The following is a 57,671-nucleotide window of genomic DNA, read 5'->3' as shown; positions in this document are numbered from 1 at the left end:
GAAGGGAAAGACGACATGGCGGCCCGCGACGCCTATGACGAATTCGCCAAAGCGCCGTACGATTGGTTGCACTCGATGAAGTCTGACATGAATCGTGATCAACTGATCGAATGGCTCAAGAATGACGATCTGCAAGCGAATCATCGCCGGCTTTACTTCACCATGCTGGGAGTCTGCGGCAGCAAGGCCGATCTGCCGTTTTTAGAAACAATGCTCAAGAGCGACGACCGCAAGCAGAAAGCGGGTCTAGACGCGCTGATTGGTTGCTATCTGACTCTCGGCGGCGCAGACGGCATGCCGCTGATCGAAAAACTGTTTCTGGAAGACAAAGAAGCGGAGTACGCCGACACCTACGCCGCAATTATGGCGATTCGCTTTCATGGAACCGAGACCGACATCATCCCGCGTGAGCGATTGCTGCAAGGGTTGCACCTGATGCTTGATCGCCCATCGCTGGCCGACCTGGTGATTGTCGATCTGGCCCGCTGGGAAGATTGGTCGGTGATTGATCGCCTGTCCAAGCTGTTTGTCGAAGCGAATGACGATTCGAGCTGGGTCCGTGTCCCGGTGATCCGTTACTTGATGGCCTGTCCGAAACCAGAAGCCAAAGCAGCTCTGGCCGAGTTAGAGAAAGTGGATCCCGAAGCGATGAAGCGGGCCCAAACCTTCTTCCCGTTCCGCAACTCCGGCGTCACTCCCTCACGCGAAGCTGAAGAGGCGCTCGCCATGGCGGACGTCAAAGTGGGCGTGCAGTTGGTGACAGCCGAGACCAACGAAGGGCTGACCGCCGATAGCCTAGCGGCCGAAAACAACACGGAAGACAAGCAGGCCGAAATGGCTGGCGAACAAGCAGAGTCGCAAGACGAAGTCAAAGCAGAAACCGCCAAACCGGTCCTTGCGACCGATGAGCCCAAAGCGGCGGCAACCGAATCTCCGGCGACTGGCCCCTCAGCCGAAGCCACCGCGGCCACTGCCGCCGAACATTTTGCGACCCGCGGCGATCGCATGCTGGCCGATGCAATTCAGAACCCGCAAGCAGTCGAGGTTCCGACGGCCAATCGACTGGTCTTAGTTGCGACGCCGTTGGTCGTGGGGCTGTTATTGGCCTTGGGGATGTGGCTGATTTTGCGAAGTCCCTATCAAGCCCCCAGCGCCTAACTCCCTTGGTAGCGAATCGTCAGCGAAGGCGATTGTTGGATGGAAGCACGATGCGAAAACCCTTGAACTGATTTTGAACAACTCATGACTGCGACCTTAGATTCACCCCCAGCTCACACTCCGGATGGCCAGCCTGACTACGATCGCTATCGTTCGTTAAGCGGATTAGCCGTCGGTGCGCTGATCGTGGGAGTATTGAGCTTGTTGTCGATCTCTGCAATCTCGCTGTTGCCGCTAGCGGTGATCGGCGTCGGCTTCGGCTTGTTCACCATTCGGACCGTCGACCGCAATCGGGATCTTGTTACTGGACGCAACGTCGCCATCACGGGGACGGTCCTCAGCGCACTGGCGCTGGTGCTAAGTCCAAGTCGTTATTACTACGAAGAGTACATCAACATCCCGAAGGGCTACGAGGTCATGGCCTTCGGCTCGCTGCAACCCGATCTCGGCAGCACCTCGGTCGTACCTGACAAAGCCTGGAAGTACGACGGTAAGCGAGTCTTGATCAACGGCTATGTGTACCCGCATGATCAAAAAGAAGATTTAAACCGGTTTGTGTTGGTGCCTGACTTTGACACCTGCTGTTTTGGCGGCCAGCCCAAACTGACCGACATGATCGAGGTCCGTTTGCGCGAACCGCTGCGAGTCGATTGGTCGTACAATCGCCGCAAGATTGGGGGTACGCTGACGATCAATAAAAGCTTACACCAGATGAAAGACCTGACCGGCGTCTACTATGAAATTGACGCCGATTACGTCAAGTGAACTTTGACGTCAATTACGTGAAGTAACCGCGCTTCACCACTGCCGCGACTCCTTCCCCCCAAGCACGCCTATGTGGTTCCGCTGTTCGACCGTCGCGATTCTTTTGTTTTGCTCCGCCTGTACGCCGGCGACGTCGGAGGGGACTCCCTACGCTTCGAACATGACCGGATTTGACAGCAGTTTTTCGCCCGATAATGACGCGGCCGATAAAATGGCGCCCGCAGAGATCGTCGTAACAACCCCAGCGAATGAGCCAGAGACCGCAGCTCCTCCGGTCGATGCAAAATCGCCAGAGGCCGACGAAGTGGTATCGCCCGAGATGGATGGCGCAATCCCGCCAAATACCAGCGAGACGATCGCGCCAAAGACGGAGGAAGCGATGCCGGCCATCCCCGCAGTCGAGAGCACAACTCCCCCGTCAACCGACGCAACCGCAACCGCCGCGCAACGCCCCCCCAAGAAAGCGTTGGCGCCTGACAAGACCTTGCCGCGCAAGCCAGGCGTGCAAGATTTGACATTTGACGATATTGCTTTTGAGATGGAAAAGGGAGCTCCTTTTACCCGCTCGCTGCTGCCGCCGAAGATCGAAGAGCTGAGCAATCAGAAGGTGCGAATTCGCGGCTATATCCTGCCCAGTTTTGAATCGCGCGGCATCAAGCAGTTTGTGCTGGTCCGCGACAACATGGAATGCTGCTTCGGTCCCGGCGCCGCGCTCTACGATTGCATCTTGGTCGAAATGAAGGGTGCAGGCGTCGACTTCACCGTTCGCCCTGTGACGGTCGAAGGGATCTTTGAGGTGAAAGAATACCTAGGCGGCGACGGCAAACATCTGGCCATCTATCGCATGGACGGAGAGTCAGCCAGATAGGGGCCTGCCGAAGCGACACGCAAACTAAACAGAGCGGCACGACCTGCCCTACTTTGAAACGACCGCATGTTTGTCGCTGACTCGATCACCTCTGCTGACCGTCGCCGTGCGATTTCGGCGGCGAGCGCCAATGCCGGGATCTGGGCTTTTGGCAACGGCGTGATCAGCACTTCGCTGGTCATCTATTTGGCGCAAGAGCTTGGCGCTAGCAGCACGTTGATCGCGTGGATCATCGCCGCGCCGCAACTTGCTGGCGTCTTGCGCTGGTTGGGACCGCGAATTCTCACGAGCTTCGGCGGTCATCGATTTCCTTGCTTGTTCTTCTATCTCACTTCGGTCGTGTTGTTGCTGTTGTTGCCAAGCGTCGCTTACTCGGACATGCTTGCCAGCAAATCGCTCCGGCTGGTGGCGTTGGTCGTCTGCTGGTGTCTCTATCACTTGTGTGAGTATCTCGGCACGATCTGTCTTTGGAGCTGGTTTGCGGTGCTGATTCCAGGGCGGTTCTACGGACGCTTCTCAGGGCGACGTGAGTTCTGGCTCAACATTGGGCGACTGATGGGGTTTGTCGTGGTCAGCACGCTCGATATCTGGTATCGCCAACAATTTGTCGGCTTCTCTCGTTTGCCGTTGCTGCTACTGCTGGCGACCGGCGGAGCGCTGTTGTTAGCCGCTGCGATTTTTCCTCTGCTCTCGATGATCGATGTGCCGTCCCGATTTGGCGCCATGCGACCGTTGAACTCTAGCGAAGCGCTGCTGACCAGTCGGCCGCTGCGGCGACTGTTGATCTATGGCGTCTGCTTCTCGGCGGCCAACGGCGTCTCCAGTGCGCTCGGTTGGAGCTACATTCACAAAGCGCTAGGCCTGTCGTTGGCTTTGGTGCTGGGAAGTCAAGCGCTGATGCGTCTGGGGCAACCGCTGCTCGCGCCTTGGTGCGGCCGGATTGTGGATCGGCTTGGCTGCCGTGGTCTGATGATCGTGTGTCAATTGACCGTAGCGCTGGCTCCGCTCCTTTACTTGGGGGGCGCCTGGGGTTATGTCGCTAGCTATGTGGCGCTGATCGCCTATGTCGGCACCAATGTCGCGCTGGCGGCGATCATGTTGCGAATCGCCGGCCCCAAGCAGGCTCCGGCCAACATTAGCGTTTATTTTGGCCTGACCGGAGTAGTCTACGCCGTTTCGGTCCTCGTTGACGGCACGCTCGCCGACTGGCTGGTTCCGGCAGCGGTTCGGGGAGAAGTCACCGCATATGTCCCTTATTTTGTTACCGCTTGGGGGTTGCGCTCGGCCGCGGCGATCCCGCTGTTGTTCTTGCTAGAACCGCCGATCGCGGCAGAGACTCGCGGTAATCCCTGATCCCTGATACGATCAGTCGGTTTGCTGCTGCCGCTGCCCCCCGTCGGAGAACCGGATGTCGCTGCCTGAATGGATCGGATATTGCACCAATGTTCATGCTGGCGCAAACCTGGCCGAGACCGAAGCGAACTTGGCCAAGCATGCGGTGCGCGTCCGAGAATTGATTTCTCCGCGCGATCCGATGGGCGTCGGTCTGTGGCTCTCAGCCGTGACTGCCAAGGAATTGCTGGATGCAGAACGCCTGGCGCGGTTTCGCGACTTTCTCGGTGACAATCAATTAATGCCGTACACGCTGAACGGATTTCCGTACGGCAATTTCCATCAAGCCATCGTCAAGCATGCGGTCTATGAACCGACTTGGATGGATCCATTGCGTCTGCAATACACGCTGGATCTGGCGATGGTGCTGGATCAATTATTACCTCCCGGCGAAGAAGGAAGCATCTCGACGTTGCCGATCGCGTGGGGCGATCCGCCGCTCAGCGAAGAAGCTTACGCCGCCGTCGTCGCTAACTTTGTCACGCTCTCCACCGAGCTGGCTCGACTTGAGCAAGAGACGGGTCGCTTGATCTATGTTTGCATCGAGCCGGAGCCTGGCTGTGCAATCGACACGACGGCCGACATGATCGCCTTTTTTCAAGATCGTTTGTTCCCCGCTGGCGACCCTGCCCAGTTGGCTCGCTATATCCGTGTCTGTCATGACGTTTGCCATGCGGCGGTGATGTTTGAAGACCAATCCTCGGTCTTGTCGCAGTATGCTGCCGCCGGAATCCGTGTTGGCAAAGTGCAGATTTCGTCAGCAATCGAGGTTGATTTTGATTTGCTGTCGGACGGAGATCGACAAGCGGCGGTGCTGCGTTTAGAGCAATTCGCCGAAGATCGCTATCTGCATCAAACCATGGTGCAGTCGCCCAGCGGAAAACGGAAATTTTACGAGGACCTCCCGAACCTATTGAATTCGCTTGACGGACCGCCAGCAGGGCTTTGGCGAATCCACTTTCACATGCCGATCTACCTCGACGCGTTTGGTTCGCTCCGGACGACTCAGGGACAGATCTTGGATTTGCTGCGCGAGCGCGAATTGCTGGCGCCGATCAAGCATTTTGAAGTCGAGACCTACGCTTGGACGGTGTTGCCGTCTGAATTGCGCCAGGAGGAACTCGCGGCCGGGATTGCGACCGAAATTGACTGGCTCAAGCAGCAATTGCGTTAACCATCGCTGATTGCAATTGGCTCTAGCCGCTATTAGGCTGTAAGCGAATCCACTCTTTTTGTGTCGGAGAATCGCCGTGCTCAAATCGCTCATCTCGCTTTGTATGCTGTTTCTAGGGAGTTTCGCTCTGATGGCCGCCGAACAACCCGCCAAACAGACCGCGGATCAGCCCGCCGCCGAAACTCCGGCGCCTGGCAAGCAAGTTGCACAACAGCTAGAAGTGAAGATCGAAGGGAATGAGCCAGAGCAGCTAAGCTATTGGATTTATCTGCCGACCGACTACAAGGCCGACGGTGAAAAGAAGCCGCTGATGCTCTTTTTACACGGCGCCGGCGAACGCGGGACCGACCTGAGCCTAGTCAAAAAGCATGGCCCGCCTAAATTGGTGCCCGAAAAAGAACTGCCGTTCATCATCGTTTCGCCGCAGTGCAGCACCGGCGTCTGGTGGAATGCCGGTGAGAAGTTGGCGGCCCTGACTCAATTGCTGACCCAGATCGAAGCGGATTACAATGTCGATCCGACCCGGATCTACTGCACCGGTCTGAGCATGGGCGGCTTTGGCACATGGTCGCTGGTCGCGAAGCACCCGCACAAGTTCGCCGCGGCGCTGCCGATCTGCGGTGGTGGTGATCCGGCGCAAGCCGAGGCGCTGACGTCGACGCCGCTGTGGGTCTTTCACGGCGATAAAGATGGGGCCGTGCCGCTTAAGCGGAGTGAAGAAATGGTCACCGCCGTCAAAGAAGCAGGCGGCGACGTGAAGCTGACGATTTATCCCGGCGTCGGCCACGACAGCTGGACCGAGACCTACAACAATCCTGAAGTCTACACCTGGCTGCTGTCGCATCAATTGAAAGCAGCGGAGTAGAAAAAACTCGTCACACAATCGCACAAAGCCAGCGAGGGAATGCGGCTCAACACTTTGATCCGAGTTGGTGTCGCCTAGCGGATTCCCTCGCTAAAGCTGCGAGACTAGGGACCAATCGGTTCGAAAAAACGAAACGTCAAAAATCACCAGCGGCTTACATATACGATCACTGCATCATTAGCTTTGGGGGAAGTGTAGATGTCCAACGATCCATCGTCGAATCCATTCCAGTCGCCTAGTGGCGATTCTTTCGAGTCGCGCAGTGACATGGGTAGCGCCGCGGTTCAGCCGCGCGAATCGATCGATTACCTCGGCCCACTTTCGCAGTTCTTTGAGCATCCAAATTGGGTCGGAAACTTGCTGCTGCCGTCGCTCCTCATCTTGATTCCGATTCTCGGCGTGATGGTTGTGTGGGGTTACTTTTTTGAAGTCATCGCGTTGCTTCTGACACGTGGCGACGAACGGCCTTACCACGGCTTCACGTTTGATCGGTTTGGCGATTACCTGATGCGTGGATTGTGGATCATGCTCTCGATGTTTTGTTTGGGCATCGTCTTGGCGATTCCGTTGATGATCGTCGTAACCGGATTGAATATCGCCGCACAGCAAGCCGATGGGGCGATGGGCGGCATACTTGCTCTTATCGCGTTCATCGTCCAATTTGGAGCGCAGATTCTCATCAATCTGGTGACGATGCCGGCATTGATTCGCGTCGGGTTGACCAAGGAATTCTCCCAAGCTTTTAACTTTGGCTTCATGATCGATTTCTTTCAGAAGATGTGGCTCGATCAGATCTTGGTAATATTGTTCACCACGATTGTCGGCATGGTCGCTGGGTTTGTCGGGCTGCTTGCCTGCTGTATCGGGGTCCTTCCGGCCGCGATCTTGATGATGTTTGTCATGACATCCTTGTACATGCAGCTCTATCAGGTGTATCTGTATCGCGGTGGCCAGCCAATCCCGATCGCCCTGTAAAACTGCTGGCTGGGCATCCCGCCGCGCGGTATCATGCTAGTTGTAGGATTGCTGTCAGAACTGTTCGCCGAGGTCAAATTTTATGCCGAACGTTGCGTCGTGGATGCTGCTGGCCCAAGTTGCCCAAGTGGCTGACAGCGAAACCAACTTTCTGTTTTATATCCTGATTGGGGGGATGTTTGCGCTGCTGGGCCTCGTCTTCTTGATCGTCTTGCTTGGGTATGGACCGCTTTGGTTCCAGGCCTACATGTCGCAAGCTGGCGTTTCGCTGTTCGAGCTAATCGGTATGAGCTTTCGTCAGGTCAACAGCCGGGTGATCGTCAAAGCCAAGATTATGGCCTCGCAGTCGGGTCTCAGCATCGATCGCAAAGATGGGATTAGCACCAAGCGGCTCGAAGCGCATTATCTGGCCGGCGGCAACGTGATGGCTGTAATGCACGCAATCATCGCAGCGCAGCGCGCCCAGATCGCGCTTGACTTTGATCGCGCTGCAGCGATCGACCTCGCCGGTCGTGACGTGGTCGAAGCGGTGCGCACCAGCGTCTCGCCCAAAGTGATCGATTGTCCCGATCCGCGCCGCAGCGGCAAATCAACGCTCAGCGCGATCGCCAAAAACGGTATCGAATTGCGCGTTCGGGCCAAAGTCACCGTCCGCACCGCGCTCGAGCAATTGATCGGCGGCGCCACCGAAGAAACGGTCATCGCCCGCGTCGGCGAGTGTATCATCTCGGCAATTGGTTCCAGCGCGACGCATACGTTGGTGCTCGAAAATCCTGATCTGATCACTCGCGCCGTGCTCGACCGCAATCTTGATGCGCAAACCGCGTACGCGATTGTCTCGATCGACATCGCCGACATTGACGTCGGTGAAAACATTGGCGCACGACTTCAAAACGATCAGGCCGAAGCCGATACTCGCGTCGCCCGCGCCAAAGCCGAGCAACGTCGGGCCGAAGCGGTCGCAACCGAACAGGAGAACAAAGCCAAGGTCGTTATGAATCGCGCCAAACTGGTGCTGGCCGAAGCCGAAGTCCCCAAATCGATGGCACACGCGTTTCGCTCTGGCAGTTTGCACGCCCAAGGCAACGGTCAGGCCGAAGGACCAAAGAAACCAGCCGACTAACTTCACCCCTCAGCGCAAAGTTGACTCACGGCCAATACTGAGTCAGAATCAAACCGTAAGGCGTCACTTTAGCCCGCCGCGCCAGTTCGGAAGTTGCGCCAAAGAATCGAACACAGATGCCACGGAAAGCAGGACGGAGAACAGGGTAAGACAGCAATATCCATGAGCGAGGAGCGATCCATTTTAAAATTGGATCGAAATTTTGCCTGGTCAGAGCCGTTTAACATCCATTTCTGTTTTCTTACCGTGTCCTTCGTGTTCTATTTCTTCCAATCCTGCCAAATAACGCAACCCTAAAGCTGGCGCTGCGAGTACGTCTCCCATTGATTCAAAAATTGCACGTTTCCCTTTCAAGCCTCATCCCGCCATTTCCCCTGCCTGGAATTTATCTATGAGCCGTCCCTCTTTGGCTTTCTTCCCAGCGTTAGCGCTCCTTGCAACTCTCGTCTCCTCGGTACATGCCGAGCCAGGTGACGCCGCCCTACGCGACTACTTTCAAGCCGAGACCACGGCGCTGACCAACCAGCCAATCGCCAGCGTTACCTCGCTTGAAGATTGGAAATTTAAACGCGCTAGATATCACGATCTATTAAAGGAAATGCTGGGACTGCAGCCCTGGCCAGAAAAGACCGATCTGCACGTCACCACCACCGGCGCCTTGGAAAAAGACGGAGTCGTTGTCGAGAAGATTCACTTCCAATCGCAACCCGGTTTGTATGTGACCGGCAATCTCTATCGCCCGGCCGAAAACCAAAAACGCTTGCCGGCGATCTTGTATGTCTGTGGGCACGGCAAAGAAGTCGTCAACGGCGTCAGCGTCGGCAACAAGACTCACTATCAGCATCATGGCGCTTGGTTTGCGCGACATGGTTTTGTCTGCTTGATGATCGACACGCTGCAGCTGGGCGAGATCGAAGGGCTGCATCACGGCACCCATAACCTGGGACAATGGTGGTGGATCAATCGCGGGTATACGCCGGTCGGCGTCGAAACCTGGAACTGCGTCCGAGCACTCGATTTGCTGCAAGCACGCGATGATGTTGATGGTGAGCGAATCGGCGTTACCGGTCGTAGCGGCGGCGGCGCCTACAGCTGGTACATTGCAGCATTGGATGATCGGATCAAAGCGGCGGTTCCAGTCGCCGGGATCACCGACCTGCAAAACCATATCGTCGACGATTGCATCAACGGACATTGCGACTGCATGTACTGGGTGAATACACCGCGGTTTGATTTCACGTTATTACCGGCGATGGTCGCGCCCCGACCGCTGATGATCGGCAACACCGATAGCGACCCGATCTTTCCGCTGGATGGCGTAACGCGCACCTTTTTTGCTGCCCGCAAGATTTACAACTTGTATGGCGCCGAGAAAAATCTGGGCTACTGCATCGTCAGCGGCGGACATGCTGACACGCAACCATTGCGAGTACCGGCATTCCATTGGCTGTGCGAACATCTGCAAGGCGATTCGCCGCTGATCGAAGACGCCGCTCGACCACTCTTCGAGAAGTCTGAGCTGAAAGTATTTGCGGAACTGCCGGCCGATCAGATCAATACCAAGATCCAAGAGACGTTTGTCCCGGTTGCAGCGCCGGCTGAAGTTCCTGCTTCGGCCGCGGACTGGGACGCTCAAGCAGCCGACCTGCGAGAGAAGTTGCTCGCAAAATCATTTGGCGGTTGCCCCGAAGTTACGGTTCCGATCGTCGCGAAGAAGTCGTCCGGTAAGATCGGTGCAGCGACGATTGTCTCCTTCGAGATGCGCGAGAATTCTGGCGTCACGTTGCCCTTGATCTTGATTGACAACGGCAAAAGTGACGTCGTCACTTTGCGTCTAGCCAACGAAGCCCAGTGGGAACTGCTCGAAGAAATAACTGCCGCTGCCGCCACTGGCGAGCAGCCGAGTAGTGAAGCGGCAAAGCAGTTGCTCGCGCTCCCCGGTCAGCAGTTCTTTCTAGTCCAGCGTGGCGTTGGACCCACGCAATGGAGCCAAGATCCCAAGCTTAATACCCACATTCAGCGTCGCTTCTTGCAACTGGGGCAAACGGTTGACGGAATGCGAGTTTGGGATCTGCGGAATGCCATCGCAGCCTGCGAAGGAATCCTGTCCAAGCCAAAGCTGACGATTGCGGCCGACGGTGTTGACGCTGGCGTCGCCGTCTATGCGGCGATCTTTGAGCCCAGCGTCGAACGCATCGTCGCTACCAACTTACCGGCCGATCATCGCCAAGGTCCGATCTTCCTGAACGTCCGTCGCTTTATGAACATGCCGGAAGCGGTCGCGCTGGCGGCCGAACACGCCGCAATCGAAGTCGACGCCGAAAGCGCCGCCGCGGTCGCCTACGCCCAGGAAGTCGGCAAGCAACTGCACTGGCCAGCCGAGCAAGTTACGGTGAAGAAGTAGCAAGTCGGGCGCCCGGCGTATTTAACACTTCACAAAAAATGAGAACACGGATGCCGCGGATGAATCACGGATTTACACGATAAGAAAGCCCGATCACTGTGTGATGCGCTTCCAATTCTGAATTGATTCAAAGGCTCGCCAAATCGGTGTACTTTTTAATCCTATCATTGCTTTCTTGCCGTGCTTTCCCGTGATTCATCCGCGGCATCCGTGTTCCATTCTTGCTTTTGTCTCCACAAGCGCCGTGGGCAAGTGTTTTGTCTAACGACGGCTTAGGTTCCAACCGCAATATTTAAACCGATATCGCAGGCCTGATAGAACCACTCGAGATTCAGTTGCTCGGTCACCATGTGCGGATTGCGTTGACCGCAGCCAAACGAGACCGTCGGCACGCCGTGTCGGAACAGCCAATTGGCGTCGAGCCCGCCGTTGGCGATCGCCAGTTCCGACTCCAATCCTAGTTGCGCGATCGTTTGCTGGGCGACTTGCACCGCTGGTTCTTCTTTGGAGAGCAGAAACGGTTCGTAGTCGAGACGCCCTGTGATCTCGACCGAGCCTGCTTGCCCGTCGATGTTCTTCACTTCGGCGGCCGACTCGCGAAACGCGGTTTCGATCTGGGTGACGATCTCTGTTAAGAACGCAAGGTCGTGACTCCGCGCTTCGGCCTTCAGCGTCACCAGATCGGTAATGACGTTGGTCGCGGCGCCGCCGTTGATCACGCCGACGTTGGCGCTGCCGCTCTGCTTTTTCTTGGTGATTTTGCCGAGCCAGCCCCCTTTGTGCAAACGGGCGATCGCCAGCGCAGCAATGGTGATCGCGCTGGCGCCGCGTTCAGGGGCGACCCCTGCATGACTCGCGATTCCGTGCACATCAATAAAGATCCGATAGCCGCCGATCGCGCCAATCGTCAGCTTGGTCGGCGAACCGCCATCCCAGTTGAACGCCAGCGCCGGTTTCTTCAGCAGCGCCACTTGCAGGTTTTTGGCGCCGTGCAGACCAATTTCTTCCTCGATGGTAAACAACAGTGTTAGCGGCGGGTGCGGCAAGTTTTTGCGTAAGATCTGACATGCGGCGTTCAGCACCACCGCGCAGCCGGCGCGATTGTCGGCGCCCAAGCCGCGATCTTTTTCGCGCGATTCCAGCATTTCCCCTTTTTTGACCGGTGTGCCGCCAACGCATAGCGGCACCGTATCCATGTGGGCCATCAGCAACCGGCGAGGAGCATTGATCGTGCCGGGAATCGTGACCACCAGGTTGCCAACTTCCGCGTCGGCGATCGGGCCTAGCTTGTGCGCTTTGTCGTATCGGAACCAGCTTTTGTCTGCGCCGGCCTCCAGCAGTTGGGCCTCGATAAACTGGGCGACTTGCTGTTCGCGTCCGCTACCGCCGGGGATGGCCAGCAGTTGTTTCACCAGTTGAAAAGCTTTTGGACGATTCGCAGTGACAGCAGCCATAGACAGTTCCGATTCAAAGGAGCGGCGGTCGACAAACTTCTGCTTGGTATTGTACTTTATGAATGCGGCGACGGTTGCCCTGGTACTTGTCTCCCCCCTCCCCTGCTGGAACCAAGTGATGCGATTTTTTCTCGCCGGAATCATGCAAGGCTCGCACGTCGGCAGTCTCGTGCATCGCCAAGATTATCGTTCGCAACTGAAAGAAATATTGCGGCGTCATTTTCCCGGCGCACAGATCTATGATCCCTGGGCCGACCACAGTGATTCTCTCGACTATACCCATGACTTGGGGCGTGACGTCTTTTTAAAGCACAATGCAATGTGCGGCGAGGTCGATGTAGTAGTCGCCTACATTCCAGAGGCTTCAATGGGGACCGCGATCGAAATCTGGGAGGCCTATCGCGCCGGCAAAGTGGTGCTGATGATCAGCCCGCTTAAGCATAACTGGGCGGTCAAATTCCTCAGTGACGAGATTTACGCCACCATGGAGGACTTTTTGCGTGAATTAGAGCTAGGGCATGTCGCCGAGCGGATCACCGCCGCGCAGCTTGCGAAACAGGGTTAAACCTGAGTCGCCAAGCGGATTACGGCTGGGGGGCGAACCTAGGCGCGAGAACTGGGTTCTGTTGATTGTCGCCGCTTGGCGTTAAACTGAAGAGTTTTCCCGCTGATTCCGCAGCTCGGTGCTGTTGCATGGTTGATAACGCTCCCCTCCGCAAACTAGAAGTCAACGACCTGACTATCGAGGGTTACTCGAGGGCAGCCGTGCAGTCGTACTGGCGCATCCCCGAGATGAAGCTGTTGTTTGATCTCGGTTTGCAGCCGTGGGATTTCATGGGTACGCCTACCTGCTTTGTCACGCATGCGCATCTCGATCACATCGCGGCGCTGCCGGTCTACGTTTCGCGACGGCGGATGATGAAGATGGAACCGCCGACGATCTACCTGCCCGAATCGGCGATCGGCGCCGTGCAGCAAATGCTCTCTGCTTTTCAGCGCCTCGATCGCGGCGGGATGCCGTGCAATCTGATCGGCGTAAATCCAGGCGACGAGATCGAACTTTCGCGTGAACTGATCGTCTCGGTCGTGCCGACCAAGCATACGATTCCATCGGTCGGATACATCGTTTCGCAGCGACGTCGCAAGCTGAAGCAAGAGTATCAAGCGTTGCCCGGCGATCAGATTCGCGACATTCGCCTTTCTGGCGTCGACGTGACGGACGAACATCGCTTTCCGAAGCTCGCCTATCTAGGCGATAGTCGTCCCGAAGCGATGGATGCGTCCCCGGCGTTCTATGAAGCCGAAACGTTGATCATGGAGATGACTTTCCTGGCGCCCGATCATCGTCGCGAGAAGATTCATAAGATGGGACATATCCATCTGGATGACGTCGTCGAGCGTCGCGATCGTTTTCAAAACAAGACGATCATCGCAGGACACTTCAGCGTGCGGTACAACGATCGCCAGATCAAAAATCATGTCGAGGACAAGCTCCCCGACATGCTCGACGGGCGACTTCATCTGTGGCTGTAATCCGCAAACTTATCGCGCCGGCCCAATCGCAAACGCCGCGTAGCGTGTATGTGCATGTGCCGTTTTGTTTGCGGCGCTGCGGTTATTGCAACTTTACCCTGGTCGCCGGACGCGACGACTTGATTGACGGCTATTTGCAAGCCATCGAGCGAGAGATGCGCCAGTTGCCGGACGCGCAACCGGTCGACACGATCTTTTACGGCGGCGGCACACCAACCCATTTGCCGGCGCCACAGTTGCAAAAATTGCTGCAGCTGACCCGCGAACGCTTTCCGCCGGCGCCTGGCTATGAGTGGAGCGTCGAAGCCAATCCGGCCGATCTCAGCGATGAGAAACTCGACCTGTTGGCCGCCGCCGGAGTTAATCGGATCAGTCTCGGCGTGCAGTCATTTCGTGACGCCAAGCTGCAGCTCCTCGAGCGCGATCATCGCGGCGTCGACGCGATCGACGCCGCTCAGCGCGTGCGCGCAAAGTTTGCAGCGCTGGCGATCGATCTGATCTTTGCCGCTCCCGGCGAGACGTTGGAGCAATGGCGCGGCGATGTGCGACAAGCGCTGGAGCTTGGCGCCGATCATGTTTCGACTTACGGACTGACCTTCGAAAAAGGGACGACGTTTTGGAATCGGCTGCTGCACGATGATTTGCAGGAGGTCGACGAGCTGGTCCAGCGCGACCAATACCTAGGCGGGATCGAAATGCTGACCGCCGCCGGACTGGAGCATTACGAAGTCTCGAACTTCGCCCGGCCCGACAGCCGCTGCGCCCACAACGAAAACTACTGGCTCGGCGGCGGCTACTACGCCTTTGGACCCGGCGCCGCGCGGTATGTCGCCGGCCGTCGTGAGACCAATCATCGCAGCACCACGCGGTACATCCAACGGATGCTAGCTGCCGAGTCGCCGGTCGCCGAATGGGAAGAGCTGACGGCGGAAGAGACCGCCCGCGAGCGACTGATCTTTGGGATGCGACGTCTTGAAGGAATCGATCCAGCTGACTTCGCCGCAGCCACCGGATTTACGATCGAGCAATTGGCTGGGGAGACGATGGAGCGATTCGAACGCAACGGAGCAATTTTGCGTAGCAACGATCGAATCTGTCTCAGTCGCGCTGGTCTGCTTGTCAGCGACTCGATTTGGCCTGACTTGTTATAGCTTGCTTCGTGGTAAGTCCTTACAGATTATTTATTTGCGTCGATTATGATTTTATCCTCGCTCCAGCCGGCAAACGCGTTCAGCGGGGCAAAGCGAGCAACTTCTCGCTATGGCGGCGTCCTCCGTTTGCCCTATCTTCGCTCGTCAATTTGGCTAAGATTGTGGGATTGCTCCCCCATTGTGTTCCCCCCATTGGATAAGAAATGGCTGACCAGTCGTCGACTTCCGGCGAAGACCGCTTCGCACCGGTCCAAGTCGATTTGAAGAACCCCGAGTTCGCATTTCTGCTGGCCTGGCTATTGCCCGGAGCGGGGCACTTGTATCAAGGTCGGACCGGCAAGGGGATCTTGTTTATGGTCTGCATCTTGTTCACCTTTTTCGTTGGTCTGTCGATGGGCGGGGGACGAGTCGTCTATGCACGCTGGGATGTGAGCGAAAAGCGGCTTCCCTATTTGTGCCAGATCGGCGTCGGCTTGGCGGCGGCGCCGGCCTTGTATCAAGCCTATCTGGTCAAAAATCGAGAGCCAGTGATTCAGTTATTCGGCGTTCCGCTGATGGCGCCGCCGGCCAATGATCGCGAACTGGGCGAGCTTCATCGCGAGTATGGTTTTCGCTTCGAGATGGGGACGCTTTACACCATGATCGCCGGCCTGTTAAACGTGCTGGTCATGTTTGACGCCTACGCGGGCCCGGTCTTTGTGATTCCCGAAAAAGAGAAGCGCAAACGCCTGCGCGAGAACAAAGCAGATGCGCCCTCCTCGGACGAGGAAACGGCGAAAGAATCAACCGAAGCGACCACTACAGCCGACAGCTAATCCCGCGCGGATATCGAACATGTTTTCGCTCTTAACCACCATCTCCTGCTTTGCCGTGATGCCGGCGGCGCGCCTGTTGTACGCGATCCCGCTGATCGTCGTGGTCAGCTTGGTCTACGCGGCTACACGTCACGAACGCTGGACGCCGATCTTAGAACATGCCTGGGACACCGCCCTCTGGATCGTCGGCTTCATGGGGGTCGTCTTTCTGATCCTGCTGTTTTTCACCTGGTGGTTTTAATAAAGCTCCCCTACCGCGTCGGGTAGTAAAGTAGGTAGAGCAAAAACCGCAATAGATTCGACCTTAGTCAGTTCACACGAACGGTTTGCGTAACCCACCAATCACGTCGCATGCCAAGGGAATCCGCCCAGCCACTTGCATCCGTGTTGGCGACGTCGACCAATTACCCTCTGCCACAGAATCACACCATGAAATACGGACTTGTTTTCCCTTACTTGCTGGTCTTGTTGGCCGGTTGCGGTTCGGCGCCCCAAGACGGGGTGATCAAGTCGGGCTACGATCAGCAGGAAATGGCCGATGCGATTGCCCGAGCCCAAGGCGAAGTCGATTCCTTTATCAAGGAATTGTCACACCCAACCGGCAGCAACCATGCGATCAAAGTGCCGATCGTCGATGGTGACCAGACCGAGTTTTTTTGGCTGAACGAGGTCACCTTCAATAACGGCGAGTTCCAAGGAACGATCAACAACCAGCCTGAGATGGTGAGCAACGTGAAGATGGGCCAAAAGTGGACCGTCAAAAAAGGGGAAATCGCCGACTGGTTGTACATGCGTAATGATAAAATGTATGGCAACTACACGATGCGCCCTCTGCTAAAAGCGATGCCGCCTGAAGAAGCCGCGATGTATCGCGCGATGCTTGCGAATCCGTAAGAAAATCGATTCACAGTCTCTTGCTCAGGGAGATAGTAGCCTGCAACGAGTACTCGCCTAAACGTGCTGCGGTGACGATAGAGACACAACTTGTTGAGTTGTTGCCTCACTGGCCCGAAAATCGGCTTCTGCCGCAATCGAACGGACCGACCGTTGAGGAGGAAATCTGCGTCCTGCTCGAATGGTACATCTGTGGCTGTTTGACCTACGGGCCAAAACAGCTCGGCGGCTGGGGGTCGGATGGGGTGATCCATCTGGAGGTTTCCTCAACAGACAACGGTGCATTTCATCTGTTGGGCGTCACGTGGATCGGTTGCCTGGGGATCGCCCCCTTCGAGATCGATGTAGAAATCGCACCAAACGATCATACGCATTTCACCAAGACGATTTTTCGGATCGGCATGGTCGATGAAAACGGAAAGCCCTACGTCTGCGATCACAAGCGGGCCATCCAACGCGTGCTAGAAAAACGTCCACGGGAGAATCGCGACTGGGCGATGGCGGTGGAGCTAACTCCACCAGGACCGGCGTAACTAGACAAAACGATGTCCCAAAAAGAAGCAGTCTGGCAGAATTGGTGAATCGGGTTCACGACGCCTACTTCCCCTCGGATTGGTGCGATGAAACTTCTGCTGATGCTCGAAGATGATCTCGATCGCATTCAGCGTTTTCGCGCGATACTCGCACAGCATTTCCCAGCCGCGGTCTTGAACGTCTCACGAACCGCCCCGGCTTTCATTGCCGCCTTCCAAAGGCTAACCGCGATTCCTGATCTGATTTGCCTCGATCATGATCTCTTCACCGATTCACCCGCTGAACCAGATCCCGGCGATGGCCGCGATGCGTCCGACTTTCTCATTTCTCAACCGCCGTGTTGTCCCGTGCTTATCCACTCGACCAACGTGAACGCAGCGGAGGGAATGCTTTATTCGCTGCTCAACGCCAACTGGACTGTGGAGCGAATTGCGCCGATTGGAGAGGACTGGATCGAAGCGTATTGGTTTCCCCACGCGAGAATGCTGTTTGCGGAATAGCATGGGAGAGAAAGAAGATGCCCGCCGACTTACGCCGACGGACAAATTGAAGCAACCATCTACCGCGCGTTTCGCAAAATTCGCAACCTCACCCAAAGCTTATCGCAAAGTGCATCGGGAGTAGAGGATCTCGTCCTCTTTCTCTGTGGCGCCCCTTGGTCGCCTTTCGCTCCGCGAAAGTAGCGGGAGTACCAATTCGCTTCGGGAATACGCTACTTTCGCAGAGAGCTTGTGAATCTATCGATGCACAAGCAGGTTGACGACATTGAAGAGAGGTTTTCAAAACTCCCTTTCAAAGTGGGCGGTTAATTCGGAAGCGGTAAAGGTGTCAAGACTCGTGCCCATGATGCGCTGTTGTCATGAGCAGACCAAAACGAGCGGACGAAGCGAGCGTCGTCTATCATGCGTTGAATCGCGGCAACTCTCGGGCGGCTATCTTCGATCTGCCGGACGATTTCGACGCGTTCGAGCGCATTTTGGTCGAGGCCCTTTTGCGGTACTCGTGTCAAATCTTGGCGTACCAATGGATGCCCAATCATTGGCACTTGGTCGTCCGTCCCACGGCCGAAGACTGGAAGTGGGGATCGCTCGCCAGTTGGTTGGCGGGGCCCAGGCGAAAGCCGAATCTCCTCGCTTCGTGGCCGATCGCACGACCTGGCCGCTGGAAAGATCTGGTCAACCATGCCATGTCCGAACAAGAAATCGATGCCGTCCGCCCTGCGATCCGCCGAGTCTCCCCTTGGGGCGACTTGCATTCCACCCTTCGCCCACACGGAAGACCGAAGAAGCTAACGCCGAATCAAAACAAAGTGTCCTGACACCCTTTCTTCATCCAGCCCGTTTCAGTTTGTCGAGCTGAGTGAAGTTGAGCCATAAACCGCCCTTCGTTCCTCCGTAGTGAGCCCTCTAATTTCGGAGCTCACCGCGGAGACACAGAGGGCACGGAGTTGGTTGCAGCGCAGTGGTGGAATCGACTGTATCTTGACAAAGTCTTGGAGTTTTGTTATTATGTATTTATACATTTTGGCGCGCCATGCGACCTGTTGGTTTCAGTTTGGCGATGCTTTGTCGTGGAGGGCCGGCAACTTCGGGAGAGGTTGGCGGGCTTGTTTGCTGCGCGGGCTGGGATTTGGGACGGTTGGGCTGTTCAGTGGGAAAAAACATGGCGGTCCCCAGTCCACTTTGGTTGCTCAGAAAAAAACGGGGATCAGTCCGGTCCGGTCGCGCAGAAAAAAAACGATGACGAGTCCAGTCCATAGGGTGAAGCAAGTCACGAAGTTTGAAATCTGAATCGCGGGTTAACTAGGCGCGACGTGGTTCAGGCGGGCGCTCAAAAAAAAACAGACAGCGGTCCAGTCCACAGTCCTGGCGCGCAGAAAAAACGATGACGAGTCCGGTTCGGTCTAAGCAGGCCAATGACAAATGTTGAATCACTTATGTCTAACTCAGATCGAATTGCAAGCGACGATATTCCGTATTCGCGCTTCGTTCGTCATTTGCTTGCAAGCGCATTCTCGTCACTCGCGCTTTGGGATTTCAAGCTGCGGCGATTTATTGGAGCGTTAGATTGAGATCGACGATTGACGTTTGATCCGGTTTGCCCACAGCGGTTGCTTTGGCGTTGCGGGCCGCGGCGGGTTTGGCGACGCTCAATTGATAGGCGCCCGGTTTCAATTGCCCAAAGACATACTCGCCGCTGGGACTGGTAACGCTGGTCGTGATCGGTTTGCCGTCGGCGCCGGCAAGGGTCACGGTCAAATTGGGCTGCGGCCGGCCTGCTTCCAGCACCGTGCCGCGGATGATGGCCATCGGCGGCGGCAGTTGTTCGACCACGTGCACGGCGGTCGTGTGGAAGGCCTGAATGCCGACGCCGTTGGTAGCCACAACCGTCACAAAGTTACGTCCTAGTTTGTTTAAAGTCATTTGAGCGGAGAAGTTACCATTGTCTCCCAAAATCATCGGAACCAGCTTCGCGTCTTTGGGAACGGCGTTGTCGAATGGTTCGCCGAGGAACATTTGCATTTGAGCGACTCCGGTCTCACCGTCAAACGCGGTGGCGGCCAATGTGATCGGCTGCTTGATTTGAGCCAAAGCGGGCGAACTGGTGAAACGGACACTGCGAGGAGGCGAATCGTCGATGACGATCGTCTGCCAGGCTTGATCAATGATATTGCCATCGACGTCAAGCATTTGCAATTGCACGCGGCGCCGTCCGACGATGCCGACGGTATCCAGCTGCACGCTCCAATCATTCAGCTGAGCGGTCCACTGCAACGCGCCTTGAGGATCGATGGGAGAGAAACCGACAGTCGATTGCTGGGCGGTCGGACAGGTGACGGTTCGTTCGGCGATAAAGCCGTCACTGTTTGGGATCCCCAGCTGCACAATCAACGACGCTCCTTCTGGTGCGCTCGCGGCAATCAGGCCGGCGGTCAGCGGATCGCCGGTTCGCAACATCTCAGGCGTCTGGAGATAAATCACCGGCTCGGTGTTGGCGGTGGGACTGGAAAGGCCTGAACTGGTCGGCACGATCCCCTCAAAGCGAAATGCCTGAGAAAAACCGTCGACCGAGATGCGCCATTGGCCAGCTTGACTTGCCGTGGGCGAAAGCATCAAGTCAGCCGAAAGTTGGACTTGCTCGTCGCCGCTAGCCAATGGACTGCTGAGTACGCCTCCGACGATATTGACCAAACTTGGAAAGTCTTGCTGGGTGATCTGAAGCGCGGCATTGGAAGGAGGTCCGCTGGGAAAATTGGTCGCCGCCAACGTGGCGGTGATGCGTGCTCCGCCTTGTCGATATTCGCAGCGGACGTCGGTCACTTGCACGTAACTACGAGGAGTCAGCACGCGAACCGGCAGTTCCTGATGCAACAGCGATTTTCCGCTTGCCGCGTCGGTCGCATCGATAAGGATACAGTTGGCCGCCGTTGGCAGCGGCGCAGGTGCGGCGATCGGTTTGCCGGCGATGATGACCGGCGAAACGCCGTGCGGGGGAATGTCGAGCTTTTGTTGATAAGTTTCACCGGCGCCGATTTGCAGATTGATGCTCAGTGATTTGTCGGTAACGTTGCGGAGAAACCAGTACTGACTTTGGCGTCCGGCGATCGGACGAAGGTCAATTTCGGTCAGCGCCGTCTGAGGGCCGCCTGGGGTGGAAGCGACTAACAGTTCCAGTTGGTGGTCAAACATCGGCGGCAGCGGGATTGCCCGATAGATGGTTCCCCACGGCGTGGTGAAGGTCATCATCACGCCTTGCACGGCGGCCAGTTGCGAAGGGGTCGCTTCGGGCGTCGCATTGACAACGACGGTTGCCGAACGATCTGGGATTTGAGCGGTGATGGATGCTGCGAGTACCTGTGATGGAGAGATGACATTGACTTGCGGCGTTTTATCGACTGCCTGGGCGGTCATCACGCGATAGTCGACTTCGATCGTCGTCCTTCCGTTGCCGGAAGCAACTTGCCCAATGTTGCTGGTGAGCTGAAACGCAGGACAGGTAGCGACCAACGCCAAGCGTCGTTCTACGCTGTCTAAGATGGCGTCGCCTGATTTGACGCGCATCAACTTCATTTGTTGCAGCCGATAATCGGCCTGCATTTGAAATAGCTTTTTCCAACGCGTAATTGAGGTCGCCTGATTGCCTAGATCCGCTTGATCACTGCGAGGCGACATTTCGTCAATAGGCGTCTGAGGATAGTAAAAACCATGCAGATAGCTGGCCAGGCGCGTGTCGACATTGGAGTGCGCTTTTAGGTCGACATCGCGATACGATAGCTGAGTTCCGGCTAGTACGGACGATGTGAGCGTGAAGGAGGCTTTGTGCAGCGCGGCGCATAACTCGGCGCGTTGCGTAATCGCGACCCACGGCATGCGCAGCAAGCGATCCGCTTGAAGATAAGTCGTGATCGCAGGTTGCGAACCGGTGAGTTCGGCGATCCATTGCGTGATTTGCGTATCGGGAGGAACTTGCGAAAACTCATCCAGAGTTTTGCCAAGTTGCACCGAGATTTCGATTCCTTGATTGATGACCGCGAGTTTGTGTTGTCCCTCTGACAGCGAAAAATTGGGACTCTCCAACGAATATTGCGTCATCAGCAACTTGGTTTGGCCCAGCGCCGCCCGTAGTTTGACGGACGAATCAGGATCGGTCACTGCTTCTTCCGCCATCAACCAACTTAGGCGATAGCCATGACGAGTGACGTCATACGCTTTTGCGATTCGCGCTGACAATTGATCGACACGATCCAGTTGCGGTTGCGCCGAATCGAGTTGTTGAGCATTCCAACTTGCAGGCAAATAGCCGGGATATACCAGCCCAGCTTTGGCCGCATGCAACGCTTGATCGCAATTTGAGAGTTGAGCCAAAACCCAGGGCAGCGGCTCAAGCCGAGCCGAGACTTGCTGCTGCTGTGTGATGCAATCGTAAAATTGCAGCGCGGTCGGATCGTCTGGTTTTAGTTGAGACAGCCACACCCAGTACGCTTCTTCGATCTGTCGCGGATGAGGTTCCCAGAGCTGTAACAAATCCGAAGCGGCCGAAAATTTGCCTGGGTCAAATTTCTCGAGTTGCCTCAATTGATCATCGATCGCTAGTGCGACTTCAATTCGGGTCGCCGTTTTTACCTTGGCCTGGACTGCGACTTGTAGTTTTTTTAGCCCGGCTAGATGTTCGGCGGCGGGAAGCGCCTCTAGTTCATCCAGCATCGCAAAATAGTTGGCGACCTCGGTCGAAACTTCAGCCGGCGCCGACAGTCCCTCGGCACGATAGTCCGACAGAGAAACATTGGGAAACGCGTCCCGAACGGCGGTGAATTCAGCAAGTCGCTTGGTCAAAAAATGATAGGCAAGTTGGAAGTCGCGCTGTGCGCCTTCTGAATCATCGCCCAGTCGCCATTCTCGTTCGGATTGCAGCAAGACGCGATCAAGCTGATCGAAAGCGCCTGGAACGAAGCGATCCTTGCCTGCTTGCAGTAATGCGTTACGCGTCGTCCAGGCGGTGGTGAGCCATTCTGGATACTTCCGTTCGACATCGACAAAGCTTGTTTTGGCGTGAGGGTTAACGCTTGACAACTCCCAATCACGATCGGTCTTTCCAAGCAGATAAGGAGTTTGCAGTATTCCGCTGGTCGCAAGACTAACTTCGATGGTGTGAGCTCGGACGTATTCGGCCAGTTCGCTGGCGATGATGCGCCCATCGGGATAGCTTCCCCAGCCGTCGGCAGCTCCTTGCAGACCGGTTTCGACAAAATAGCCAAAAAGCGATCTACCCAACGATTCGTTCAATTGCGGCATCTCGCCTTCTCCGCAGCTAAACAGCACGGCCAAATGCGGATCGTCGAGTTGATCGATAATATTTGCGGCCGCCACTTGGACGGCGGTCGCTTGATTGTCATCCAAAGAGAACGGAGCGATATCAAGCAGCAGCAGTTTACGCTCGGCAGGGCAATCACGCAGCGCGGCCATCAACTGGGCGAGCGATGCGCCCCCTTCCGAGAGATTCCAGTCCGAAGGGACCAGGTCGACGTCTCCATCCTCCTGAAGCGCAGCATAGCTAGAAAGGTAAACGAAGACTGTTTCGTCTTGCGGCGATTTACGCAGATTGAGGAAACGCTCGATGAGTTCGCCACGATGCAAGACGCCGCGCGACGCTTTTCCCGTATCTTTGAAGTAACCGGCGGCGATCATCGCTTGCAGATCGGCGTCATGCGCTGGTCGATCCTGCACATCGAGCTGCCCAAATCGAGTGACGACGCAGCTGACAAATTGAATCCGAGGCTGCGCTCGAAACCACGCGAGCGTCCCTGCGAAGGCGCCGATCAGCGTCAGCGCAAACACCAACGCGAGCATCGTACGGTACGAAAACCGCGTGCCGGATGTCGTCGCTTCGGAGCGCGAACGAAGTTCAAATTGTCGCCACAAAGGAGACTCAGGCGTTGAATTCATGCGTCATTTTGCCTTGGCTAGTTGCCGTCGTCGGTAAGTCGCAGCGCCGGACGAGGAGCGAAGTCGCGCGTCGCGGGAGCCGCCAATTCGTTGAATTGAACGTACTGACCTCGCAGCTCGGCATGCCGCTGAAAATCTTTCAGCGCCACGATGCGGAGGCCAGAGACGATCTCGTTGACATTTCCCTCGGGCAGGGGCCAGAAATACGAAGTCGCGGCTCCGATATCGCTAAATGCCTTGATCTCGACGCCTGCCGGCTTGTAGCCGATCGGTTCGCACCAGACGATTTCGCCGGGTGCGGCTTGCGTTCGAATCACCAAGCGGCGCGTCAGCGCCGGTTTGCCGTCGGCGCCGATACATTGCGCGAGTTCGACGTTGGCGCCCAGGATTTGAACCTGGCCGGCGTCGGTTTCAATCTGCTGTCCGCGAATCGCTTCCAAAGTGGCGTAGTCGTTGGTGTGCCGCAGGATGACTCCCAAATTGTCATCTTCCGCACTCCACCAGACGCTAACCGTCGGGGCCGCCGCATTGCCGCCGACCGGCCAATCGGCCGCAGTGACGCTGTAAGTCGCCATCGGAAATCCATCCTGACGAAGCACGCTCGACGCGGCGAATTTGCCATCGGGACGGCCCACGTTAAACCAGACGCGAGCCGGTTTGATCACCGACATTTCACCCAATTGCAGGCCTTGCTGTTGCAGGCCCAGCATCAGCTGAAGCTGATCGCCGTTGAGCCGATTTTGCAGCAGCGCTGTCTTCCAGCCTTCGGTATTCACCGTCGGCCGATCCGAGAAGCGTTGAGCCAGATAGTCGGCTGTTTCTAGCGATAGTTGATCTCCTTGCGAAGTGAGTTGCAGCAACATCAGATCACCACGCTGCAAGAAGATCGTCGGCGATAGCGCCGGATCGACAGGCGTTTCAATCGCAAGTCTTCCCGGTTTAAGCATCGGCGTCAACCAAATTTGTCCGCCGCCAATGTCGCCAATCGGATGTTCTGGGCCCGGCGTGCGTTGCCGCGGCTGAGCAGTCACAAAGGTCAAACGCCGACTCAGCACGTTCGCTAGATGGGCTTCGAGCGCTTCGACGCGATCGATCATATAGAAGCCGCCAGGAGGATACAGTTGTTCGACCAATTCAAATTGTTTCTGAGCCATCGCAGCTTCGGCGCTGACGACTTTAAATCCGACCACTTGGATCGAGATGCCGCTGCCGTCAAAGATGTCAAACAGCGCCTCGGCGACGCTAAGGCCGCGAGGATTGACCGTGGCGTCGTTCGCAAAGCGGTTGTCGGCGCCGTCGGTGATGACCAGCATCGTTTTGGGGCCGTTGACGCCGGTCAAATCTCCCTTGGCGGAGATCATCGCACGCAAGATCGGCGATTCGTTCCATGGTTCGACCTGCGGATAAGTGATTGCATTGGTCAGCTTTTGGTACTGCGATTTGTCTTTGGAATTCCAGATGATCGGCGGCACCAGAGGTTGAATCGTGCGTTCGGCTTCGACCACGGTCTTTTGCGAGCCCATCGCCTGGCCGAATGTCCAAACGCTGACTTGCGTGCCGTCCGGAATTGTCTCCAGCAGGCGATCGAGTGCGCGAACCGCCTCGGCGTATTTGGTCTGAGGACCGAACGGTTGCCCTGCGGCGGCGCCCATGCTGCCGGAAGCATCCAGAACGATCGAAATCGCCGCGTCGCCAGAGCCGAAGCGTTGGTGCAGTTCAGGCGAAGCGACAATCGCGAGATTCGCAGCATCTGGAGCCGGGTTGCTGACCAGATGGTTCGATGGTCGGTGGTGAATGACTACTTTGGTATCGGCCTTCGATAAATGACCGCGAAAGAAAACGGCGCCATCAACTTGGGCTTCAAAATCGGCCGAATCGCTCTGTATCTGTTTGTCGTTCAGATCGGCTTCGACCAGGATATCGATCCCCGGCATCTTGCCGCCGGTCCACTCAATCCCTCGCTGAGCGTCATCATCCACGGCCAAATGCAACAGCCCATTGGACGAAAACGTAAACCGAGGAATGCCGTTTGGAGGATTCTCACCGACGATGTTCAAATCAAAGTGATACGATTCGGTCGCTTCGGTCGTCCAGTTGCGGAGTGGTATCGAAGTCAACGCGAAGTCGCCTGGTTTCTGCCAGGGTGCGGCGTCGGCCGCGGTCTTCTTGGGATGTAGCGAGAAGTGAACCGCGTCGGCCGTCAACAGTCGGGCGGCGCGAATATAATAGGGGGTTTCTCCTTGGTCATCCCAGTGTTCATTCCAGGCGCGGCCCGCAAACAGCAGCGCCGCCGCAGACAACGTCGCTTGGCGAGCCTCCAACGCGTCGTCGTCGACGGCGAGCACGTCACAGGGAATAATGCGAGACTGCGACGCGACGCGATCGATCATCGCCAAGTCCATGTCATCGCGATCGATGCTGGTATTCAGCTGGATCAGCTCGCGCCACTTTTGCGCGTCATCTTCGCCAATCGTGCTAATCGTCTCACGCCATGTTTTTTCGACGCCAAAGACCCCCAGCCGATGACTGGTCAACATGTAGGCGTTATCGCGCGAACCGCTGAGCTGGTTGTACCAAGTCTCTCCAAATTGCGCTAGCACCATATTGCCAGCGCGCGCCGCGTCGATCTTGGCGAACGTCTCTTGCTGCTGGATCGAAGGGGCCGGCTGTTGACCACGAGCAATCTCGGCGCCGGTGGCGTCGATACAAGCGATTAACAATTTACGGCGCGATTCGGCGTCTCGAGCCGGGATCAACATCGCGCGGCTCAGACGACGCAGCGATTCGCTTGGATCAGCGACAAATGCGGATGATTGCTCTTGTTCGTTTTGCTTCGTCAATTTGGCGAGTTCTTGCTCGACCTGAGTGGTGAGTATGGTGAGCTTTGAAAGCATCTCAGGCGTCGCCGAAGTCGCCGCCGCCGCACTATTCAACTGATCATCAAGTGCATGGGCCGACTGCCAGAGTTGGGTAACTTGAATCTGTAGCCCTTCGCCGCCGGACTCTGGCGGAGTCGCAATCGTCCAATTGTTGTAGTACGGCAGTTCCGCCAAAGCGTTATCACGCGCGACAGTCGCGCGGCTGAGGACGGCGACGTCGTTCATGATCGATGCATAGGCCTGAGCTGCGGCATTGAGTTGCGTGGTCGCTTTTTGACGCGTCGTCACATCAATGAACAGATAATCTTGTCCAAGTCGCCGCTGCAAGTCGGCCGCATCGACACGCGAAGCGAACGCTGCGGACCAAGGCGCCGCCGCCGAAGCGGCCTGTTCAGCCAGCAGAATTGTTTTAATCGCAAGCCCAATAACCTCGCCATCCGCCGGCGAAAGCGACTTCAGGTCAATTTGTTGGCAAAGAAGCTGAACGAAGACTAATTCGGTCGGGCCGGTCTCGCTGGATTGGCCGATCGAGCGAATCACTTGCCAGTTTTTCATCAATTCGTGAATCGGATCTTCCGCGGCGCGAAGCAATAGTTCGCGACGCAAAGCGTCGGCGAAGGCTGACTCTGAGACGCCGGCTGCGATCTGCTGCTGGGCTGCTTGATCGTACGTCGCCCGCACGTCTTGCAGCGCCGTAGAAGCCAACAACGTCGCCGCGGTAGTGACGGTGGCCGGAGTCGGTTGGAACCAGCCTGCTGCGGTTCGCCAAGAGAGAGACAGGTCTTGCGACTGCAGCGGTAATTGGCGCCGGTTTTCAAACATCGTGGCCAGTTCTGACGCCGAACTCCGCAAACGCGAAGCGTTGGCGATATCGCCGGCAACCAACAATGACTCCATCCGTAACAACGTCTCTTGATATCGACGCCAAGCGTGCGGCGAAAATCGTAACACGGACGGTTGCGAGCTCGCCAACGATTGTTGTTGCTGCCACAAATCGTTCATCCAGTCCCATTGGCTGGCGGCGATCGGCGTGGGACTTTTTGAGGGTTCATAACCGGGGCGGAGTACTCCGAGGTCAAATTTGTCGGCACGTTGTGTTCCTTCGGCTCCGACAGGCAACATCAGCACGTTTTGGCGGCGGTTGTGATTGGCGGCGGCAAACTGCATCAGCTCGTCGTCGACATAGCGAAACAGTTCGCCGGCATCGATGCGGCCATCGTCGTCATCATCAACAATCGCGCCACGTAGACCTTCGATAACAAAGTGCCCCAAAGCGGTACGTCGCTGTTGATAGTAGTTCCAAGCTTTCTGATCCACGTCGGCGGCGACCACGACCGTTAGATTCGGGATCTTGCGAATCGCGTCGTTCATGTTGTGCAGCGACTCAGAGAAGCTATTCGTTAACAATCCCAACCGTGGAGCGACGACCGTGCGGCAACTGTCAATGATCAACAGCTTGTTGGTTTGTGTGGGCAATTTCTCGAGATCAGCGATCACGTCGACAATATTGATCGTGGCCGGACGTTTGGACAGATCAACATTTTCGGGCAAGATCGCGGCTCCTTGCTCGCCCACAAAACCATGACCGGTCAGCATCAGCACGACGTTGCTTTCGTCTACATCTTGTAGGTTCGGCCGCCAGCCAATCTGCATGCGCTGCGGTCCATCGCCGCTACGCAAAAGTCGTTTTCCCCAATAGCGCTGCGTTTGGGCGTCGTTTGAGACCACTTGCAAATCGACCAGCACGTTCCAGCCTAGCGCATTGTGCGGCACCGAAAGATTGGTCTCATAGCCGGCGCCTGCCAGAAGGAAGCGAGTCGGTCGCGGAGGACGCAGCCAACTGCTGGCCCATAATATGACCAAGACGAAACCGCTCAACAGCGCAATCGCAAATGGCAATTGCAGGCGCTTCCATTGGTTGCGACGCGGCGCTTCAAAAGCGTGCCAGCGCGGCTGGTCTGACTGCTCCCCATGCATGGGAGAGTTGGAACTAGCTTGGGTATTGCGGCTTCGAGTCATGACGTTGCCGTTTCGCCTCAATGGATGTTGCAGAAATAAACCATGCAACTCTACATCAACGTCCGGCAGGGGCAAACGACTTCCCGCATTCTTCTCGTAGAAGTTTAAATCACAGCTATTTGCTACAGGTCGGAATGCCCGCAAAGGCGTTGCAGTCGCTATCGCTGCTGCAGTGATTGCGACTGTCGCATTCGCGCTGGTCTACGCAGGCGTTCAGGTTTTCGCGTCACATTCTCGATGAGCAGCAAACAGGCAGGGCTACAAATGCCGAAGCAGAAGACGTGCTAGCAATTGGTTTTTGTTGGGGAATGAGCTTGTGGATCTGACAGATTTGTTTGACACATCGAATCGTCCACTTCGAATTGAGACCCCGCTGGGCCCGCAAGCGCTGGCGATTTCTGCGTTTCGGGGCCGAGAGTCTGTCAGTGCGCTGTTTGAGTTTCAACTGACGCTGTTGGGTGATCCGGACGACGAAATTGACTTTTCCAAGATCTTGGGCAAGGGAGCGACCGTCTCGGTTCAAGATCCCTTTGGACTAGGCCCTCGCTACTTTAACGGGATCTTGACGACGTTTGCCGAAGTGAGCCGCGATGACCAATTTGCGCTGTACGAAGCGACGCTGGCTCCCAAGCATTGGCTAATGGGACTGACGCGCAACTGTCGGATTTTCCAGCGGATGTCCGTTCCTCAAGTCCTCCAAGAAGTCTTTGCTGGATACGACGTCGACTTCAATTTGAAATCGACCTATCCCTACCGTGACTACCTGGTGCAATACGAAGAATCGGATCTCGACTTCGTGCTGCGGCTGATGGAAGAAGCTGGAATTTACTTCCACTTCAAGCACGAAAAAGAAAAACACAAACTCTACATGTGCGATCAGACGGTTAGTCAGGTCGCGATTGATGGCGTCAGCGCATTGATTTACGAGATGATCATCGGCGGCGTCCGTCCCGAGAATCGCATCTATTGGTGGCGCCGCGAGCAGCAGATTACCTCGAAAAAGGTAACGCTGCGTGACATCGCTTTTCAAATGACGGGCCAAGACTTGGACGCTTCGTCTACGATCGTGAAGACGGTTCAGTGCGGTACGGCCAAGCATGATCTGCATGCGGTTAGTGATTTGCCTGACGCGCAGCGCGAAGTCTACGTCTATCCTTCCGGCTATGCCGGTTGGTTTGACGATGTGAACGGCGGCGGCGGCGATCAAAGTGATGAGCTCGGAAAAACGCAAGACGCCGGCGCCGATTGCGCGAAGTTGGATGTCCAGCGAATTGCGACCACCGCAGTTCGCTGTCAAGGCAAGAGCGATATCCCACGACTGACGCCGGGTTATTTGTTTTCGTTGCTGCGGCACACCAACGGCGATGACGACTATCAATTGCTAGAAATTGAGCATGACGCCAAGGTTGACATTGACTATCGCTCTCACGATGCGTCGCTGGGGACCGATCTGCACTACGAGAACAGCTTTGTCTGCCAACCGAAAGCGGTGCAGTATCGTCCGCAATTAACCGTGCCAAAGCCAAAGATCTACGGCATGCAGTCGGCACGCGTGGTTGGGCCAGAGAATGAAGAAATCTTTGTCGACAAGTATGGCCGCGTGAAGGTCAAGTTTCCGTGGGATCGGAGCGACCTAGAGAACGAATCAGCCTCATGCTGGATTCGCGTCGGACAAGTCTGGGCCGGACCACGCTGGGGCGCCTTCTTTTGGCCCCGCATCGGACACGAAGTGATTGTTGCGTTTGAAGAGGGAGATCCCGATCGCCCGATCATTGTCGGCAGCGTCTATAACTCGACCAACATGCCGCCGCTGATCCTGCCGTCGAACCGGCAATTGGGAGGCGTGAAGTCGTGCATCTTCCAAGGCGATCCATTGAAGAACTTCAATGCAATCGTGTTTCACGACGTGCCGGGACACGAATTCACGCAGGTTCACTCCGAGCGGCAAGCGGTGGAGAACACCGAGAGCTATCGCTATCAATATACGCCGACCAAGAATTACAAACTCAGCGGAGCGCTGCTGTAATAGCCGTCCCCCTTCCTGAGAGAAAGTACTGCTATGTCCGATTGGGTCGACACAACAGAAACCGCGCTGAAGGACCTTCTCGGCTTTGGCCCAGGAGAGTTCAAATGCACGATCGGTGCGGACGATTCAGGGACGTATGGTCAGATTGCCGATACCTACTTCGGAAGTCGTCAAACGACGGTGGTTGATCCCGCCTTTTTGTTGAACAAGTTGGGCACCAGCATCCTCGGGCCCCTGATCAATGGCGTCTTTGGTCAAAGCGACCTTTACATGGGGCAGAAGATGGAGGCCTCGTATGAAGGCCCATGCTCCGAATTTGTGCGCGCCAATGAAATCAAAACGACAGCGCGACCACTCTTTATTCGCCCGCCGATTTGGATGTCGGAAGTCGAAGAACGCGCTATTGAGGCTGGCAATGAAGAGTTTCAGCCAACGGGCGCCGTCGTGGAGAACGCGCTGCGGATTCTCAGTGTCGCCGTAGTCGCGACCAATATGCTGTATCAATTGGGCGTTCATTTCAAATATCCGAAATATGAAGGAACCGAGGACGAAGGAGCCAGCGAGTCCTCTGACGAAAGCGAGAGCAGCAGTTCGGAAGGAGACTCAGACCGCATACCCCACATGTATGTGACGATCGGTACCCTTGTCTCTCAGGCGCTCTACGGCATCATCATGACCCTGGAGAAGAATAACGCGCTGGCCAATGCCGCCGAGTCGGCGGCTCGCAATGCCGCCGCAGTAACGACCAGGCTGGTCGATCCGGCGACAATTCCAACGGGTTGGGGAATCTTGATCACGGCTGACGGATCAGAGTCTCTGCTGAGAGTACTGGACCGAACCGGCGGCGCCGCGATGAATCTCTCGGAAATGGGGGATGACGACGACGAGGACGACGAATTCGCTGGAGACGAAGAAGACAGCGACGTCGATTCGGAAGCAAGCAGCGAAATGGATGATGATACGGACAGCGACTTCGGAGACGAAGAATCAGACTCCGGCGACGATGATTCCGATAGCGGGTCAGACTCCGGCGATGATGATTCCGACAGCGGTTCAGACTCGGGCGATGATGATTCCGACAGTGGGTCAGACTCGGGTGATGACGACTCCGACAGCGGTTCAGACTCGGGCGATGACGATTCCGACAGCGGGTCAGACTCCGGCGACGACGACTCCGACAGTGGTTCAGACTCGGGCGATGATGATTCCGACAGCGGGTCAGACTCGGGCGATGATGATTCCGACAGCGGGTCAGACTCGGGTGACGATGATTCCGACAGTGGATCAGACTCGGGCGACGACGACTCCGACAGCGGTTCAGACTCCGGCGATGATGACTCCGACAGCGGTTCAGACTCGGGCGATGACGATTCCGACAGCGGGTCAGACTCCGGCGACGACGACTCCGACAGTGGATCAGACTCGGGCGATGACGATTCCGACAGCGGGTCAGACTCGGGCGACGATGACTCCGACAGTGGGTCAGACTCGGGCGACGATGACTCCGACAGTGGGTCAGACTCGGGCGATGATGATTCCGACAGTGGGTCAGACTCGGGCGATGATGATTCCGACAGTGGTTCAGACTCGGGCGATGACGACTCCGACAGTGGGTCAGACTCGGGCGATGACGACTCCGACAGTGGTTCAGACTCCGGCGATGATGATTCCGACAGCGGTTCAGACTCCGGCGACGATGATTCCGACAGTGGCTCAGACTCCGGCGATGATGACTCCGATAGCGGGTCAGACTCCGGCGACGACGACTCCGACAGTGGATCAGACTCGGGTGACGATGATTCCGACAGTGGGTCAGACTCCGGCGACGACGATTCCGACAGTGGGTCAGACTCCGGCGACGACGATTCCGATAGCGGGTCAGACTCTGGTGACGACGACTCCGACAGCGGATCAGACTCGGGCGACGATGACTCCGGCAATGACGCGGATGATGAAGGCGGCGATGATGATTCCGACAGTGGTTCAGACTCGGGCGATGACGACTCCGACAGTGGGTCAGACTCGGGTGACGATGACTCCGGCAATGACGCGGATGATGAAGGCGGCGACGACGACGACTCCGACAGCGGTTCAGACTCGGGCGATGATGACTCGGGCAACGACGCGGATGATGAAGGCGGCGACGACGATGACTCCGACAGCGGTTCAGACTCGGGCGGCGATGACTCGGGTTACGACGCGGATGATGAACGTAATTAACACCCAATCGACAGCAATTCAGAATTGAGCAAGGACGAATGAACCGAAACGAAACGCTTTGGGGCACCCACACGGTTTGTGCTTACGGCGGTATTTTTCTGGAATCACGCGGCTACGGGCTGGATTTGGTCGCTTCGGGTGATGCGGGCACCGTTACCATCAACGGCGAGACCAACGTCCAGATGGTTAGCGGGACCGGCATTATCGCCGTCGCCGGCGGTGAAGAGTCGAATACGATTTGCATATCTGCCGGTGAAATGGGAAGCATCAAGCAAGTCGTCGGCACGCCGATGGTCGGCGCGCAAATCGCCATGACGCCTGAAGAGATCACGATCAGCGTTGGTCCGGTTGGCGAAGGAGCCAGCATTATCATGACGCCTGAGTCGATCGTTTTCAAAGTGGCTGACATCATGCTCTCGATAACGCCTGAGGGAATCACCGAGTTGGTCGACGATTCGATGCGTTCGATTACGGCGGCAGGCCACGTTTTGGAAGCGGCGGAAGGCTCATTCGAGGTCACGCCGGCTGCGATTTCACTCGAAGCGCCCACGATCGAAGTAACCGGCGAAGGGATGATCACCATGGAAGGCGCGTTGGTCAACATCAACTAGCGAACGATTTGTTATGAAATCCCGACCATCCGTAAAACATGCGTGTTGTCACGGCTCGCACGCAAAGCATGCCGCAGAACCTGTGCAGGCTCCTGCACCTGTCATGTCGCTTCGTAGCGATGCGTCGGCCGTTGAGATTTGCCAGCATTATAAGTTGCGATTGTCGTATGAAGCGCGCTGTTTGATGACGCCCACCTTGACGCCGATGCTCTTGGTAGATCGTCTGCTTGCGACCGATTTGGATGCCGACGCGCGCAAGTTTCTGGCCGCTGCGCTGCCGCTACGTCGATCGTTGTGGTGGTCCGTGCTGACGATTCAGGACGCGCTGGGTGAGGATGTATTGGGAGAAGCGTTTCACCTTGCGCCGGTGGTGCAGTGGATTGCTCGTCCCAGCGAAGAAGGTTTGTTTGCGATCTGCCGCATGGACAAGCAGGTAAAACGCAACTCGCTTTGGGGTTGTCTCTATCAGGCAACCTATTCGGCTGGCGGACGAGCGACTCGCCCGGATCGACCGTTGGCCGTGGCTCCGCCGGAAATGCCGCGCAGGATCATCGCCGCGGTGGTTTCGATGGCGGCCAGTTATCGCCAGGCTCGCGGCTTTTATCCGCGCATGCGTCGATACTTGTTACTGGGACAAAGCTTGATGCAAGGTGCAGCGCCTTGGAATAGTCGGAAAGTACAACCCGCAAAGGAAACGCGATGAGCAAACAAGAAGCGAAAGCTCCTGCCGCACTTTGCGATTTGTCGGAACCGGCGCTACAGTTGATCCAACGCGAACCGCTGGCTCCCCGTTTTTTCAAAGCGCTGATGGAAGGTGAGTTGTATGATGACGCGCTGCAATTCGCCGCGGCTTGCCTTGCGCCGCCCGATCGCATCTGGTGGGGAATGCTGTGCATCTGGGAATCGCTACGTCCTGTCGCGCATCCTGATGAAGAGACGTTACTAGAAAAAATTGTGACCTATCTCCGCGCACCGCAAGACGAGCTGCGTTGGCAGATCCGCACTTATTCGCGCACTCCAGAAATTGGTCCGCCATTGAAAATGCTGGCTCAAGCCCTGTTTCATTCCGGCGAGAGCATCACCCCGTCTGGCGGTCCGCAGCTTAAACCCAACCCTCAGGTCCCGGTGGCGTTGATCTCCACGGCAATCAAATCGGCGGCCACCGCTTGTCGCAGTCAACGCGGCGTCGACGTACGCCCCGAGTTCCTGCGTCTGGCGATGGAAGTGAGCCGAGGACAACATTCGCTTATCGCTGAACCCGCCGCAACCTAAACCTAGGCAGCTAACATGGCAATCACGGATAATTTCGTCGGCGTGCTGAGCCAAATGGATACATTCTTGGCCAAAGCGACCGCCATCAACGGCACGCTCGTCAACGCCAAACAGCGCGAGCTGTTCGGCCAAGCGCTGGAAATGGCGAAGAAAGCCCGCAGCGAAATGGAAACAGCCGTTCCAGCCGCCTTGCAAGCGATCGAGCAAACCAAACAACAGACGCAAAACAGCGTCGCCACCTTGCGGGCAGGCGTTCCGGCGTTGAAGCAAAAACAGCAAGAGATGCATCAAGCGGCCCAGCAAGCTGCCGCCAAGATGAAAGAAGCAAAAGCGAAGATGAAAAAGCCGCCGGCGAAGCTCTCGTTGAAGGGGGTCAAAATGCCGGCGGGTTGGGGTGATCAATTGAAAGACGAATTGCTCAACAAGTTCGGCAATTTGCCTTCGGCCTCGGTCTCGGCGCAGCGTGACGCGGCGATCTGGGATGATTGGCAGTGGAATAGCTACAAACCAACGGACGAGAGCTAATCCCATGGGACAACCGGCCGCGTGCATTACGTTTTTGCAAGTTTGCCCGATGGTGACGGTGATTGTGCCGCATGTTGGTGGGCCGATTATTGGTCCCGGCGCTGTTACAGTGTTAGTGGGTGAACTGCCGGCGGCGCAAGTTACCAATATGTGCGTCTGCGTCGGGCCTCCATCCACGATCGTACTTGGATCGGCGACGGTGCTACTGGAAGAAATGCCGGCGGCCCGGATGGGAGACGAAACCGACCACGGCGGCGTGATTTCGTTGGGATTGCCGGTGGTGCTAATCGGCGAATAGTCGTCTTTAGCGCGGCCACCCGCAGCGGTCCGCCACTTGCGAAACGGTCGCTTCTCCGGTATCAAGACCTGCATGCGACAATATCTAGATCTTATGCAGCGTATTTTGGACGAAGGGGTCCGCAAGGAAGACCGTACCGGGACCGGTACGCTTAGTATCTTCGGCCATCAAATGCGCTTTCGTCTGGCCGACGGCTTTCCGGCCGTGACTACCAAAAAGCTGCACCTGCGCTCGATCATCCACGAGCTGCTCTGGTTTTTGCAGGGGGAAACGAACGTCGCCTACCTGCGTGAGAATAAGGTCTCGATCTGGGACGAGTGGGCCGACGAAGCCGGCGAACTGGGCCCGGTCTATGGTTATCAGTGGCGCAGTTGGCCGACCCCCGGCGGTGGACACATTGACCAGATCACCAATCTGATCGAGCAGATCCGGACGAATCCTGATTCTCGTCGGCTGATTGTTTCGGCCTGGAACGTGGCCGATGTGCCGCGGATGAAGTTGCCGCCGTGCCATTTGCTGTTTCAATTTTACGTGGCCGAGGGGAAACTGTCGTGCCAGCTGTACCAGCGCAGCGCCGATGTCTTTCTGGGGGTACCCTTCAACATCGCATCGTATGCGTTGTTGACGATGATGGTCGCCCAAGTGACCGGGCTCGAGCCGGGGGACTTTGTCCACACGTTTGGGGATGCGCATCTCTATACGAACCACATGCAGCAGACTCAACTGCAGCTCTCGCGTGAGCCGCGGCCGTTGCCCACGATGCGGATCAACCCCGACGTGACCGACCTGTTAAAATTTCGCTTTGAGGATTTTGAGTTGATCAACTACGATCCTCATCCGCATATCTCGGCGCCGGTGGCGGTATGACCGTTTCTTTGATTGTCGCGGCGTCGCAGAACCATGTCATTGGTCGCGACGGCGACATGCCATGGCGATTGTCAGCCGACTTGCAGCGTTTCAAAAAGTTGACGATGGGACACACCATCGTCATGGGGCGCAAAACCTATGAGTCGATCGGTCGCTTGCTTCCGGGCCGGCAAACCGTGATTGTGACCCGCCAGACCGGCTACGCCGTCGAAGGCGCCATGATCGCAACTAGCGTCGCCGCGGCGCTGCAGACGTCGTCCGTTGAGCGTGAGATCTTTGTCGTTGGCGGCGGAGAGATTTACGCTCAGGCGATTGACTTGGCCGATCAGATCTACATGACGCGCGTCCAAACGACGATTGACGACGGCGACACTTTTTTTCCGACGCTCGCCCCAGACATCTGGCGGCGCGTGGAAGCGACCAATTTTCTGGCGGATGAAAAGAACGACTACCCGACCACGTTTGAAGTCTGGCGCCGAGTCGACTGAATTAGGCGATCAGGTTCATCAAACCAATAAATTCGGGATCGTCGCGGATCGCGTCAAAGTCAGACTCATGGTCGACCAGCTCACGAAAGCTGGCGTTAATCTCGCAGGCCTGCGACAGATACTCCATCGAGAGTCGTAGGTTTTTGGCCAGGGCCCAATAACAAGCCAAGTTGTAGTGAATGATCGGTTGCGCCGGATCATTGCACATCGCTTCTTCTAGCGCCTCAATCGCAAGATCCAGTCGCCCTGATCGCTTGTAAGACCAACCAAGCGCCAACCAAACATGGATATCGGTCGGGTCGTCATCACAGACAATGCGGAGACATTCGATCGCTTTGTCGTGTTCTTCGAGCGTGCGGTAGGTCTGGCCGCGCAGATAAAGCGTGTCGTTCGAAGAGCCGTCGAATTGATCGATTTCGTCCAGCAGCAAAATGGCACGCCGAGCGAGCGTCTGCTTGGCGGCGTTAGAAGCAGTCCACAACTCCGTTGAAGTGGGCGACCTCGATCCGAGTGAGGTCGCTGTGATGGTGGACGATGCCAGTGAAGATGCTGAGAGGATCAAATCAAGATAGCCTTCTACTTCGCGAATGCGTCGGAGGCGACGCGTTTCTTGCAGGCTGTTCATGACGAGACGTCCCCGGTTAGTTTTGGATTTGCTAACTCCATTGTTCGCGGAGCGAGCACGATGTTCCAGCGCCGTTTCCCAAAAAATTTTATCAAGGGGAAAATTCAATTCCAAACCCTACCGCCGCTGGACTGTTCGAAAGAGCGAACTTCAGTCCGAATACGCGGCTTAAGGTCTCTGGAGGGAGTTTCAAGACGCATGCAGCCGGCAGAAAGTATTGCGAAGCGCTAGCAATTGGGTAGAAAGTGTGAATAAAAAAAGCCGCGGACGAATTTCGTCCGCGGCGCTTTGTACACACGGTAGGGCTCGGCATTTAGCCGTTGGCGAGCTTAGGCTTGGGACGACGCGCTCTGCTCTGATTGAAGCGAATCGATCAGCGTTTGCGTGGGGGTCGACAGTTTCAGAACCGGCGCGAATTCTTCAAATTCGACGTCGATTTGAGCTAGCAGAACCTCGATGCTCGGACCGTCTCCGCGCAATTGTTCATAATATCCGACAAAAGTGTCCCGTTCTGGCCAAGCTGCGTCGTTGGACGCTGGCAACAATGCGGACAATGCGACGGACACTTTGCCGGGCTCATTGGGCTGGTGGACCAGATTTTCGATATCGGCGTGCGATTCGATCAGCACCGCGAATTCTTCAGGCAGACTCCAGCCGCGAGCGATCACGCCGCCTGCTTTCGCATGGTCCCACCCAAATTTTTCGCGTTCCAATTGGGAGAGTCGTTGATCGCCGTTGGCGCGATTGGCCAGCAGATCTGCGTATTTTTCAGGCAACTCTTTGGCCAATAGCGGGACGGCCATGTCTTGCAGCAAGGCGGCGGCAAACAGGTCTTCCGAGTCTTTCAGGCCCAGCACTTTGCCCATCGCACGAGCGAACAACCCGCGTCTGAGCGAATCTTGCCAGAGATTCTTCAAATCAAACGGCCCACTCTTCGGGTTGGGCATCAGACTGAAGACGGCGCTCCAGAGCGCAAAGTTTTTGATCGTGCGAATGCCAACCAGAGTAATCGCCAACTTCACGCTGGAGATCTCACGGGAAAACCCGAAATACGACGAATTAACGAATCGTAATACCTGACCCGTCAGACCCGGATCCGATTCGATCGGTACCGCGAACTCGGCAGGTCCGTTTTCTGGATCTTGCGAGAGTTCGAGCAAGCGAATGGCGCTTTGCGGCAACGCCGGTAGCTGAGCACCGGCCAACAATTCTTTGAGCTGTTTTGATGAGTCTGTCATGTTTTTTAACTCTACCCCGGTGCTAATAATCCGAACCCTAGCCGCCGGAACGAAGCGAATGAGAGTTCCACCCCGAAACGTAGGTCATATGGCGCAGTGACGCAAACAACCACCGCTTCAATTGCGATAGTTTCCTACAGTCAGTCAGCAAGCAAAAACGATCTCGGCGCGTTATAATCAGAACCTGCGGCGTCGCTTTCAGGAAACAAAGATGTTGCCAAAAAGCGACCGCACTACGCGGCAAGGATGCAAAAAATTTTGCTAAGGCGTTGTGCCAACAGAGGTTAGCGTCAACGCCCTGCAATTGGGCACGGAGGTTGCCATCTAGGTATCTCCATGTAATCCCGTTTGCACCCAGTCGTCCTCTTGCGGAAAACTGCTGTGATACGCTCCCTTTTATTTATTGCAACGCTTCCTGTACTTTTCTGGTTGGCGACCTGCGCTGTTCTTCCGAACGCCCACTATTCCAATGCCGAGACGGTGCCGCAGCAGACCAAGCCGATCGATTGGCGGCATACCGTCGACGGTTGGGAGCCGATTGAGCAGTTAGAAACCGAAGCATCCTCGATCGTAAATCAGCCGCCGATTCATCCTCTGACGCTGCTGCCGCTGGTGGTTGCGATCGCACTGGCGGCGCTGCTGGCTTTTGAGCCGCAAGAAGATCTACCCGCTGCTGAAATAGCGCAAGCGAACGCTGCCGAAACCGACGCTCTGGCCAAATCTCACGTTGTCACGTCGACCCCTGCGTAATCTCGTTACGCCAAAATGCCCGGCACCACTTCGCCGTGGACGTCAGTCAGGCGGAAGTTGCGACCGGCAAAGGGATAGGTTAAACGCAAGTGATCCATCCCCATCAGATGCAGGATGGTTGCTTGCAGGTCATGGACATGGACCTTGCTCTCGGTAATGCGGAAACCAAGTTCATCGGTTGCTCCGTAGGTGATGCCCGGCTTGATGCCGCCGCCGGCCATCATCAGCGTAAAGCAATCGGGATAGTGATCGCGGCCCAGATTGGCGCCGCCCGCGGTGCGACCTTCACGGAATGGAGTGCGGCCAAATTCGCCGCCGCAAATCACCAGCGTATCGTCCAGCATGCCGCGCTGTTTTAGATCCTGGATTAACGCCGTGATCGGCTGATCCATTCGTTTGGCTTTGGTGCGTAATCCATCCCCCAACGATTCGCTGGCGTTGGTTCCGTGGAAGTCCCATCCCCAATCAAACAGTTGCACAAACCGCACCCCCTGTTCGACCAACCGTCGCGCCAATAGGCAGTTGGCTGCAAAGCTGCCGTCTCCTGGCTGTGCGCCATACTGGCTTAGCGTCTCGGCGGTTTCTTGCGAGATGTCCATCGTCTCGGGCGCGGAAGCTTGCATTCGATAGGCCAACTCATACTGAGCGATGCGGGTTTCGGTTTCAGGATCGCCGATTACGCTGGCCTGGGCTTGATTCAAATCACGAATTGCATCGAGCGACATTCGCCGCACGTCGCGCGGCATCCCTTTGGGGTTTGACAGGTACAAGACGGGATCTCCCTGCGAACGACACTGCACTCCTTGAAAGACCGAGGGCAAAAAGCCGCTTCCCCAAGCGCTTTTGCCAGAGCTGGGATTCGAGCCGCCTGAGTTGAGCACGACGAAGCCTGGCAGATTTTGATTGTCGGAACCAAGCCCATAGGTGACCCACGAGCCCATCGAAGGACGGCCCAGCCGCGGCGAGCCGGTATAGAGCAGTAGTTCGGCCGGCGCATGATTGAACTGATCGGTGTTCATTGACTTGATGAAGCAGAGGTCGTCGACCACCGCTTCGAGATGCACCATCGCATCCGACAGCCAGGCGCCTGACTCGCCGCACTGCCGAAACTTGTGCGGCGTGCCCAGCAGTGTCGGCGTCCCTTTGGTGAAGGCGAACTCTTTGCCGGCGAGAAATTCGGCCGGGCAGTCTTCGCCAGTTCGCTTCACCAGTTCTGGCTTGTAGTCATATAGATCAAGATGCGGAGGCGACCCCGCCAAATGCAAATAGATCACCGACTTCGCCTTGGGGGCATAGTGCGCCTTGCGCGGCAACATCGGCTGCGAAGGGTTGACCTTGACCGCGTCGGCTTGCGACTCACCGGCCATCAGCGAACCCAGCGCCATTCCTCCCACGCCCATCTGCAGCGCGCCGAGAAAGTGACGTCGCGTAATCGCTTGCAAATTTTGGAGTCGCTGATTCATCGCAAGTTTCGCAGTTAAAGTTTTCGGCAGACAACAGCACGCGACAGGTCGACTATCGCGACAAAAACTCATCCAGATTCATCAAGACATTGCCGACCAGGGTCCAGGCCGCCAGTTCGGCCGGATCCGCGCCTTTTGGCAATGGCCCTAGCGGATCGGTCGCGATCGCTTGCGCTTGCTCGGGTTGCGCGCGATACTGGGCCATCGCAGCTTCCAACAATTGAACCAAGCGAGCCTGCTCGGCCGGCATGGGTGGACGACTGAGACAAAGTCGAAAGCCGTAGGTCACTCGGTCTGCGTTAGATGGTCCCGATTCAGCGACGATCCGGCGCCCTAGCGCCTGCGCCGCTTCGACATAGACCGGATCGTTCAGCGTCACCAGCGCCTGCAGCGGCGTGTTGGTGGCGATGCGGCGAATCGTGCAGACCTCGCGACTGGTCGCGTCAAACGCCATCATCGAGGGATAAGGAGTTGTCCGGCGCCACTTGGTGTAAAGACCGCGACGATATCGATCTTCGCCGGGACTTGGATCCCAATCGGTCGAACCGCCAAACGCAGATCGCATCCCCATTTTTGGCTGCACCGGTCGCACCGACGGACCATACATCTTGTGGCTCAACAGTCCGCTGGCGGCTAGCGCCGAGTCGCGCACCATTTCGGCCGAGAGACGAAACCGAGGGCCGCGGCTGACCAGGCGATTCGTCGGATCGGCCGCTAGCTTCTCAGGGGGCGCGATCGCCGCCTGGCGATACGCGGCCGACTCGACCATCAACTTGATCGTGCGTTTGATGTCCCAACCATGCTCCATCAGGTCGACCGCCAGATAGTCAAGCAGCGGCTGATTGACCGGCAATTCCCCTTGGGAACCAAAGTCTTCACTGGTTTCGACCAGGCCAATCCCGAAGAGTTGTTCCCACAGTCGATTGACCGCAACGCGCGCCGTTAGCGGATTTTCACGTGCGACAATCCAGCGTGCAGCTCCCAGCCGGTCCGCTTTTGCATCGGCCGGCAGCGGATGAAATTCACCCAGCACGCCAGGCTCGACCTTGTCGCCGTGCGATAGATAGTTCCCGCGAATATGGATGAACGACTCGCGCTGTTTGTCGGCTGGTAACTCTTGCATGATCGGCGTCATGACGGGACGCACGGCGGCGAGTTGTTTCTCGAACTTTTTGATTTCCGCCTGCTTGGCGTTGATCTCAGGACGTTCGGTCGCGGCGAACTTATCCATCGCTTTCAGCGCGGCGTCATTCAGTTCTTCCCCGGTTTTCGGGATCTCGAATTCGACGAAGGTGGCGAACGGTGCGTCGGTTTGATGCGCCCAAATCGGTTTTCGCTGTGCGTCAAGCAAAGTCACGCGATACGGCGTCAGCCGCGAAAACAGATCGCCATCGGTACGATTCCAGAGCACCACTTTCTCTAGCGAGAACTCCTCTTTCAAATCCAGCTCCCACCAGGGATCGTTTTGCGTCTCGGTATGGGTCGTGCTTTTGGCGTTGAAGTAATGCCCGTCGGTGATGCCGTCGATCGCTAGATTGGCTGGGCCTTCATAGGCGACGCCCGATTGGGTTGCGGCGCCACGTGGCGCGATGTTCTCGCCGGCGACGATCACTTGCACTTCGGCCAGTGATAAAATTTTTCCTTCGCCAAGATTTTCAACCCGCACAAAGCGCGCAGCCAACGGACCGGTTGGCTGCATCGGCGCAGGGGGCGAGGATTCGCGCAACATTTTCAGTTGTTGCTTGGCTGCTTGAATTTGCTGAGTGAGCGTCTCTTTTTTGGCCGTTAGTTCTGCTGTCCAGCTCTCATGCTGGGGCGATTCATCGCCGCGATCGGCGTCTGCCGACTGATTGAAGATCGCGAACATCCGGAAGTACTCTTCCTGGGTGATCGGATCGTATTTGTGCGTATGGCACTGGGCGCACTCCATTGTTAGCCCCATCCAGGATTGCATGGTAGTGTTGATCCGATCAATGATCGCCGCGTTGCGGAACTCCTCGTCGTTGGTTCCCCCTTCACTATTGGTCATTGTGTTGCGATGGAACGCGGTCGCGATTAATTGCTGTTCGGTTGGCTCCGGCAGCATGTCGCCAGCCAGCTGATCAATGGTGAACTGATCGAACGGCTGATTGGCGTTGAGCGACTGAATTACCCAATCGCGATACTTCCAGATGTTTCGTTCGGGGTCTTGCGCGTAGCCGGCCGAGTCGGCGTAACGCGCGATATCGAGCCAAGGGCGCGCCCAACGTTCGCCATAGGCGGGATTGGCCAACAATCGATCGACCGCTTGCTCGTAAGCCTGGGGATCGGTGTCGGTGAGAAATGCGTCGACCTCGTCGATGGTCGGTGGTAACCCGATCAAAGCCAACGAGACGCGCCGCAGCAGAGTCGCTCGATCGGCCTCAGCCGCCGGCGTCAGTTTTTGCTCGTGCAGCTTTTGAAGGATGAAGTGATCGATCGGATTCTTGGCCCACTCGACATTCGGTGGTGTCGGCGGCTGGGGTTGGATTGGCGGTTCAAACGACCAATGCCGCTGAAACTGGGCGCCTTCGGCGATCCAGCGGCGGAACAAATCAACTTCGGCTGGGGTCAATTGCTTGCCAGATTCGGGAGGAGGCATCCGAATCGAGTCATCACCGCTTAAGCGAATCAGCAGTTCACTCTCTGCCGGTTTGCCAGGGATGATGGCAATCGCGCCGCTATCCATTGCGGCGATGGCGCTGTCGCGCTGATCAAGGCGGAGCCCCGCTTCGCGCGACTCGGGATCGGGGCCGTGACAATGAAAACAATTGCCCGATAACAACGGGCGGATATCACGGTTGAAATCAATCGGTTCTTCCGCGCTGCCAACCCTTGCCGAAAAAAGCAGGCAAACCGACAGCATCAAGCTGCAACAAAGTCGATCAAATCGCGGCATTCCACGGCACCAGAATGAAAGAGCAGGCGGGTCTGACGTAGGGGAGGATCTCGGTGTGGACAGTTTATTGTTCCCCATGTGAGCGGGATTCTCAACCAAAATCGCCGCTCTCTCTGCAACTAAATTGCGCTGCCTAAGGATAACGGCGCCAAATCCGGCAATGAGTCATCGTTTTTTGCCCTCACGCTTTTACAGCTCCTTCTCTCCCCTCTGGGGAATGGCATGGAGGACGTTGCCGATTGTGGAAATGGGTCCGGCGTGTTAGGTTGAAAAGATTCGTAACCGCACTTTAATCGCCGTTAGGGCGGTTCTCGCCTCTCTTCTCGAAAGCTGACGTGGTGCATCGCGAGGAAATTACGCTTCCAGAAACGTCCACCGATTTCATTCGAATTCGCGGGGCTCGCGTTCATAATCTGAAAAACGTCGATCTCGATATTCCTCGAAATCAGCTGATCGTTTTCACAGGGCCCAGCGGCAGCGGCAAAAGTTCGCTCGCGCTCGATACATTGTTCGCCGAGGGACAGCGGCAATATATCGAAAGTTTGTCAGTCTACGCGCGGCAGTTCCTTGATCAGATGGAGCGTCCTGACGTTGACCTGATCGAAGGGCTGCAACCGACAATCTGTATCGATCAACGCGCCGGCAGTCAAAACCCGCGCAGCACGGTCGCTACGGTGACTGAGGTCTACGACTATCTGCGGTTGCTGATGGCGCGGCTTGGTCAGCCGCACTGCTGGAAGTGCAACGTGCCGATCTCGCAGCAAACGCCGGAACAAATCCAAGATCGTTTATTGGCTTTGCCCGAGCAGACCAAGCTGATGGTCTTGGCGCCGATGGTGCGTGGACGCAAAGGCGCCCATCGCGAAGAGATCGACAAAATCCGCAAAAGTGGTTTGCTGCGGGTGCGCGTCAATGAAGAGGTTTACGAGATCGATGAGATCCCCGAGCTGAATCCGAAGAAGACGCACTCGGTTGACGCCGTTGTCGATCGGATTATCGTCCGAGAGGGTTTGCGAGCTCGGATGGGCGAATCGGTCATGCTGGCGCTTAAGCTGGGTGAAGGCCGAATGCTGGCCTGTTATCTAGACGCCGATGCGATCGACGCCAAGCATCCCAAGGGAACCTGGCGCGACGAGGTTTACAATACGGAGCTCGCTTGTCCCAACTGCGGGCTCAGCTTTATCGATATCGAACCGCGTACGTTCAGCTTTAACAGCCCGTACGGCGCTTGTCCGATCTGCGAAGGTTTGGGCGCCAAAGAAGAGTTCGACATCGAGCTAGTCGCTCCCGACATGTCCCTTTCGATCGAAGGTGAAGCGATTGTCGCTTGGAAGGCGCTGACCGCCGCGACGCAAAAGAAGCATCACGCCGCCGCCGTCGAATTTCTGACGAAACACAAGATCGAGCCGACTACGCCGCTGATTGAAATCCCCGAAAAGACGTTGCGTCAGTTGTTTCATGGCGATGACAAAAAGTATCTCGGCATCTTGGTGATGCTCGAAAAAGAGTTTGTCACCACCACGCGCAAGGCCCGACTGGATCACTTGGCCGCGTACCGCGCCGAAGTGATCTGCAGCGCGTGTAAGGGATCACGTCTGCGGATGGAAGCGACCGCCGTGTTGATCGGCGGCAAAGCGGTGCATGAGATCACCGCGATGAATGTCGCCGAAGCCCGCGAGTTTTTTCAGCAGTTGGACTTCCCTGAATACGAACAACCGGTGGCCGAGCCGATCGTCCGCGAGATCATCAAACGGCTTGAGTTTTTGGAGAAAGTTGGCGCCGAGTATCTGACCCTCCATCGCGCTGCCGACACGCTCAGCGGCGGTGAATTGCAACGCGTCCGCTTGGCGACCGGCATTGGGTCAGGCCTAGTCGGCGTTTGTTACATTCTGGACGAACCATCGATTGGGCTGCATCCCCGCGACAACGAACGGCTAATCAGTTCGCTGACCGATCTGCGCGATCAAGGGAACTCAGTCCTGGTGGTCGAGCATGATGAAGCGATGATGCGCATGGCCGATCGCGTGATCGATATTGGACCTGGCGCCGGTGGCGATGGAGGTCGCGTCATGGCCGATGGAACGCCGGCGGATGTTGAAGCCAACGAAGAGTCAATCACCGGGCGATATCTCTCGGGCAAAAATCGGATCGAATTGCCCGAGAAACGTCGCCGCATCGCCAAGACGCGTGCGATCACGATCGAAGGGGTGACGACCAACAATCTGAAAGATGTCTCGGTGCTCGTTCCGCTGGGCGTGTTTGTCTGCGTGACCGGCGTCAGCGGATCAGGCAAAAGCTCGCTAATCAACGAGACCTTCGCCCCGGCGCTGCTCAAGCGTTTGAATACCCCGACCGCCAAACCTGGGCCGCACAAAAGCTTGCGTGGAGCCAGCAACGTTGACAAGGTGATCCCGATCGATCAATCGCCGATTGGTCGCACGCCGCGCAGCAATCCAGCGACCTATACCGGCGTGTTCGACGAAATTCGCAAGGTCTACGCCGGCACGCGTCAGGCAAAACAATATGGCTACAAAGCCAGCAGGTTCAGCTTCAACGTGCAAGGGGGACGCTGTGAAGCGTGTCAGGGGCAAGGTCTGCAGAAGATCGAAATGAACTTTTTGCCCGACCTGTTTGTAACCTGCGCCACCTGTCGCGGCGCACGCTTCAATCGCCAGACGCTGCGGGTCCGATACAAAGACAAGTCGATCGCCGAAGTCCTCGACATGGCCATCCGCGACGCCGTTAGCTTCTTCGAGAACATCCCGATGATCCATCGGACACTAGCCAGTTTGGACGATGTGGGACTTGGCTACTTGTCGCTGGGGCAACCTTCTACCACGCTCTCCGGCGGCGAAGCGCAACGCATCAAACTGGCGACCGAACTGGCTCGCGTCGATACCGGATCAACTCTGTACTTGCTTGACGAACCGACAACCGGGCTGCACTTTGAAGACATTCGTCGTTTGCTAGACGTATTAAATCGCCTTGTCGACAAAGGCAACACTGTCCTGGTAATCGAGCACAATCTAGACGTCATCAAGTGCGCCGACTGGGTCATTGATCTAGGCCCCGAAGGTGGCGCCGGCGGCGGTCACATCATCGCGACGGGCTCACCCGAAGAAGTCGCAAGCGTTGCGGCTAGCTATACGGGGCAGTTTCTGAAACCGCTGCTCAACGGTCGCGTCGCATTGGCCGAAGGCGACTAATCACGGCGTTCTATCTGCTGGCTCAACGCCTAGACTGCTTTAAGCTAATCACTGCGGACGCTCACGACCGGGTGGTCCAACCAGTCTGTTCAAGACTGGTTGGATTGCTTCAGCAACAAGATGCCAGCGTCATGCGGCGCATAAAAAAACGCGAGCCTGATCAGGCTCGCGTTTCTGGTTTGCTGGTTTGGCGTGGGGCCGAATTACTTCAGGTTCACCACATCGACTTCGCTGAACTTGCCAACACTCATGCTGGCCCCGCCGACGAAGATTAGTTGGTTGTCACCGACCGGCAACATGCGGTGGAAGAATCGCTCGTTGGTCAAACCGCCCACGGTTTCCCACGACTTGCCGTCATCGGCCAGGCGAACCAAGCGTCCGCTCATCGTGCTGGCGTACAGCTTGCCATCGACCGGAAAGGCCGACGTGCCAAAACCGTCCATGCCGCCGCCGGGCAGCGCAGGTCCTTCGCTCCAACTTTTGGTCGCCGGATCATAGATGTCGACGCGAGTCGTCGGACCGCCATCTTCCTGCATACCGCCGATCGCGTAGAGCTTGCCATCCTGCACGCCGACGGACAACGCACGACGTTGGAAAGGGGGCTCAGGCAGCGCCGTCCACTCGGCGTTTGCTTTGCTCAAGTCAAGTGAATAGGCGGTTTTGTGCCAAGTCGAGTCGCTGTCTTCACCGTTCAGCGCCCAGCCGCCGACCACATAGATCGTGTCTCCCAGGACAGCAGCGTCAAACGAAGAACGGGGCTCCGGCAATTTCGGCAGGTCAGACCATTTGCCCGTTTTCAGATCAAAGACCGCGCAATCAGCTTGCGAAATCAGATTGCGACCTTCTTCTTCTTGCTTGTTCATCGCGGTGAAACCGCCCAAACGATATAGCTTGTCGCCGTGAGCGACCATCGCTAGACCTTGCAGTTTGGGCCCTTCAGCAACCGTTTCCCACTTGGAGTCTGGCTTCAGCGACAGACGTTGCAGCGAGCCGTTTTGCGCTTCGTAGTAATAATGATGCGCGTCGCCGGTGTGACCACCGTAGACATACAGATGATCGCCGACGACAGCGGCGCCAAAGCTGGTGACCGCTTCGGGCAGATCCGAGAAGGCGCTGATGGTCTCGTTTACTTTGGGCATCACGGGTAACGTCAACGTGGTGTAGTGTCGAATCGTATCGTACTTGTCGTCACCTGACTGGCCCGCTTTTGCTTCGATGTACTTCACGCGCACCGCGTAAATACCAGCTTTGGCGATCGGAAACTTGGCGACTCCTTGGGCGTCGGTCTCGGCTTCGACTTTGCCGCCTGGACCTTCGACCACTACCTGAGCGGCGGCGACCGGTTTGCCGGCGAACGTGGCGGTGACGACTGCTTGATCATCCTGGATCGAAGGCACAACGTCCAGCGAAACTTGCTTGGAAGCGTCAATCTTCCAGGCCGACTTGCCCAGCAGCGGACCGGTCTTGGCATTGTATTGCAGCAGGAACTTCTCGCCGCCGCGTTCCATCACGCCCAGCGAACGAGTCATTGCATAAATCGCTTCGCCGCGCCCTTTCAGTTCGTCTGACTTCAATTCGTCGTCGGCCAGTGTGAACTTGATCTCTTGCGGCTCTTTCCCCTTGGTCAAGCGGTAAGCGACGGCATCCGCAACGCGCTTCAAAATCGCCGGCTCATCGGCGTAGGGGCCTTCCGAGAAATAGAGGTTCAACTCTTTCGGGCTCTCGCTTTCGACCAGCCACAAAAAGTGAGCTTGAGCCGGAGCGGCAATCGCCAAAATCAGCAGCGACGCGGCCAGCGTGCTTGTCAGCATCCGCAACATAGAATGTTTCCTTCGCCAAAAATTGTGGGCACGGCGACTGATCCGATTGGACCAGAGCGTGGACCTGGGGGGGAACAGGGTTATTGTGAGAAATCAGGGCCGGGCTGGCGAGCAAAAGGGGCTGGCGAAGGCTTATTGAGATCAGATCTCACTCGCCTAGCTTATCAGCTCGGTTTGCGACGTCAATTGCCCCGTTACAGAAAAAGTCCCTAAATCGACTGGTTTCCTCAAGTATGCGACTGAAATTGTCAACTTCTTGCGGCGGCCGCTTGCCCCGCACGAGTCTCCCAGATAGCCTATCGAGAATCAATCTCATATTTGCGTTCGCCAGCCCGCCAGCCGAAAACCAGCCAGCCATGCTCCGACGCCGCCTGTTTGTCTGCGCCGTTTTCTGAAAAAAGGTTTTCCCATGCTTGGCCGTATTTGCTGCTTCATGCTCTGCTTCTCCGCTCCGCTGGCTGCCGCCGAAACAGCACTTCAACCAGCCACAACCGAGACTTCCGCTGCTCAAATGCTGGCCGACGCGCGGGATTCGCGAATTGTCTGGAACGGTATCCCCGGCTTTACCGCCGACCTAGTCGTCTCGCTGGATGGTAAAACCGAACAAGGCAAAATCGATGTCGACGCCGATGGCGAAATGCAGATCACCGGCATTGCGCTGGCCGAAGATCGTGTTGTCGGCCGTGCGCTCGATTCGCTGATCGCTCATCGTTTTCGGGACGAAACGAGCGCTTTGGGAGAAGAAGCAAGCTTCGACCCCCAAGATCCCGGCACCGCACTGGGCAAGCTGATCTCGCAAAGCGGCGGTGCAATGGCCAGCCAATCTCGCGTTAAAGCAGGCGTCATTCACGAGGTGATTCGTCGTTCGCCCAGCGGATCGTTCACCATCACCGTGGTCAGCGTTTATCGCAACCCCGAAGGCAAGTACCTGCCGCAGGTCTTCACCATCAGCAACTGGGACGCCGACGGCAATCTGACCGCCAGCGGCACGGTTGAAAACCGTTGGAAACGGGTCGGCGACTGGGATTTGCCGGTCAGCCACACCGCTATTCGGACCGCCGGTAACGGGGAACGGAAGGTGGTGCGTGTCGAATTTAACAATCCGCAGCTGAAAACAAAGTAAACTTAGCATCTGGACGCGGGTTCCCCTTCAAGCGATTACCATCTTCTGTGAGAGACGATATGCACGCTGCATCTTGCTTGATCCTGCTAACGGCGCTCGCCGCCGGCAGCGACAATTGGCCCGCTTTTCAAGGCGCAGGCGTTCAGCCTCCGGCGGCTGCCCAACTGCCGCTCAAGTGGTCACCAGACAGCAACATTGGTTGGACGATTGACTTGCCCGGCTATGGACAATCGAGTCCTGTCGTTTGGAACGGCAAGGTATACGTCACTTCGATCGATGGTCCCAACAAAGAGACCAACATTGTTACTTGTTGGAATCTGGCCGACGGCGCAGCCCTTTGGCGAAAAGACTTCAAGTCGTCGCAGCCGATCAAAAGCAGCACCTATGTCAGCCGCGCTGCGCCGACGCCGGCTGTCGATCAGCTGGGCGTCTACGCCTTTTTTGAAAGCGGCGACATCATCGCCCTGTCGCACGATGGTGAGCAGCTTTGGAGTAAGTCGTTGATCGCCGAGTATGGCGAGATGAAATCCAACCACGGGCTCGGCGCTTCTCCAGCATTGACCGAGGACGCTGTCATCTTGTTGGTCGAGAACGATGGGCCTTCTTACTTGGTCGCGCTCGACAAGAAGAGTGGCGAAGCGACTTGGAAGACCGATCGCGAAAGCAAAATCAGCTGGAGCTCGCCCCGCGTCATTTCGACACCCAGCGGTCCGCAGATTGTTGTTAGCAGCAGCGGCACGGTCGACGGTTACGCTGTCGAGGGGGGCAAAAAACTTTGGTCGATCGGCGATCTCGGCGGCAACACCACCAACACGCCGATGCCCTATGGCGACGGGCTGTTTTTGGTTGGTGCATCCGCTGGTCGCGGTGAAGACTCAGGCGGCGGCGCCAAACGCTCGAACATGGCGGTCCGCGTCCGCGAGTCCGACGCTGGTCCAACGGCCGAAGTGCTATGGCGTAACGAAAAAGCCTCATCGTCCTTCAGTACGCCGATCGTGCATCAAGGAGTAGCCTACTGGGTCAACAAAAGCGGCGTCGTCTTTGGAGTCGATGTCGAGTCAGGCGAAACCCTCTTTACCGAACGCTTGAAGCAATCGTGCTGGGCAACTTCGTTGGGCGTCGGCGATCGCGTTTACTTCTTTGGCAAGGATGGTCTGACGACCGTCGTCAAAGCAGGTCCAAAATGGGAAGTCCTGGCCGAGAATCAACTTTGGCAGGAAGCGGTAGATCAGCCTGCCGCGCCTGCTGCCGAAGCAGAAGGAGAACGTCGCGGTCCCCCGATGTCCTCAGGCCCGGTCCTGTACGGCTACGCCGCCGTCCCCGGCAAGCTGTTAATCCGCACCGGCCCCAAACTATACTGCGTCACGCCATAACTGCCGCTCTTTGGCGCAATGCTCTGTGTTCATCACAATTGAGTTCATCGCAATTGAGTAACCATTGCAACACAAGCTCCGACCGCATTCGGCAGGCACGGCCTGCCCTACGCGGCGGCTGCATCCTCATCGCTGAGAACATCGGCGAGCCGATCCGCTTCGGCGGCGAGGATCGAGATGCCTAGTTTGTTGGCCAGCGCCACCACTTCGGGCTCGTTGACGATGATCGTTTTGTGCGCTTCGATCACCAGTGTGACGGCGCCTGACTTGGCCATCGTTTCGATCGTGCCGACGCCGATCGTGGGAACGTCAAACCGCATGTCTTGTTGCGGTTTGGCGACTTTGACAATGGTGAAACCGCCGGCGCGGCACAGCTGACCGGCGCGGCGAATACACTCGTCGGTCCCTTCGACCGCTTCCAGCGCCAGCGCCATCTGACCTTTGATCGCGACGCTTTGCCCGGTGTCAAACTTGCCGATCGCTTTGGCCAGGTTCCAGCCATATTGCACGTCGCTTAGCTGTTTTTTGCTGAGCGGTTTGCCGGCAAGCTGGCCAAATTTTACGAGCAGGTCCGGAGCATAGTCGGTCGCAGGCACAAATTCGATTCCTTGGTTGAGAAACGCTCGGCAGATGCAGCCGAGGATGTTATCGTCTTTACGATCTTTCTTGCCCCAGATAAACGGGCCAAAGACGCGGGCGCCGTACCAGTCAGGGAAATGATTCCAGACGGCGCCGCGGTCCAGCAGTCGGACCTTGTGCACTTTGCCAACCATCGTGGCGGTTGTCACCTGCTGACGATGAAAAAAGCGGACGCACTTGCCAAGTTGCGCAACCCCGACCCACTCGTGCGAAGTCGAGATGTCGGCCAGGATCGGATCGGCGTGACCTTTGATCAACAGTGTGTGAACGGCATAGCCTTGTCGCTGCAGCGCAGTCGCAACTTCGATCGGCAGTTGTCCCCAGCCGGCCAAAAGCCCGAACGGCAGTTGTGGGGCCGTTGAGTTTGAATTCATCGCTTTGGTCTTCCCCACAAAACGCTAAGCCGTTTTGCGCAGCTCGTCTTCTTTCTCTAATTCGGCGACCCGCGCGAGCAACGCTTTGAGCTGCTTGCGCATCTCAGGCAGCTTGCTAAGCAGCGCCACTTCCAGCTTCTTGTCCTTCGCCGCAATCGCTGGCGAACCAATCACGTTTTGTCCGGCGGCGATATCCGATGCGACGCCAGCTTTGGCGCCGATAATCGCGCCATCGCCGATGTGCACATGATCACGCACGCCAACTTGACCGGCCATCACCACATAGTCGCCGGTGCTGGTGCTGCCGGCGACGCCGACTTGCGAGCAGATCAGATTGTGGCGACCAATCCGGCAGTTGTGGGCGATCATTACCTGATTGTCGATCTTGGTGCCGTCGCCGATCACCGTCGGGCCATAAGTGCCGCGGTCAATCGTCGACGCGGCGCCGACTTCGACAAAATCACCCAGCACCACATTCCCCAGTTGCGACGACAGCACGTGTTTACCGCTCGAAGAGTCGTAGCCAAACCCAAACGCGCCCAACACGGCGCCGGCATGCAGGATGCAGTTGGCGCCGACAATTGTGTTTTCGTACAAGACCACGCCGGGAAAGAGAATCGTTCCGGCGCCGATCACGCTGCCAGCGCCAATTTGCGCGCCGCTTTGAATGACCACGCCTGACTGGATGCTAACCCCATCGCCGATCACGACCAACGGTCCGATCGAAGCGTCAGCGGCGATCACCGCACTGTCAGCGACTACGGCCGAGGGATGCACGCCGGGTTTGTTTTGGACAAGATGGGGGCGAAACTGCGCGACGATCTTGGCGAACGCGGCAGGTACATTAGCGACCACGATCACCGGCATGCCGGCCGGAGCGAACTCGCCAGACGCCAGCACGGCGGCAGCGCTGCAGCGCGCCAGATCTTTCGCCAATTTTGGCTGATCGGCCAGCGTGATCTCACCCGGTTGCGAGTCGCGAATAATCGACGCGCCGGTGATTTCGATCTCTGCGTCACCATGCAGCGTCCCTTCGACCAGAGCCGCCAATTGGCCGAGTGTGACACCCATTGCGTTGCTTTCTTTCGCGAGAGCTGTAAAAACAAAGTTGATAGCAGGGCAATGTAACGGATGAAGTCCCAAATAACCAAGACCGATCGATAAAGGTGCTAGCAAAGTTGCCCGAGCCGCGAGCCTACTGCGTTCTCTACCTTTCAATGACGAATGTCTAAAACCTAATGTCCAATGAAGGAAGGATCGGTAGTTTGCCGATCCACCGGGCCGGACCGCGTTGTTTTTTCAGTGGAGTCTTGGGCCCGCCCTGGATTCGACACGGGCGCGATGCTCTTACAGTGTCTTCACTGAAAGAGCATGTCTACAATGCGGCTGATCCACTCGATCAACGTCGCAACGCCCTCAAGACATGCTCTTCTCGCGAAGACGCGATAAGAACATGGGACCTCGGCTGTTTCAAAACCTCGAAACGAGAATCTCAATACCGAGATCTCGCGAGATAACCACAGCTAGATTTGGTCGATAACCGGTTTTGAAATAGTCTCTATGGATTGCTCCTTAGAATTCATGAGAACTGTCAACTTGGGCTGATTTTGGCCAGTGCATTCATCCGTCAAATGAATCGATACTTGGAATTCTCTGGCTGCCTTTATCTTGGCTACAGGTCGTTCTTTAGACGTTGCACATCTTCAGTCTTTCCAACTCTCAACTCTAGCTCTAATGGATTTCCGTCGCATTCTTTAAGTACCCCTTGAAGAACGCTTCTTAAGCAACGAACTTCTCGCGAAGTCAAATCCAGCATCAATTTCATAGAACGAGCCGTTTCTCCGCCATATTCGTTTCTAAGTTTAACCCAAATAAAGGCGAGCCGATTGTAGAGCTCGTCCATTTCTTCGCCTTCAAACTCGGCATCTGGCTTGGCTGTTTTTGAAAAGGGACAATCCTTAAACCATACTATGGCACTCATCAAGATTCCAAGATCTAACCCGGTTATTGTCGCTGATTGATACATTTGTCGACGGCACTAGAAATGAGGAGGATCCAACAACGGCGGGGTGGCACACAACGCTGGTAACGAATTTCGACTAAGCCGTCGTCTTTCGCGATGCGCATTTGATCGGGCGTCTGCGTAACTACGCCCCCTTAATAATTCTCAACCTGCGTGACTTGATAGGGGGAGGTCGTCAATTTGCCACGCGGGCTTTCGATCTGCGTCTGGTTGCCGTCGCAGCTCGTTGAAACAAATGGGTAGAATGCTTATATATCCTTCTACCAAACCGAGAGTAGAGGGAGATCGAAAAAGCTACTCTATTCGCAACTCGACTCAATCAGGTTGCAGGTGAATTCAAAAGCACCTCTAGCAACTCATCAATTCCGTTCGACAAGAAAAACAATGTGCCGCTATCTTCAGAGAGTTCATAATCGGGCGATGCATCCCAGTAGTAAACTTCGCCGCGTCGTTCCTTAGTTGCCAAAATTAGGAAGTTTCCTCCCATATCGACTGCAATCGGCACACAGCCTTCGGGTAATCGGTCACCGAGCTCATCCATCCAGCTAACCAGATTGTTGTCTTCGTCATCGTGCAAACCAAAGAAAAAGTGAATCCTCGTACTCTTACCAGGCCACAAAGGCACATTCAGCCCATCTGGTATTGGACGGCCACCGTTTGATCCCAGAAGAAAGCGTGTATAGTCCTCGGTCAGTATTACATCAAATTGTTGCTCAAAGTCTTGAAGTCTGTCGGGAGTTGTTGCGGGATAAGTTTCAAGGAGTCGTGCTGTCATCATGGAATTCCTCCGCTACAAAATGAAGCTCCCCCGTTATGGGAGAACCTGGAATTTATTTTTGTTGGGACCAACTGCATGGTTGCCCCATTTTCATGGTGATGCCATGTCCATCCTTCCGGCTGAGGTTGCCCTCGTTTACGGTTTGCTTCAGGAAAATCTGTCGCGTTCTTTCCTGTTTGGGCAATTTCGACAGATCCATTATTTGGGGGGAAAAGGAAGGGAGAAGGGTGTCAGGACACTTTGTTTTGATTCGGCGTTAGCTTCTTCGGTCTTCAATGCGGCTGATCCACTCGATCACCGTCGCAACGCCCTCAAGAGATGCTCTTCCAACTGAAGTGAAGTTAAGATGCTTGGGACAAGAAAAGGGGACGGAGTTTGTTTGTCTCGCGCCCCCGAAACCCCCGTCCCTTGTCTTACTACTACGGCCCTTTGCTGTTAGGCGGGTGATTGAGTTCAAGCTCTGTGCCTTTCACGAGAGCATCCCCGTCAATTGCAAAGACATTGTGATCTGAATTCGCTGGAGTCCATCCAACTTCAATCGCGGAGACGATCAAATACTCGATCACTTTTGGCGTAAGCACGCGAGCTTCGTCAAACGTCCCTCGGAGTCTCTGACCGTTGGCATCGGCAAGCAAGACTTCAACGTAGACGATGGGAGGATACCCGTAGTACTTCGCGGCCCAGCGATAGGATTTCCCGTTGACCGAGATGTTGCGCCAGCCGCGTTTCTTTTGAGGAATCGCCATATTTATGCACAAGTCAAAGTTTGATTTCGAGGCCGTCGGCCAGAATGTCCGGCGTTACCGAGCATAAGGAGTTGACTCAACGCAAGTCAAAACGGCTGATCGAGTGCTTCGTGTGCATGCCATTGTTCGTCGGATTGGACTTAATGTTGGAATATTGGAGTTGGTGCGATCTGAAAGTATTCGGTTGGAATCGTACACACGATTGGACGTCCATCTGGTGTGAGGGTTCCAAACCAAACACCGACGTGTTCATCGGGGACCTCAACGCCATTTGGCAGGTGCGTTACTGTTCCCACACCGCTACCAGTAAGAAACACGAATTGGCCTAACTCAAATGTCATTGTACTCGCCCCAATTCAGTGGACACAAACATGGTAAAGCAAGCGACGGCGACTTGGGTGTATGTCATGGCTATCCGCTCACAACAACCCCCAGTTTCTCACCAAGCGAATGGATGCGAGACTTCCATTCGAGTTCCTTGTCGTTGAGATCGTGCATTTCGTCGATCACTGCTTGTCGGGTATTAACGGAAGCAGGGTTTTCGTTGCGGACGGTCGCCAACCATCGATCATAGGTACTGAAATTTTCCACTTGCCAATCCAGGTAATCGTGAATCAGCGCAGTGAATTCCGCAGTCGTCGCGTCATCCGGTGCGTCCAGCGAATCAAATTGCGCACGCACGGTATCCACCGTGGTCGAGATATTTTCTTGCGCCGCGGCTATCGCATCTACGTCCGCAGTTTTGCCCAGAAACCAGGGTTCCATCGCACGACCCCAGGTGTCGCCTGACGCCGTTAACGCAGCCGATTGGTCGTAAGAAGCTATGACGTAAGCGGCCTTTGGTGTCGGGCCGGATGGCCGACAGCCAAGACAGGCGACGATTGCGAGTAGGAGGGTAAGTTTGCGCAAGGTTCTAGATTCCGTCGGATAACGACTCCGTTCACAGGCCCGCGGCTCCGTGTGCAATGGAATGTTATCCAGTGTTGTTAGATGCTGGAGCGGTATCCGTCGCAATGTTTCGCAAAAAACATTGGCGTGGCGTCACTGCTCCGACGTTATCAATTTTGATGTTTTGATCTTCCGCGTGCAACATCACGAGCAACCGATCACCAGTAAGCATTCGGTTTCGGCAATGATTGGCCAATATATCGACGATGTCCCAAAAGTATTTTGGAAACCGATTATTGAATTCATCTACATTCGTCAATGCGATGACCAGGCCGGCGCAATTAGGAAATTCCATATCGGACATTTGGGTATCAAAGGCATCCCGACCACACCAATCGTCCATTTTTAGTTCACGACGTAGGGCGTGCTCGAGATCACGATCAATGTCGAACCGACAATCGACAGTTTTTACTTGGTAGCCACGCTCAATAAGGTCAGCCGTCAATTTGTCGAAGACCGGAACATGGTGAACGAGCGCAACGGCACCGTCTCGAAACATCTGCCAGATGTAGAAGTTGTCGCGGATTTCGTCTTCGGTGAAGGGCGCCAATTTGCGGACTACCTTAATGGATCATGTGACCGTTCACCGGGACGCAGTGAATGAGGTTGTTTTCAGTTCAGTAGGGTGCGTCAAGTACGATTTCACGCCCCACCGTTCCAGTCTAGCGCTAACCTCGTTCCCACTCAATACTTGCTCCTTTTCTCTTTTAGGAAGAAAAGGAGACGAGGGTCTTTCGAAGACGCCCTCGAGCACGAAGCACGGGCGCCACGTCTTCGTGGCAATGAATGTGTTTGGATATTTCGATCAACGCCAGCCTGTGTTACATGCTCTTCTCGCGAAGACGCGATATGAACATGTAACACAGGCCGGTATCAGCATGTCTGCGGTATTCGG

The 57,671-nt window shown here is 56.3% G+C and carries 47 protein-coding genes (1 of these 47 cut by a window edge); 31 read left to right on the top strand and 16 right to left on the bottom strand.

The window, feature by feature from the left end:
* From SH421x_RS27065 to SH421x_RS27025, 9 genes are all read left to right on the top strand, one after another.
* A protein-coding gene (locus tag SH421x_RS27065) for a hypothetical protein (RefSeq protein ID WP_488853150.1) crosses the window boundary here: on the top strand, nt 1–1,158 show its 3' portion. The gene continues 444 nt to the left of window position 1, outside the view; the window shows 1,158 of its 1,602 coding nt (coding positions 445–1,602); its start codon lies beyond the left edge, outside the window; it ends in the stop codon at nt 1,156–1,158.
* An 84-nt stretch (nt 1,159–1,242) separates the two neighbouring features.
* Nucleotides 1,243–1,923, top strand: a complete 681-nt coding sequence (locus tag SH421x_RS27060; RefSeq protein WP_488853149.1) for a DUF3299 domain-containing protein — start codon at nt 1,243–1,245, stop codon at nt 1,921–1,923.
* Nucleotides 1,924–1,993: 70 nt separating this feature from the next.
* On the top strand, nt 1,994–2,791 hold the full coding sequence (locus SH421x_RS27055) for a DUF3299 domain-containing protein (RefSeq protein WP_488853148.1): 798 nt from the start codon (nt 1,994–1,996) through the stop codon (nt 2,789–2,791).
* 66 nt (nt 2,792–2,857) lie between these two features.
* The gene (locus SH421x_RS27050; protein WP_488853147.1) at nt 2,858–4,144 is read left to right on the top strand and encodes an MFS transporter; all 1,287 of its coding nucleotides are present in this window, start codon (nt 2,858–2,860) and stop codon (nt 4,142–4,144) included.
* A 55-nt stretch (nt 4,145–4,199) separates the two neighbouring features.
* A complete protein-coding gene (gene eboE / locus SH421x_RS27045) occupies nt 4,200–5,357 on the top strand; it encodes a metabolite traffic protein EboE (protein WP_488853146.1) in 1,158 nt (385 codons plus the stop codon).
* 130 nt (nt 5,358–5,487) lie between these two features.
* Complete coding sequence (locus SH421x_RS27040; protein WP_488853145.1) at nt 5,488–6,222, top strand: carboxylesterase family protein; 735 nt, start codon at nt 5,488–5,490, stop codon at nt 6,220–6,222.
* 198 nt (nt 6,223–6,420) lie between these two features.
* Nucleotides 6,421–7,197, top strand: coding sequence for a DUF4013 domain-containing protein (locus tag SH421x_RS27035; RefSeq protein WP_488853144.1), 777 nt, complete (start codon nt 6,421–6,423; stop codon nt 7,195–7,197).
* An 82-nt stretch (nt 7,198–7,279) separates the two neighbouring features.
* Complete coding sequence (gene floA / locus SH421x_RS27030; RefSeq protein WP_488853143.1) at nt 7,280–8,320, top strand: flotillin-like protein FloA; 1,041 nt, start codon at nt 7,280–7,282, stop codon at nt 8,318–8,320.
* 391 nt (nt 8,321–8,711) lie between these two features.
* A complete protein-coding gene (locus SH421x_RS27025; RefSeq protein ID WP_488853142.1) occupies nt 8,712–10,724 on the top strand; it encodes an alpha/beta hydrolase in 2,013 nt (670 codons plus the stop codon).
* 272 nt (nt 10,725–10,996) lie between these two features.
* On the opposite strand, the gene SH421x_RS27020 is transcribed toward SH421x_RS27025, so the two are convergent.
* Complete coding sequence (locus SH421x_RS27020; protein ID WP_488853141.1) at nt 10,997–12,178, bottom strand: M20/M25/M40 family metallo-hydrolase; 1,182 nt, start codon at nt 12,176–12,178, stop codon at nt 10,997–10,999.
* Between the two features lie 118 nt (nt 12,179–12,296).
* On the opposite strand from SH421x_RS27020, the gene SH421x_RS27015 reads away from it, so the two are divergent.
* The 9 genes from SH421x_RS27015 (at nt 12,297) to SH421x_RS26975 (ending at nt 18,423) form a co-directional block, all read left to right on the top strand.
* Nucleotides 12,297–12,743, top strand: a complete 447-nt coding sequence (locus tag SH421x_RS27015) for a hypothetical protein (protein WP_488853140.1) — start codon at nt 12,297–12,299, stop codon at nt 12,741–12,743.
* 128 nt (nt 12,744–12,871) lie between these two features.
* Nucleotides 12,872–13,711, top strand: coding sequence for an MBL fold metallo-hydrolase (locus SH421x_RS27010; protein ID WP_488853139.1), 840 nt, complete (start codon nt 12,872–12,874; stop codon nt 13,709–13,711).
* Nucleotides 13,702–14,862, top strand: coding sequence for a radical SAM family heme chaperone HemW (hemW, locus tag SH421x_RS27005; RefSeq protein WP_488853138.1), 1,161 nt, complete (start codon nt 13,702–13,704; stop codon nt 14,860–14,862). Before SH421x_RS27010 ends, hemW begins: the two co-directional genes overlap by 10 nt.
* A gap of 203 nt (nt 14,863–15,065) precedes the next feature.
* Nucleotides 15,066–15,677, top strand: coding sequence for a DUF6677 family protein (locus SH421x_RS27000; protein ID WP_488853137.1), 612 nt, complete (start codon nt 15,066–15,068; stop codon nt 15,675–15,677).
* Between the two features lie 19 nt (nt 15,678–15,696).
* Nucleotides 15,697–15,918, top strand: a complete 222-nt coding sequence (locus tag SH421x_RS26995; RefSeq protein WP_488853136.1) for a hypothetical protein — start codon at nt 15,697–15,699, stop codon at nt 15,916–15,918.
* A gap of 188 nt (nt 15,919–16,106) precedes the next feature.
* Nucleotides 16,107–16,571, top strand: coding sequence for a YegJ family protein (locus tag SH421x_RS26990; RefSeq protein ID WP_488853135.1), 465 nt, complete (start codon nt 16,107–16,109; stop codon nt 16,569–16,571).
* A gap of 71 nt (nt 16,572–16,642) precedes the next feature.
* Complete coding sequence (locus SH421x_RS26985) at nt 16,643–17,104, top strand: hypothetical protein (protein WP_488853134.1); 462 nt, start codon at nt 16,643–16,645, stop codon at nt 17,102–17,104.
* 87 nt (nt 17,105–17,191) lie between these two features.
* Nucleotides 17,192–17,605 (top strand): cyclic-phosphate processing receiver domain-containing protein, encoded by a 414-nt coding sequence (locus SH421x_RS26980; RefSeq protein WP_488853133.1) that lies wholly within the window; start codon nt 17,192–17,194, stop codon nt 17,603–17,605.
* Nucleotides 17,606–17,964: 359 nt separating this feature from the next.
* Nucleotides 17,965–18,423, top strand: a complete 459-nt coding sequence (locus SH421x_RS26975) for a transposase (RefSeq protein WP_488853132.1) — start codon at nt 17,965–17,967, stop codon at nt 18,421–18,423.
* 733 nt (nt 18,424–19,156) lie between these two features.
* Here SH421x_RS26975 and SH421x_RS26970 read toward each other — a convergent pair.
* Complete coding sequence (locus SH421x_RS26970) at nt 19,157–23,548, bottom strand: carboxypeptidase-like regulatory domain-containing protein (protein WP_488853131.1); 4,392 nt, start codon at nt 23,546–23,548, stop codon at nt 19,157–19,159.
* A gap of 17 nt (nt 23,549–23,565) precedes the next feature.
* A complete protein-coding gene (locus tag SH421x_RS26965) occupies nt 23,566–28,446 on the bottom strand; it encodes a hypothetical protein (protein WP_488853130.1) in 4,881 nt (1,626 codons plus the stop codon).
* A gap of 316 nt (nt 28,447–28,762) precedes the next feature.
* Here SH421x_RS26965 and SH421x_RS26960 point away from each other — a divergent pair, with 316 nt between their 5' ends.
* The 9 genes from SH421x_RS26960 to SH421x_RS26920 all read left to right on the top strand — a co-directional run bounded on the left by SH421x_RS26960 (nt 28,763) and on the right by SH421x_RS26920 (nt 36,753).
* A complete protein-coding gene (locus SH421x_RS26960) occupies nt 28,763–30,472 on the top strand; it encodes a type VI secretion system Vgr family protein (RefSeq protein WP_488853129.1) in 1,710 nt (569 codons plus the stop codon).
* Nucleotides 30,473–30,505: 33 nt separating this feature from the next.
* Nucleotides 30,506–32,692 carry a hypothetical protein gene (locus tag SH421x_RS26955; RefSeq protein WP_488853128.1) on the top strand — a complete coding sequence of 729 codons (2,187 nt, stop codon included), beginning with the start codon at nt 30,506–30,508 and terminating at the stop codon, nt 32,690–32,692.
* 38 nt (nt 32,693–32,730) lie between these two features.
* On the top strand, nt 32,731–33,303 hold the full coding sequence (locus SH421x_RS26950; protein ID WP_488853127.1) for a hypothetical protein: 573 nt from the start codon (nt 32,731–32,733) through the stop codon (nt 33,301–33,303).
* Between the two features lie 103 nt (nt 33,304–33,406).
* Complete coding sequence (locus tag SH421x_RS26945) at nt 33,407–34,006, top strand: DUF6931 family protein (protein WP_488853126.1); 600 nt, start codon at nt 33,407–33,409, stop codon at nt 34,004–34,006.
* Nucleotides 34,003–34,575 (top strand): DUF6931 family protein, encoded by a 573-nt coding sequence (locus SH421x_RS26940; protein WP_488853125.1) that lies wholly within the window; start codon nt 34,003–34,005, stop codon nt 34,573–34,575. Before SH421x_RS26945 ends, SH421x_RS26940 begins: the two co-directional genes overlap by 4 nt.
* A gap of 15 nt (nt 34,576–34,590) precedes the next feature.
* Nucleotides 34,591–35,100, top strand: a complete 510-nt coding sequence (locus SH421x_RS26935; protein WP_488853124.1) for a hypothetical protein — start codon at nt 34,591–34,593, stop codon at nt 35,098–35,100.
* A 4-nt stretch (nt 35,101–35,104) separates the two neighbouring features.
* Nucleotides 35,105–35,398 carry a PAAR domain-containing protein gene (locus tag SH421x_RS26930; protein WP_488853123.1) on the top strand — a complete coding sequence of 98 codons (294 nt, stop codon included), beginning with the start codon at nt 35,105–35,107 and terminating at the stop codon, nt 35,396–35,398.
* 72 nt (nt 35,399–35,470) lie between these two features.
* The gene (locus SH421x_RS26925) at nt 35,471–36,265 is read left to right on the top strand and encodes a thymidylate synthase (RefSeq protein WP_488853122.1); all 795 of its coding nucleotides are present in this window, start codon (nt 35,471–35,473) and stop codon (nt 36,263–36,265) included.
* Nucleotides 36,262–36,753, top strand: a complete 492-nt coding sequence (locus SH421x_RS26920; protein ID WP_488853121.1) for a dihydrofolate reductase — start codon at nt 36,262–36,264, stop codon at nt 36,751–36,753. The genes SH421x_RS26925 and SH421x_RS26920 overlap by 4 nt, the downstream gene beginning before the upstream one ends.
* A gap of 1 nt (nt 36,754) precedes the next feature.
* Here SH421x_RS26920 and SH421x_RS26915 read toward each other — a convergent pair whose 3' ends face one another.
* Together SH421x_RS26915 and SH421x_RS26910 are read right to left on the bottom strand one after the other, a co-directional pair.
* Complete coding sequence (locus tag SH421x_RS26915) at nt 36,755–37,378, bottom strand: TPR end-of-group domain-containing protein (protein WP_488853120.1); 624 nt, start codon at nt 37,376–37,378, stop codon at nt 36,755–36,757.
* Between the two features lie 329 nt (nt 37,379–37,707).
* Nucleotides 37,708–38,616 (bottom strand): HDOD domain-containing protein, encoded by a 909-nt coding sequence (locus SH421x_RS26910; protein WP_488853119.1) that lies wholly within the window; start codon nt 38,614–38,616, stop codon nt 37,708–37,710.
* A 381-nt stretch (nt 38,617–38,997) separates the two neighbouring features.
* On the opposite strand from SH421x_RS26910, the gene SH421x_RS26905 reads away from it, so the two are divergent.
* Nucleotides 38,998–39,366, top strand: a complete 369-nt coding sequence (locus SH421x_RS26905) for a hypothetical protein (RefSeq protein ID WP_488853118.1) — start codon at nt 38,998–39,000, stop codon at nt 39,364–39,366.
* Between the two features lie 5 nt (nt 39,367–39,371).
* Here the strand turns inward: SH421x_RS26905 and SH421x_RS26900 are convergent, their stop codons facing one another.
* Nucleotides 39,372–40,829, bottom strand: a complete 1,458-nt coding sequence (locus tag SH421x_RS26900) for a DUF1501 domain-containing protein (RefSeq protein ID WP_488853117.1) — start codon at nt 40,827–40,829, stop codon at nt 39,372–39,374.
* A gap of 52 nt (nt 40,830–40,881) precedes the next feature.
* Complete coding sequence (locus SH421x_RS26895) at nt 40,882–43,746, bottom strand: DUF1553 domain-containing protein (protein WP_488853116.1); 2,865 nt, start codon at nt 43,744–43,746, stop codon at nt 40,882–40,884.
* A 335-nt stretch (nt 43,747–44,081) separates the two neighbouring features.
* Between SH421x_RS26895 and uvrA the strand changes: the two genes are divergently transcribed.
* Nucleotides 44,082–46,952, top strand: a complete 2,871-nt coding sequence (gene uvrA / locus SH421x_RS26890) for an excinuclease ABC subunit UvrA (protein ID WP_488853115.1) — start codon at nt 44,082–44,084, stop codon at nt 46,950–46,952.
* A gap of 203 nt (nt 46,953–47,155) precedes the next feature.
* Here uvrA and SH421x_RS26885 read toward each other — a convergent pair whose 3' ends face one another.
* Nucleotides 47,156–48,772 carry a Kelch repeat-containing protein gene (locus SH421x_RS26885; RefSeq protein WP_488853114.1) on the bottom strand — a complete coding sequence of 539 codons (1,617 nt, stop codon included), beginning with the start codon at nt 48,770–48,772 and terminating at the stop codon, nt 47,156–47,158.
* A 409-nt stretch (nt 48,773–49,181) separates the two neighbouring features.
* Here SH421x_RS26885 and SH421x_RS26880 point away from each other — a divergent pair, with 409 nt between their 5' ends.
* A complete protein-coding gene (locus tag SH421x_RS26880) occupies nt 49,182–49,895 on the top strand; it encodes a DUF3386 family protein (RefSeq protein WP_488853113.1) in 714 nt (237 codons plus the stop codon).
* 59 nt (nt 49,896–49,954) lie between these two features.
* The gene (locus SH421x_RS26875; RefSeq protein ID WP_488853112.1) at nt 49,955–51,268 is read left to right on the top strand and encodes an outer membrane protein assembly factor BamB family protein; all 1,314 of its coding nucleotides are present in this window, start codon (nt 49,955–49,957) and stop codon (nt 51,266–51,268) included.
* Between the two features lie 107 nt (nt 51,269–51,375).
* Here the strand turns inward: SH421x_RS26875 and SH421x_RS26870 are convergent, their stop codons facing one another.
* The 8 genes from SH421x_RS26870 to SH421x_RS26835 form a co-directional block, all read right to left on the bottom strand.
* Nucleotides 51,376–52,281 carry an LpxI family protein gene (locus SH421x_RS26870; RefSeq protein WP_488853111.1) on the bottom strand — a complete coding sequence of 302 codons (906 nt, stop codon included), beginning with the start codon at nt 52,279–52,281 and terminating at the stop codon, nt 51,376–51,378.
* A 24-nt stretch (nt 52,282–52,305) separates the two neighbouring features.
* Nucleotides 52,306–53,352: a UDP-3-O-(3-hydroxymyristoyl)glucosamine N-acyltransferase gene (gene lpxD, locus SH421x_RS26865; RefSeq protein WP_488853110.1), complete on the bottom strand. Its 1,047-nt coding sequence runs from the start codon at nt 53,350–53,352 to the stop codon at nt 52,306–52,308.
* A 601-nt stretch (nt 53,353–53,953) separates the two neighbouring features.
* Nucleotides 53,954–54,262, bottom strand: coding sequence for a hypothetical protein (locus SH421x_RS26860; protein WP_488853109.1), 309 nt, complete (start codon nt 54,260–54,262; stop codon nt 53,954–53,956).
* A 361-nt stretch (nt 54,263–54,623) separates the two neighbouring features.
* A complete protein-coding gene (locus tag SH421x_RS26855) occupies nt 54,624–55,082 on the bottom strand; it encodes an SMI1/KNR4 family protein (protein ID WP_488853108.1) in 459 nt (152 codons plus the stop codon).
* The gene (locus SH421x_RS26850) at nt 55,079–55,267 is read right to left on the bottom strand and encodes an HNH endonuclease (RefSeq protein ID WP_488856499.1); all 189 of its coding nucleotides are present in this window, start codon (nt 55,265–55,267) and stop codon (nt 55,079–55,081) included. Before SH421x_RS26850 ends, SH421x_RS26855 begins: the two co-directional genes overlap by 4 nt.
* Nucleotides 55,268–55,501: 234 nt before the next feature.
* The gene (locus tag SH421x_RS26845; RefSeq protein WP_488853107.1) at nt 55,502–55,828 is read right to left on the bottom strand and encodes a hypothetical protein; all 327 of its coding nucleotides are present in this window, start codon (nt 55,826–55,828) and stop codon (nt 55,502–55,504) included.
* Nucleotides 55,829–56,239: 411 nt separating this feature from the next.
* The gene (locus SH421x_RS26840; protein WP_488853106.1) at nt 56,240–56,737 is read right to left on the bottom strand and encodes a hypothetical protein; all 498 of its coding nucleotides are present in this window, start codon (nt 56,735–56,737) and stop codon (nt 56,240–56,242) included.
* A 64-nt stretch (nt 56,738–56,801) separates the two neighbouring features.
* Nucleotides 56,802–57,326, bottom strand: coding sequence for a hypothetical protein (locus SH421x_RS26835; protein ID WP_488853105.1), 525 nt, complete (start codon nt 57,324–57,326; stop codon nt 56,802–56,804).
* Nucleotides 57,327–57,671 lie beyond the last annotated feature (345 nt).

This window comes from Blastopirellula sp. SH421 (assembly GCF_057808535.1).
The sequence above is the reverse complement of the archived record's forward strand: the minus strand, read 5'-3'. Positions and strand labels throughout refer to the sequence as shown.

What these genes read in the sequence shown, in the direction of transcription:
- SH421x_RS27060 (WP_488853149.1), top strand. Translation starts at nt 1,243, where the DNA reads ATGACTGCGACCTTAGATTCACCCCCAGCTCACACTCCGGATGGCCAG.
- SH421x_RS27055 (WP_488853148.1), top strand. Translation starts at nt 1,994, where the DNA reads ATGTGGTTCCGCTGTTCGACCGTCGCGATTCTTTTGTTTTGCTCCGCC.
- SH421x_RS27050 (WP_488853147.1), top strand. Translation starts at nt 2,858, where the DNA reads ATGTTTGTCGCTGACTCGATCACCTCTGCTGACCGTCGCCGTGCGATT.
- eboE (WP_488853146.1), top strand. Translation starts at nt 4,200, where the DNA reads ATGTCGCTGCCTGAATGGATCGGATATTGCACCAATGTTCATGCTGGC.
- SH421x_RS27040 (WP_488853145.1), top strand. Translation starts at nt 5,488, where the DNA reads ATGGCCGCCGAACAACCCGCCAAACAGACCGCGGATCAGCCCGCCGCC.
- SH421x_RS27035 (WP_488853144.1), top strand. Translation starts at nt 6,421, where the DNA reads ATGTCCAACGATCCATCGTCGAATCCATTCCAGTCGCCTAGTGGCGAT.
- floA (WP_488853143.1), top strand. Translation starts at nt 7,280, where the DNA reads ATGCCGAACGTTGCGTCGTGGATGCTGCTGGCCCAAGTTGCCCAAGTG.
- SH421x_RS27025 (WP_488853142.1), top strand. Translation starts at nt 8,712, where the DNA reads ATGAGCCGTCCCTCTTTGGCTTTCTTCCCAGCGTTAGCGCTCCTTGCA.
- SH421x_RS27020 (WP_488853141.1), bottom strand. Translation starts at nt 12,178, where the DNA reads ATGGCTGCTGTCACTGCGAATCGTCCAAAAGCTTTTCAACTGGTGAAA.
- SH421x_RS27015 (WP_488853140.1), top strand. Translation starts at nt 12,297, where the DNA reads ATGCGATTTTTTCTCGCCGGAATCATGCAAGGCTCGCACGTCGGCAGT.
- SH421x_RS27010 (WP_488853139.1), top strand. Translation starts at nt 12,872, where the DNA reads ATGGTTGATAACGCTCCCCTCCGCAAACTAGAAGTCAACGACCTGACT.
- SH421x_RS27000 (WP_488853137.1), top strand. Translation starts at nt 15,066, where the DNA reads ATGGCTGACCAGTCGTCGACTTCCGGCGAAGACCGCTTCGCACCGGTC.
- SH421x_RS26995 (WP_488853136.1), top strand. Translation starts at nt 15,697, where the DNA reads ATGTTTTCGCTCTTAACCACCATCTCCTGCTTTGCCGTGATGCCGGCG.
- SH421x_RS26990 (WP_488853135.1), top strand. Translation starts at nt 16,107, where the DNA reads ATGAAATACGGACTTGTTTTCCCTTACTTGCTGGTCTTGTTGGCCGGT.
- SH421x_RS26980 (WP_488853133.1), top strand. Translation starts at nt 17,192, where the DNA reads ATGAAACTTCTGCTGATGCTCGAAGATGATCTCGATCGCATTCAGCGT.
- SH421x_RS26975 (WP_488853132.1), top strand. Translation starts at nt 17,965, where the DNA reads ATGAGCAGACCAAAACGAGCGGACGAAGCGAGCGTCGTCTATCATGCG.
- SH421x_RS26970 (WP_488853131.1), bottom strand. Translation starts at nt 23,548, where the DNA reads ATGAATTCAACGCCTGAGTCTCCTTTGTGGCGACAATTTGAACTTCGT.
- SH421x_RS26965 (WP_488853130.1), bottom strand. Translation starts at nt 28,446, where the DNA reads ATGACTCGAAGCCGCAATACCCAAGCTAGTTCCAACTCTCCCATGCAT.
- SH421x_RS26955 (WP_488853128.1), top strand. Translation starts at nt 30,506, where the DNA reads ATGTCCGATTGGGTCGACACAACAGAAACCGCGCTGAAGGACCTTCTC.
- SH421x_RS26950 (WP_488853127.1), top strand. Translation starts at nt 32,731, where the DNA reads ATGAACCGAAACGAAACGCTTTGGGGCACCCACACGGTTTGTGCTTAC.
- SH421x_RS26945 (WP_488853126.1), top strand. Translation starts at nt 33,407, where the DNA reads ATGTCGCTTCGTAGCGATGCGTCGGCCGTTGAGATTTGCCAGCATTAT.
- SH421x_RS26940 (WP_488853125.1), top strand. Translation starts at nt 34,003, where the DNA reads ATGAGCAAACAAGAAGCGAAAGCTCCTGCCGCACTTTGCGATTTGTCG.
- SH421x_RS26935 (WP_488853124.1), top strand. Translation starts at nt 34,591, where the DNA reads ATGGCAATCACGGATAATTTCGTCGGCGTGCTGAGCCAAATGGATACA.
- SH421x_RS26930 (WP_488853123.1), top strand. Translation starts at nt 35,105, where the DNA reads ATGGGACAACCGGCCGCGTGCATTACGTTTTTGCAAGTTTGCCCGATG.
- SH421x_RS26925 (WP_488853122.1), top strand. Translation starts at nt 35,471, where the DNA reads ATGCGACAATATCTAGATCTTATGCAGCGTATTTTGGACGAAGGGGTC.
- SH421x_RS26920 (WP_488853121.1), top strand. Translation starts at nt 36,262, where the DNA reads ATGACCGTTTCTTTGATTGTCGCGGCGTCGCAGAACCATGTCATTGGT.
- SH421x_RS26915 (WP_488853120.1), bottom strand. Translation starts at nt 37,378, where the DNA reads ATGAACAGCCTGCAAGAAACGCGTCGCCTCCGACGCATTCGCGAAGTA.
- SH421x_RS26910 (WP_488853119.1), bottom strand. Translation starts at nt 38,616, where the DNA reads ATGACAGACTCATCAAAACAGCTCAAAGAATTGTTGGCCGGTGCTCAG.
- SH421x_RS26900 (WP_488853117.1), bottom strand. Translation starts at nt 40,829, where the DNA reads ATGAATCAGCGACTCCAAAATTTGCAAGCGATTACGCGACGTCACTTT.
- SH421x_RS26895 (WP_488853116.1), bottom strand. Translation starts at nt 43,746, where the DNA reads ATGCCGCGATTTGATCGACTTTGTTGCAGCTTGATGCTGTCGGTTTGC.
- SH421x_RS26885 (WP_488853114.1), bottom strand. Translation starts at nt 48,772, where the DNA reads ATGTTGCGGATGCTGACAAGCACGCTGGCCGCGTCGCTGCTGATTTTG.
- SH421x_RS26880 (WP_488853113.1), top strand. Translation starts at nt 49,182, where the DNA reads ATGCTTGGCCGTATTTGCTGCTTCATGCTCTGCTTCTCCGCTCCGCTG.
- SH421x_RS26875 (WP_488853112.1), top strand. Translation starts at nt 49,955, where the DNA reads ATGCACGCTGCATCTTGCTTGATCCTGCTAACGGCGCTCGCCGCCGGC.
- SH421x_RS26870 (WP_488853111.1), bottom strand. Translation starts at nt 52,281, where the DNA reads ATGAATTCAAACTCAACGGCCCCACAACTGCCGTTCGGGCTTTTGGCC.
- lpxD (WP_488853110.1), bottom strand. Translation starts at nt 53,352, where the DNA reads ATGGGTGTCACACTCGGCCAATTGGCGGCTCTGGTCGAAGGGACGCTG.
- SH421x_RS26860 (WP_488853109.1), bottom strand. Translation starts at nt 54,262, where the DNA reads ATGAGTGCCATAGTATGGTTTAAGGATTGTCCCTTTTCAAAAACAGCC.
- SH421x_RS26855 (WP_488853108.1), bottom strand. Translation starts at nt 55,082, where the DNA reads ATGATGACAGCACGACTCCTTGAAACTTATCCCGCAACAACTCCCGAC.
- SH421x_RS26845 (WP_488853107.1), bottom strand. Translation starts at nt 55,828, where the DNA reads ATGGCGATTCCTCAAAAGAAACGCGGCTGGCGCAACATCTCGGTCAAC.